Annotated in this window: 45 protein-coding genes and 14 pseudogenes (1 of these 59 only partly in view); 18 read left to right on the forward strand and 41 right to left on the reverse strand. The window is 61.7% G+C overall.

The annotated features are described in order from the left end of the window. Positions 1-388: 388 nt before the first annotated feature. The 3 pseudogenes from J4G43_RS42770 to J4G43_RS42785 all read left to right on the forward strand — a co-directional run. Positions 389-986: pseudogene (locus tag J4G43_RS42770) on the forward strand (IS256 family transposase); the annotation flags it as partial. Between the two features lie 60 nt (positions 987-1,046). After that, a pseudogene (locus J4G43_RS42780) lies at positions 1,047-2,207 on the forward strand (IS110 family RNA-guided transposase). A 485-nt stretch (positions 2,208-2,692) separates the two neighbouring features. Continuing rightward, positions 2,693-3,342 (forward strand): annotated as a pseudogene (locus J4G43_RS42785) (transposase); the annotation flags it as partial. A gap of 402 nt (positions 3,343-3,744) precedes the next feature. Here the strand turns inward: J4G43_RS42785 and J4G43_RS42790 are convergent. Next, positions 3,745-4,876, reverse strand: a protein-coding gene (locus tag J4G43_RS42790; protein ID WP_225005816.1) for an IS630 family transposase whose coding sequence is annotated in 2 segments (ribosomal slippage) — positions 3,745-4,098 and positions 4,100-4,876 — 1,131 coding nt in all. Because the reading frame shifts where the segments join, the coding sequence is not laid out codon by codon here. A gap of 38 nt (positions 4,877-4,914) precedes the next feature. Here J4G43_RS42790 and J4G43_RS42795 point away from each other — a divergent pair. Next, positions 4,915-5,196 carry a LexA family protein gene (locus tag J4G43_RS42795; protein WP_028182402.1) on the forward strand — a complete coding sequence of 94 codons (282 nt, stop codon included), beginning with the start codon at positions 4,915-4,917 and terminating at the stop codon, positions 5,194-5,196. Positions 5,197-5,203: 7 nt separating this feature from the next. Here the strand turns inward: J4G43_RS42795 and J4G43_RS42800 are convergent, their stop codons facing one another. Next, a complete protein-coding gene (locus J4G43_RS42800) occupies positions 5,204-5,497 on the reverse strand; it encodes a DUF3892 domain-containing protein (protein ID WP_249814699.1) in 294 nt (97 codons plus the stop codon). 1,649 nt (positions 5,498-7,146) lie between these two features. On the opposite strand from J4G43_RS42800, the pseudogene J4G43_RS42805 reads away from it, so the two are divergent. Continuing rightward, a pseudogene (locus J4G43_RS42805) lies at positions 7,147-7,302 on the forward strand (IS256 family transposase); the annotation flags it as partial. A 193-nt stretch (positions 7,303-7,495) separates the two neighbouring features. Here the strand turns inward: J4G43_RS42805 and J4G43_RS56200 are convergent. From J4G43_RS56200 to J4G43_RS42820, 3 genes and pseudogenes are all read right to left on the reverse strand, one after another. Continuing rightward, positions 7,496-7,573 (reverse strand): annotated as a pseudogene (locus J4G43_RS56200) (transposase); the annotation flags it as partial. A 332-nt stretch (positions 7,574-7,905) separates the two neighbouring features. Then, on the reverse strand, positions 7,906-8,943 hold the full coding sequence (locus tag J4G43_RS42815; protein WP_208088563.1) for a hypothetical protein: 1,038 nt from the start codon (positions 8,941-8,943) through the stop codon (positions 7,906-7,908). Further along, on the reverse strand, positions 8,906-9,574 hold the full coding sequence (locus tag J4G43_RS42820) for a nucleotide-binding protein (protein ID WP_028182039.1): 669 nt from the start codon (positions 9,572-9,574) through the stop codon (positions 8,906-8,908). The genes J4G43_RS42815 and J4G43_RS42820 overlap by 38 nt, the downstream gene beginning before the upstream one ends. 1,262 nt (positions 9,575-10,836) lie before the next feature. Between J4G43_RS42820 and J4G43_RS42825 the strand changes: the two genes are divergently transcribed. Together J4G43_RS42825 and J4G43_RS42830 are read left to right on the forward strand one after the other, a co-directional pair. After that, the gene (locus J4G43_RS42825) at positions 10,837-11,874 is read left to right on the forward strand and encodes a cytochrome-c peroxidase (protein ID WP_028182040.1); all 1,038 of its coding nucleotides are present in this window, start codon (positions 10,837-10,839) and stop codon (positions 11,872-11,874) included. Positions 11,875-11,973: 99 nt separating this feature from the next. Continuing rightward, positions 11,974-12,075 (forward strand): annotated as a pseudogene (locus tag J4G43_RS42830) (IS5/IS1182 family transposase); the annotation flags it as partial. Here the strand turns inward: J4G43_RS42830 and J4G43_RS42835 are convergent. The 6 genes and pseudogenes from J4G43_RS42835 to J4G43_RS42850 all read right to left on the reverse strand — a co-directional run. Then, positions 12,062-12,401, reverse strand: a pseudogene (locus J4G43_RS42835) (IS66 family transposase); the annotation flags it as partial. The pseudogenes J4G43_RS42830 and J4G43_RS42835 overlap by 14 nt on opposite strands. 140 nt (positions 12,402-12,541) lie before the next feature. Next, positions 12,542-12,859 carry an oleate hydratase gene (locus tag J4G43_RS55460; RefSeq protein WP_256461362.1) on the reverse strand — a complete coding sequence of 106 codons (318 nt, stop codon included), beginning with the start codon at positions 12,857-12,859 and terminating at the stop codon, positions 12,542-12,544. Next, positions 12,859-13,383, reverse strand: coding sequence for an oleate hydratase (locus J4G43_RS55465; protein WP_256461363.1), 525 nt, complete (start codon positions 13,381-13,383; stop codon positions 12,859-12,861). Before J4G43_RS55465 ends, J4G43_RS55460 begins: the two co-directional genes overlap by 1 nt. Positions 13,384-13,432: 49 nt before the next feature. After that, positions 13,433-13,765, reverse strand: a complete 333-nt coding sequence (locus J4G43_RS55470) for an oleate hydratase (protein WP_321576297.1) — start codon at positions 13,763-13,765, stop codon at positions 13,433-13,435. After that, positions 13,662-14,096 (reverse strand): annotated as a pseudogene (locus J4G43_RS55475) (oleate hydratase). The gene J4G43_RS55470 and the pseudogene J4G43_RS55475 overlap by 104 nt, the downstream one beginning before the upstream one ends. A 163-nt stretch (positions 14,097-14,259) precedes the next feature. Continuing rightward, positions 14,260-15,009: a glucose 1-dehydrogenase gene (locus tag J4G43_RS42850; RefSeq protein WP_225005440.1), complete on the reverse strand. Its 750-nt coding sequence runs from the start codon at positions 15,007-15,009 to the stop codon at positions 14,260-14,262. Positions 15,010-16,624: 1,615 nt separating this feature from the next. Here J4G43_RS42850 and J4G43_RS42855 point away from each other — a divergent pair. Then, positions 16,625-17,190: pseudogene (locus J4G43_RS42855) on the forward strand (IS3-like element ISRj2 family transposase); the annotation flags it as partial. A 43-nt stretch (positions 17,191-17,233) separates the two neighbouring features. On the opposite strand, the gene J4G43_RS42860 reads toward J4G43_RS42855, so the two are convergent. From J4G43_RS42860 to istA, 6 genes and pseudogenes are all read right to left on the reverse strand, one after another. Continuing rightward, positions 17,234-17,884, reverse strand: coding sequence for a UPF0149 family protein (locus J4G43_RS42860; protein WP_063712394.1), 651 nt, complete (start codon positions 17,882-17,884; stop codon positions 17,234-17,236). Continuing rightward, positions 17,881-19,431 carry an IS66 family transposase gene (tnpC, locus tag J4G43_RS42865; RefSeq protein WP_035681142.1) on the reverse strand — a complete coding sequence of 517 codons (1,551 nt, stop codon included), beginning with the start codon at positions 19,429-19,431 and terminating at the stop codon, positions 17,881-17,883. Before tnpC (J4G43_RS42865) ends, J4G43_RS42860 begins: the two co-directional genes overlap by 4 nt. Positions 19,432-19,481: 50 nt before the next feature. Next, positions 19,482-19,838 carry an IS66 family insertion sequence element accessory protein TnpB gene (tnpB, locus tag J4G43_RS42870; RefSeq protein ID WP_018273742.1) on the reverse strand — a complete coding sequence of 119 codons (357 nt, stop codon included), beginning with the start codon at positions 19,836-19,838 and terminating at the stop codon, positions 19,482-19,484. Continuing rightward, entirely contained in the window at positions 19,835-20,257 is a 423-nt protein-coding gene (tnpA, locus tag J4G43_RS56205) for an IS66-like element accessory protein TnpA (RefSeq protein ID WP_018273743.1), read from the reverse strand. The genes tnpB (J4G43_RS42870) and tnpA (J4G43_RS56205) overlap by 4 nt, the downstream gene beginning before the upstream one ends. A gap of 88 nt (positions 20,258-20,345) precedes the next feature. Then, positions 20,346-20,690: pseudogene (istB, locus tag J4G43_RS42880) on the reverse strand (IS21-like element ISFK1 family helper ATPase IstB); the annotation flags it as partial. Between the two features lie 18 nt (positions 20,691-20,708). After that, complete coding sequence (gene istA / locus J4G43_RS42885; RefSeq protein ID WP_208088565.1) at positions 20,709-22,250, reverse strand: IS21-like element ISFK1 family transposase; 1,542 nt, start codon at positions 22,248-22,250, stop codon at positions 20,709-20,711. Positions 22,251-22,425: 175 nt separating this feature from the next. Between istA and J4G43_RS42890 the strand changes: the two genes are divergently transcribed. After that, a complete protein-coding gene (locus J4G43_RS42890; RefSeq protein ID WP_225005442.1) occupies positions 22,426-22,905 on the forward strand; it encodes a tyrosine-type recombinase/integrase in 480 nt (159 codons plus the stop codon). Between the two features lie 197 nt (positions 22,906-23,102). Here J4G43_RS42890 and J4G43_RS42895 read toward each other — a convergent pair. Further along, a pseudogene (locus tag J4G43_RS42895) lies at positions 23,103-23,681 on the reverse strand (IS3-like element ISRj2 family transposase); the annotation flags it as partial. Positions 23,682-23,768: 87 nt separating this feature from the next. Here J4G43_RS42895 and tnpA (J4G43_RS56210) point away from each other — a divergent pair. The 5 genes and pseudogenes from tnpA (J4G43_RS56210) to istB (J4G43_RS42920) form a co-directional block, all read left to right on the forward strand. Further along, a complete protein-coding gene (gene tnpA / locus J4G43_RS56210) occupies positions 23,769-24,191 on the forward strand; it encodes an IS66-like element accessory protein TnpA (RefSeq protein ID WP_018273743.1) in 423 nt (140 codons plus the stop codon). Beyond that, positions 24,188-24,544: an IS66 family insertion sequence element accessory protein TnpB gene (gene tnpB, locus J4G43_RS42905; RefSeq protein WP_018273742.1), complete on the forward strand. Its 357-nt coding sequence runs from the start codon at positions 24,188-24,190 to the stop codon at positions 24,542-24,544. The genes tnpA (J4G43_RS56210) and tnpB (J4G43_RS42905) overlap by 4 nt, the downstream gene beginning before the upstream one ends. A 50-nt stretch (positions 24,545-24,594) precedes the next feature. Then, positions 24,595-26,145 carry an IS66 family transposase gene (gene tnpC / locus J4G43_RS42910; protein ID WP_035681142.1) on the forward strand — a complete coding sequence of 517 codons (1,551 nt, stop codon included), beginning with the start codon at positions 24,595-24,597 and terminating at the stop codon, positions 26,143-26,145. After that, on the forward strand, positions 26,142-26,792 hold the full coding sequence (locus J4G43_RS42915; protein ID WP_063712394.1) for a UPF0149 family protein: 651 nt from the start codon (positions 26,142-26,144) through the stop codon (positions 26,790-26,792). The genes tnpC (J4G43_RS42910) and J4G43_RS42915 overlap by 4 nt, the downstream gene beginning before the upstream one ends. Positions 26,793-26,840: 48 nt before the next feature. Continuing rightward, positions 26,841-27,266: pseudogene (istB, locus tag J4G43_RS42920) on the forward strand (IS21-like element ISFK1 family helper ATPase IstB); the annotation flags it as partial. Positions 27,267-27,296: 30 nt separating this feature from the next. On the opposite strand, the gene J4G43_RS42925 reads toward istB (J4G43_RS42920), so the two are convergent. The 3 genes from J4G43_RS42925 to J4G43_RS42930 form a co-directional block, all read right to left on the reverse strand. Next, complete coding sequence (locus tag J4G43_RS42925; RefSeq protein ID WP_225005444.1) at positions 27,297-27,881, reverse strand: hypothetical protein; 585 nt, start codon at positions 27,879-27,881, stop codon at positions 27,297-27,299. A 48-nt stretch (positions 27,882-27,929) separates the two neighbouring features. Further along, a complete protein-coding gene (locus J4G43_RS56215) occupies positions 27,930-28,334 on the reverse strand; it encodes a transposase (RefSeq protein ID WP_225005445.1) in 405 nt (134 codons plus the stop codon). Between the two features lie 663 nt (positions 28,335-28,997). Beyond that, on the reverse strand, positions 28,998-30,248 hold the full coding sequence (locus J4G43_RS42930) for a M4 family metallopeptidase (protein WP_208088567.1): 1,251 nt from the start codon (positions 30,246-30,248) through the stop codon (positions 28,998-29,000). A gap of 169 nt (positions 30,249-30,417) precedes the next feature. Here J4G43_RS42930 and J4G43_RS42935 point away from each other — a divergent pair, with 169 nt between their 5' ends. Continuing rightward, positions 30,418-31,761, forward strand: coding sequence for an IS1380-like element ISBdi2 family transposase (locus J4G43_RS42935; RefSeq protein ID WP_208086551.1), 1,344 nt, complete (start codon positions 30,418-30,420; stop codon positions 31,759-31,761). A 125-nt stretch (positions 31,762-31,886) separates the two neighbouring features. Here J4G43_RS42935 and J4G43_RS42940 read toward each other — a convergent pair whose 3' ends face one another. Together J4G43_RS42940 and J4G43_RS42945 are read right to left on the reverse strand one after the other, a co-directional pair. Then, positions 31,887-32,342 carry a hypothetical protein gene (locus tag J4G43_RS42940; protein WP_208088568.1) on the reverse strand — a complete coding sequence of 152 codons (456 nt, stop codon included), beginning with the start codon at positions 32,340-32,342 and terminating at the stop codon, positions 31,887-31,889. Between the two features lie 24 nt (positions 32,343-32,366). After that, positions 32,367-33,653 (reverse strand): M20/M25/M40 family metallo-hydrolase, encoded by a 1,287-nt coding sequence (locus J4G43_RS42945; protein WP_208088569.1) that lies wholly within the window; start codon positions 33,651-33,653, stop codon positions 32,367-32,369. Between the two features lie 1,486 nt (positions 33,654-35,139). On the opposite strand from J4G43_RS42945, the gene J4G43_RS42950 reads away from it, so the two are divergent. Then, on the forward strand, positions 35,140-35,730 hold the full coding sequence (locus tag J4G43_RS42950; protein ID WP_063709787.1) for a prepilin peptidase: 591 nt from the start codon (positions 35,140-35,142) through the stop codon (positions 35,728-35,730). 371 nt (positions 35,731-36,101) lie between these two features. Here the strand turns inward: J4G43_RS42950 and J4G43_RS42955 are convergent, their stop codons facing one another. From J4G43_RS42955 to J4G43_RS43000, 10 genes are read right to left on the reverse strand one after another with little or no spacing between them, the layout of a single operon-like run. Beyond that, positions 36,102-36,698 (reverse strand): hypothetical protein, encoded by a 597-nt coding sequence (locus J4G43_RS42955; protein ID WP_050995268.1) that lies wholly within the window; start codon positions 36,696-36,698, stop codon positions 36,102-36,104. Further along, positions 36,695-37,255: a type II secretion system protein GspM gene (gene gspM / locus J4G43_RS42960; protein WP_028180910.1), complete on the reverse strand. Its 561-nt coding sequence runs from the start codon at positions 37,253-37,255 to the stop codon at positions 36,695-36,697. Before gspM ends, J4G43_RS42955 begins: the two co-directional genes overlap by 4 nt. Next, positions 37,255-38,322 carry a PilN domain-containing protein gene (locus J4G43_RS42965; RefSeq protein ID WP_028180911.1) on the reverse strand — a complete coding sequence of 356 codons (1,068 nt, stop codon included), beginning with the start codon at positions 38,320-38,322 and terminating at the stop codon, positions 37,255-37,257. The genes gspM and J4G43_RS42965 overlap by 1 nt, the downstream gene beginning before the upstream one ends. Next, positions 38,319-39,242: a type II secretion system minor pseudopilin gene (locus J4G43_RS42970; RefSeq protein WP_028180912.1), complete on the reverse strand. Its 924-nt coding sequence runs from the start codon at positions 39,240-39,242 to the stop codon at positions 38,319-38,321. Before J4G43_RS42970 ends, J4G43_RS42965 begins: the two co-directional genes overlap by 4 nt. After that, complete coding sequence (locus J4G43_RS42975) at positions 39,242-39,970, reverse strand: PulJ/GspJ family protein (protein ID WP_050995267.1); 729 nt, start codon at positions 39,968-39,970, stop codon at positions 39,242-39,244. Before J4G43_RS42975 ends, J4G43_RS42970 begins: the two co-directional genes overlap by 1 nt. Further along, positions 39,970-40,380 (reverse strand): prepilin-type N-terminal cleavage/methylation domain-containing protein, encoded by a 411-nt coding sequence (locus tag J4G43_RS42980; protein WP_028180913.1) that lies wholly within the window; start codon positions 40,378-40,380, stop codon positions 39,970-39,972. The genes J4G43_RS42975 and J4G43_RS42980 overlap by 1 nt, the downstream gene beginning before the upstream one ends. Further along, positions 40,352-40,813 carry a prepilin-type N-terminal cleavage/methylation domain-containing protein gene (locus J4G43_RS42985; RefSeq protein ID WP_028180914.1) on the reverse strand — a complete coding sequence of 154 codons (462 nt, stop codon included), beginning with the start codon at positions 40,811-40,813 and terminating at the stop codon, positions 40,352-40,354. Before J4G43_RS42985 ends, J4G43_RS42980 begins: the two co-directional genes overlap by 29 nt. Beyond that, positions 40,806-41,318 (reverse strand): type II secretion system major pseudopilin GspG, encoded by a 513-nt coding sequence (gene gspG, locus J4G43_RS42990; protein WP_080659998.1) that lies wholly within the window; start codon positions 41,316-41,318, stop codon positions 40,806-40,808. Before gspG ends, J4G43_RS42985 begins: the two co-directional genes overlap by 8 nt. Before the next feature lie 21 nt (positions 41,319-41,339). After that, positions 41,340-42,551, reverse strand: coding sequence for a type II secretion system F family protein (locus J4G43_RS42995; RefSeq protein WP_208088570.1), 1,212 nt, complete (start codon positions 42,549-42,551; stop codon positions 41,340-41,342). A gap of 9 nt (positions 42,552-42,560) precedes the next feature. Continuing rightward, positions 42,561-44,213 (reverse strand): GspE/PulE family protein, encoded by a 1,653-nt coding sequence (locus J4G43_RS43000; RefSeq protein WP_208088571.1) that lies wholly within the window; start codon positions 44,211-44,213, stop codon positions 42,561-42,563. A 1,438-nt stretch (positions 44,214-45,651) separates the two neighbouring features. On the opposite strand from J4G43_RS43000, the gene gspD reads away from it, so the two are divergent. After that, complete coding sequence (gspD, locus tag J4G43_RS43005) at positions 45,652-47,856, forward strand: type II secretion system secretin GspD (protein WP_208088572.1); 2,205 nt, start codon at positions 45,652-45,654, stop codon at positions 47,854-47,856. After that, positions 47,846-48,475 carry a tetratricopeptide repeat protein gene (locus tag J4G43_RS43010; protein ID WP_321576298.1) on the forward strand — a complete coding sequence of 210 codons (630 nt, stop codon included), beginning with the start codon at positions 47,846-47,848 and terminating at the stop codon, positions 48,473-48,475. The genes gspD and J4G43_RS43010 overlap by 11 nt, the downstream gene beginning before the upstream one ends. A gap of 370 nt (positions 48,476-48,845) precedes the next feature. On the opposite strand, the gene J4G43_RS43015 is transcribed toward J4G43_RS43010, so the two are convergent. From J4G43_RS43015 to J4G43_RS43050, 8 genes and pseudogenes are all read right to left on the reverse strand, one after another. Next, complete coding sequence (locus tag J4G43_RS43015; protein WP_028181169.1) at positions 48,846-49,748, reverse strand: terpene synthase family protein; 903 nt, start codon at positions 49,746-49,748, stop codon at positions 48,846-48,848. Beyond that, positions 49,745-51,295 carry a hypothetical protein gene (locus J4G43_RS43020; RefSeq protein ID WP_028181170.1) on the reverse strand — a complete coding sequence of 517 codons (1,551 nt, stop codon included), beginning with the start codon at positions 51,293-51,295 and terminating at the stop codon, positions 49,745-49,747. The genes J4G43_RS43015 and J4G43_RS43020 overlap by 4 nt, the downstream gene beginning before the upstream one ends. A gap of 308 nt (positions 51,296-51,603) precedes the next feature. Then, entirely contained in the window at positions 51,604-52,602 is a 999-nt protein-coding gene (locus tag J4G43_RS43025; protein WP_208089563.1) for a polyprenyl synthetase family protein, read from the reverse strand. A 154-nt stretch (positions 52,603-52,756) separates the two neighbouring features. Next, positions 52,757-54,094: a cytochrome P450 gene (locus J4G43_RS43030; RefSeq protein WP_028181172.1), complete on the reverse strand. Its 1,338-nt coding sequence runs from the start codon at positions 54,092-54,094 to the stop codon at positions 52,757-52,759. A gap of 5 nt (positions 54,095-54,099) precedes the next feature. Next, positions 54,100-54,924, reverse strand: coding sequence for an SDR family oxidoreductase (locus J4G43_RS43035; RefSeq protein WP_028181173.1), 825 nt, complete (start codon positions 54,922-54,924; stop codon positions 54,100-54,102). 27 nt (positions 54,925-54,951) lie between these two features. Then, positions 54,952-55,239: pseudogene (locus J4G43_RS43040) on the reverse strand (ferredoxin); the annotation flags it as partial. A gap of 1 nt (position 55,240) precedes the next feature. Next, entirely contained in the window at positions 55,241-56,530 is a 1,290-nt protein-coding gene (locus J4G43_RS43045) for a cytochrome P450 (RefSeq protein WP_028181174.1), read from the reverse strand. 85 nt (positions 56,531-56,615) lie between these two features. Further along, positions 56,616-57,671, reverse strand: a pseudogene (locus J4G43_RS43050) (cytochrome P450); it runs 149 nt beyond the window's last position.

Raw genomic sequence — 57,671 nt, forward strand, 5'->3', positions numbered from 1 at the left:
GTTGGGCTGACGTGAGCCAGAAATCGAGCCACGACTCGATCATTATGACCGTGTAAATGTAGAGCAGCATCACGCACCGCTCAAAATCGCAGCGCATGACAGTAATCGGCGGTAGGATCTTCGTTCGCGCTTTGAGGTGCAATCTGAGCACACGCGAGAAAACGGCAGTTGCCAATCGCGCATAAGAAAATCTCACGTCCTGAAAAACGACCAAGTCACTATCGCAACCAAAGGTTGTCCACCGGAAAGAGACAGCTTCGCTCTCCGTAAATGCCCGGTGGTTGGCTAGGGGGATGTCCCGGGTTCTGTTGAATTTCTGAAGAGGTCGGCGTTGCCCACCTTGAGCCGGTAGGCTGGGGGTGCTGATTCCACAAAGGAGAGCAACGCCATGACGAGAGATATCACACCGGCTGGTTGGCCGGCGACCGGGGCTGTGGACGAAGCGTTTGCAGAGGTGCGAGCGAGCTTCGATCGGTTCTGCCTCGCGGCAGGGATCGAGGCGCTCGGCACGATGATGGAGGCGGATGTTGTGGCGGCCTGCCCGCCGCGCCACGATCGCGACGCGGCGCGGCGGGCGCACCGTTGGGGCCGAACGCGGGGACGGATCGGTTTCCACGGCGGCAAGATCGAGGTCGAGCGCCCGCGGGTCCGGGGCGTGGATGGCCGCAAGGTCACGATCCAGAGCTGGGAAACGGCGGCGCAGGAGGATTGGCTCGGTCGCTGGGCGATGAACCTGATGCTGGTCAATGTGTCGACGCGCCGGCACCGCCCGGATCGGGGGTTTCGAAGTCGGCGGCCTCGCGGAGGTTCGTAGCGCTGTCGGCGGCGCGGCTGGCCGACTTCATGGCTGCCGATCTGTCCGCGCGCTCGACCTTCTGGTGGTCCAAATCGACGGGCTGCATCTCGGCGACGATCTCGTGCTGGTCGCCGCGATCGCGGTTGACGGCGAAGGCAACAAGCATCCGCTGGCGCTGGTGGAAGATGCTATGGGGCGGTGGCGAGGATATTGCATCTATCGTTGCTAATGTGAACCGATGGAGCGCCCCATGCAAAAGTTGAACGATCTGAGCCGATCCCCGAGCCCACTCGATCCGGACGGCACGCTGATCGCCGTTATCGAACTGAGCCTGTCGAGCGGGCTCGTCGCCGGCATTGTGCCTGGTGTCGAGCGCCAGCCATTGAAGAAGCTCGCGGTCGATGAGAGCGCACTGCTGAAATTGCTGCATCGATGACGAGATGAAGCGGCGAAGGCTGGGCATCACATCAAACGCATCGCTGTCGCTTTCGAGGCCGGCCGTGACGGCTTCTGGCTGGCGCGCTGGCTCAGGGCACATGATATTGAGGTCCACGTCATTCACGCATCGAGCGTCGCGGTATCGCGCGAGAACCGGCGCGCCAAGACCGATCGGCTCGACACCAGCTTGCTCAAGCGCTCTTTTCTCGGCTGGCTGCGCGGCGAGCGTGATCACTGCAAGATGGTGGCGATCCCGACAATCAAGGACGAAGACGCCAAGCGGCCTAACCGCGAGCACGAGAGCCTCGTGGGAGAGCCGAGTCGGATCGTCAACCGAATGAAAGCAGCGTTAATTCGGCTGGGCATCCGCGGCTTCAATCCCAAGCTAAAGAAGGCAGCCGGACGCCTTGAAGATTTGCGCACTCCTGAGGGAGAGCAAATACTGCCCAACATGTTGGCTGAGCTGCGTCGCGACATGGAGCGCCGCCAGCTGATCAATGATCAGATCCGCCAAATCGAGGATGCTCGCCTGGAACGCATCGAGCAAGCGCCCGGTGATGGACCAAACGCCATGGTGCTCCTACTGGCGCGGGTGATCGGGGTTGGCATCGAGACGGCCGACATGCTGGTGCAGGAGGTGCTGGCGCGAAACATGCGCGATCGACGGGCCGTCGCACGTTATGCGGGCCTCACGGGTTCGCCCGACGAGAGTGGCATAAAACGGCGAGAGAAAGGGCTGGCCCGTTCCGGCAACGCTCGGGGTCGACGCGGCATGATCCAATTGGCGTGGCGATTTCTCATGTTCCAGAAGGACAGCACCTTGGCGCAGTGGTTTCGAGGCCGCACTGAGAGCACCCGCGGCACTCGCAAGATCATGATCGTGGCCTTGGCGCGCAAGCTTCTGATCGCCCTGTGGCGGCTGGTGCGCGAGGGCGTGGTACCGGACGGCGTCGTTCTGCGCCCGGCGCAATGAACGGAGGTCACTGAAGGCACCCGACAGTTTCGGCCCAGTCCGTCCGCTTGTGACGGGCCGCCGATGACGGTTCGAGGTGGCGGGGTCCCGAGTTGCCCCATGGCTATCATGCCGAGAGGAAGAATGGGTCCGCCGCCTCGGAGCTTCGCTGCCGATGCGCATGACTGCATCATGGTTCGGGTCCCTGGACCCACCGGATACAAGGCTGTGGCGCGACTGATCCGCGCCCGAAAGCGGGCTCCCCTCTGATCGTCATCTCGACCGCACCCACCGTGCCGGCGTGCTCGAAGCTGTCAAGGTATGGCCTCGCAAGAGCGAAGCATCTCGAAAGGTTGGTCCGCCGGCCAACCTTGACAGCCCCTGCGCGCGACGGCCTGGCGCTGCCGCGGGTCGGGACGAAGAAACGGGCTTTCAGATCGAACAAAGAAACTGACGAAGGACAAGACATGCGTTGCACTGCCGAACTTCTTGACAAAAGAAGCCCCATACAAGGGGCGACCGAGAATGCCGCAACGGTTCAGGCCCTGCTGGACAACCTGGTCTCGCGCGGGCTCGACCCGACGGTGCCAAGACTGTTCATCGCCGACGGCGCGAAAGCGTTGTCGAAGGCGATCCGCCGCACCTTCGGTCCGGCCGCCGCGATCCAGCGCTGCCAGATCCACAAGGCGCGCAACATCATGGAACGCCTGCCGACAGAGCATCATGCGGCCACCCGTCGGGTGCTGCGCCAGGCCTGGGAGCTCGATGACGCCGACAAGGCTGAAATTTGATCCGCAATCTCGCGCGTCGACTCGACCAGCAATGGCCCGGCGTAGCGGCCAGCATCCTCGAAGGCCTCGACGAAATCCTGACTGTCGTCCGGTTGACGCTGCCGAAGGAGCTTCGTCGATCGCTCGCCTGCACCAACATCGCCGAGAACATGATGGGCACCATTCGCCGCGTCACGCGCAACGTCAAACGCTGGCGGGATGCCGGTATGGCGTTGCGATGAGTCGCGGCCGGCATGATCGAGGCCAACAAGGGCTTCCGACGATTGAAGGCGCATAAGCAATTGTCGGTTCTGCGTGCGGCCCTTCACGCTCACCACGATCGCATGACGATCAAGCCCGTTGCCCACGTCTCGAGGGCCGCGTAACATGCATTCCGGCAACGTCGGCCCGACGTAGTTCAACACCGATCGGGACATCCCCTTGGCTAGGTGCGAGAGGTTTTACATCAAGCGACGTAAGGAGATTTGGGAGCAGGTGCAGGCAGAAATGGCCGTTGGAGAAAGTGCGAGAATTTCTCGCACTTTACCGAAGCCGAAACGGGCCGAGGGAATAGACAATTCGCATCTGCAGCAGGCCATCTCCACTGGCGCCGGTGCGGCGAGTCTCCGCGCCGTAGCCGATTGGAACGAGCGCAAATCGTTTGACGAACGCCGCCGCGCTGGCGGCCCTGAAGCTCCGTGTCGGGATGCGCAGGGCGGCCGGAAGGAAAAAGCGTTAGCTCGCGGAAGGTGGGGGTCTTAGCCGTGGAGGCCGTCGCTAGTGGTTCATCACAGTAATTTTGACTCTTTGGGGGTGGCTGGATAGGCGCGGCCGAGTTTGGCGCGGGCTTTATCTGTTGTGAACATCCATTTGATGCGGACTCGGGTTTTATTCCGCCTCTTTTGCCTTGCTGCGATCTCGTTTCGGAGCCTTTTGGGATCTGCGATGCGGCGGCCGAGACACTGGCGCTGTAGCACGCTGATCTCGCATTCGACCATGTTGAGCCAACTGGCGTGTTTCGGGGTGAAGTGGAATTCGAGGCGGCGCAGGATGCGCCGGGCCTCGGCGGGCGCGAAGGCCTCATACAGCGCCCCAGGCTTATGGATCGACAAATTGTCCTGCACGACACGGATGCAGGCGGCCGTCGGGATAATGGACGTCGACGAGATCACGCATGCAGTGGGCGTAGTCCACGGCGGCGCGGCGATCGGTGACCTTGACGTTGCGCCAGCCCCGATGTGGATCGAAGGTGACGAAGAGATTGGCGGTGCCGTTGCGGCGATACTCGTAATCGTAGCGCTCGCGCTGTCCCGGTTGGGCCGGGACCGGCTGGCGCACCTCGCCGATCAGCTGGACGGGAGTCTCGTCGAAGCAGACCAGCGGCCGGGCGGGATCCGGCGTCTCGGCGTAGAGATCGAGCACGTCCTCCATGCGGGCGACGTATTCGCCGTCGACATGGGGAATGCACCACATGTCCCTGCGCCACGGCTTGAGGTCGTTCTCGGCCAGCCGGCGACGCACGGTCTCGCCCGACAGGCTGTTGTGATCGGTGAGCTTGACCATCGTGTCGGCCAACAGCGTCAGCGTCCAGCGTTTCCAGCCGGCGGGCGGCTTGGCGCATGCGGTCGCCACCAGCAGGGCTTCCTCCTTGCCCGTCAGCTTGCGCTCAGCGCCCGGACGCGGCTCCTCGCTCAAGGCCCGCTCCAGATTGCCTTCCACGAAGCGGCGCTTGGTCCGGCCGACGGTGGAGAGGCTGACACTCACGGTCCGGGCAATCTCCTCGTCGCGGCAGCCTCCATCGGCCGCCAGCAAAACCTGCGCCCGCTTGAGCTTGCGGGCGGCGTGCTTGCCGCCACCGAGCATCGCCGTCAGTTCGTTGCGCTCGGCTTGGCTCAATTCGACCCGATAACGTACATTGATGCTTTGCCTCCTTGTCGGAGGCCGGGACGAATCCAACGATGAGTCAAAAATCAGGCACGCGCTTCACCGAGAAGCAGGGTTATTACCTGGCCTTCATCCATACCTACGCCCACATGTTCGGACGTCCACCCTCCGAAGCCGACATCCAGCGCCACTTCCGCGTCAGCCCGCCTTCGGTCCACCAGATGATCGTCACCCTCGAACGAAACGGCTTCATCCAACGTCAACCTGGCGTCCCCAGAAGCATCGAAATCCTCGTGCCGCCGGAAAGCTTGCCGATCCTCGAATGGCTCGGTATCAAAACGTCGAAATCACTGTGATGAACCACTAGTGGGGATCACGGACACTCAGCCAGTGAAAGAAGATTGTCTGGCTGAATGCCGTCCGCCGTTGTCTTGATGTATTGTGCCCGTTGTGTTCGGCCACGACCACGCCAGCCATGAGTCCGTCTTCTTCGACATAGAACTCCCATTCGCCGCTTTCAATGTCTCTGATCGTCTGAACGACAGACTGCTTCCATTGACTTCCGTTTGAATATTCACCTCCGACACTTTCAATCCTCTCATGGGGATTCATCCTGTCGGTCTTATTGATGCAGCGAACGCGTGCGAGTTTAACCACAGGGCTCTCTCCTTCGTGTGCAAAGGCTGGGTGACCAGTTTAGCGTTCAGTGGCGGCCCAAGGCAGCCCAACCAATCCTGGTAGGTGCCCGGGAGGCTTTTCGCCGATACAATGCGAGGGCACCCTGTGGGCCAGCCTGGCACCCCCGGGAGGGGTGGTCAGCGTGTTATGGCAAGGCTGGCCGCCGAAGTTGGTGGCGCATGATAGGGACAGCGCTTCATCGGTCCGTCGCGAAGCGCGGAGTCATGTCGCCGCTAGCTTCACTGGGCAGCGCGGGCGCGGTAGGGACAGCGTCGGTTGCGCATTTCGACGCCGAGCCGCGCCCGCGCTGCTTCTTCCCTTGAGGCTCAGAAGACGGAGCAGCAACGCGCGGCATTCGGCGGCGTTAATGCTTCGGTTGCGTCGCCGGATGTATTTCAATTCTCTCGGCCGTCATAACGACGCGCTTCGCAGCGTAGTTGGGGAGGGAGCTTTCGGTCAAGTCAGCTGGGATAATTCGAACATTCTTTCGGCAAGCGGGCAGGTGAGCCATCGCCTGGATCTCCGCGCAGTCGTTCCTCAAGGCTTCCCGTTCTGCCGCAGGTGCGACAGACTTTGCAGAAACAATCGTAACCATTCCGGGCTGAGGTGCAATGCAGTGGTAGCCGTCCATAGCGTAGAGGCACCTCACGTTTCTAAGCTCGATAGGCTGCCCGATGAACTTTGCAGGGGCGGCATAAAGGTCATCTGAATCAACGATCTTGAAATCGTTCGGGCTGAAGTACGAGACGAATTCTCTAATGTTCGCTGTTTCCAGCCCGGGGGCGTCCGCAGCGAGCGCGAGCCGCGTCGAAGAGAGTACGATTGTAGCTCCAAGAAGGTGTGTAAGCCTCTTCCGCTTAAGAAAGGTTCGCCCCCGCGCCTTCGGAGTCGGCCTTCCATTTTGAATGATGAATCGACGCAATTTGCTGCAACCTCTCAGCCGTGATGTCTATGGGCGTACAGTCGGAACGTGTTCGGTTAAGGGCATTCCGAGTGAATGATGCGGGTCCACCAATTCGGGTAGGTGCCGAGCGGCCCCTTTCGCGGCGATATCGCTTGGCGGCCGTGAATCAATCGGAGCAACGCGCCGCACCGAGGTCAACTCGTATGACCGAGCGGGCTGACGAGAAGCTGTCGAGACAATCCCGAAGAGATAATGGCTCATGGCGTTCCGCAGAGGGGGCGGGCGATGGCGCGGGTGCACAGCGATCCCTGTCAATTTGGACAGGTACGCCCCGGCCTGATGTTGGCACATGATCACCACTGACGAAGGGCCAAAGCTATGAGCGCTGTTATTTCCCGATCATCCACAACGGTCGCTTTCAGCCAGACAGCGATGGCGAGGTGTTTGGCTCGGCCGATCTCGCGGGCCAGTACGGCGCCCGTGTCGCTCGGGATATCAGGCTGGGTGACCAGTTTAGCGTTCAGTGGCGGCCCAGGGAGGCTTCTCGCCGATACAACTTGGCGGCGCCCCGCGGGCTTAACCCCCGCCCACGGGAAGGGTGGTTAGCGTTGTTATGGCAAGGCTGAGAGCTATCGCTGAAAGTTGGTGACGGCGGGAATCGGAAAGGCGGCATATCGTGGGGGTGCTTGACGCCTCCACTTCTCCACCGAAGGAGCGATATGCCGTGTCAAACGATAACGTCATCCAGCTGATTCAGCCAGGAATCTTCGACGATCAACTCACAGAAGTCTTGCGCAACGGGGCACGAGCCCTTCTCGCCAAGGCGGTCGAGGCCGAAGTCGCAGACTTTCTCGGCCAGCATGCCGATTTGAAGACCGCCGTTCACATGCACCTGGTAGCGCTGCGCCAGATCCGTCACCGTTGATTGTTCTCGCAGCGCCTCCAGGGCGATCTTTGCCTTCAGCGCTGCATCGATTTTTCGTCTCGTCTTCTTCATGGTCCGCTCCGTTTATCAAAACGGAACGGCATCCGCACCACCTAAGCCGCCGGTCCAAAATCCGGGGTCCACTTCAATCGGCGACCGACACGCCGGCCTCATGCTCCTTCAAAATCCCGATGATCTGCTCGTCCGAAAAGCGGCTGCGCTTCATGCTTTGGTCCTTGTCGTGGGCCAGAGCGAACTTCAAACTGGATTAAGCCCGTGGGGCAAGGTCATAGTCAGCGCTGCCCCAAACTTGCGTCAGAGCCAATTTTGCATGCCGGATGACAAGCAAGCCATCTACGCTCGGGAGCAAGTAGACAGCCGTGCCGGGGAATGCGCGGCAGCGGCATCTCAATGGTTATCAGCGCAATCATGGGCCATGCAAGAGCGGCGCCGACGTCAAGCCTCCTCTTCGTCCAAAGCTCGGACGAAGTTGCCGGGCGGTCCTCGCCGGACCTCGGCCTCAGTCAATCGGGCTCCAAACGCCTGCGCTGCCTAGCTTTACACTTCTGGATCTGAAATGCGGGTCAGCATCCTCACGTGCGGTCCCGCCCGTTTGAAGATCGGCTCCCAAAACGCATAGGCGTTCTCGACGAAACTCTCGGTTACGGTGAACTTCGTGAGCGCCGCCCGGTATGCGGCCTGTCGTCGGCAGCCCTGTCCCTCGACAAGGTGCCAGATGAATTGAGCGACCTGGCGCGTGTACGTGCTCGGACGACCTCGGTGGTTGGGTACGATCTCAAGTCGCATGGTTCCGGTGTCACGCGTCTCCGGTTCGGTGATATTGGCAAGCCAAATGAAAATTGATGGATCAATGCTCGCGGGATAGCCGTCGCGCTTAAGCTGCCGATTGATGACAGAGAATGCGCTGGCGGCTTCCCTGAAGCACTCGCTCAGGATGAAGTTCGCCTGATTCTGCAGCTTGCCGCTCCGAAGATCGTCGAGCAAACTGACCGCCTCGCCAGTGAGCCGCCGCATATGTCGCGGTTGCGACCGCCCCTCGCTGTCGGCTGGTTCCTTCTGCATAGTCAATTCGGCCGCATCCGCGCGAAAACCCGTTGCGGCTTCGTTGAGAACGGTCCGAAAATTGCCTTCAAGTCTGGAACCGACGACGGTTTTCGACGCCGCTTCGCCTCCCACCCGTGTCTCAACGAGGCCCTTTGCATGGTCCAACGCAGCATTCAGGCCGGCTTTGATGTTTTCAGAAGCTCTGTCTTGAGAGTCCTCGGCAACTTTCACCATCATCTCGGTGGTAATGTCGGAATCTAGGAGTTCGTCCTTGCGCGGCGCCGCCGCATTCCGAGTTTCAAGCCCCGCAACGGGACTTGGAGCCGTCGCTTGCCTTGCAAGGATTGTTTGATCAGACGTATTCGAGCGTGTGTGCTCCGATCGCGGATTGTAAGCAGCAATCCCGCGGGACAACACAAATAGGCCATCGTCAACGGCTCGGCTCGCCGCCGCGGTAAGCTCCACGAGCGAGCGTCGCGCGCAGCGCGTCTGCCTAGTACGCGGCTTTTTCGTTTCTTGCGTGTGGCTCATGATCTGACGACCCCTCGACAAGCTTCTTCAAGATCCAGCGCCACAGCTCACGAACTTCCTCCGAGGCTCTTCCCTCTCGTGCAAACTCAGTCACGCCTAATCCTGCCCCAAGCGCGTCCTGATGGTCATTGCGCTGCCCGACATAGGGTAGCGCGAGCACCCCGAGCGAATTGAGCGACGCTGCGGCTTCACTCACGCGGCAGCCCCGCGGTGGCGTCTGAGCGAGGACGAAAGCAAATCGGCGGTTGAGCCTACGAATAGCAACTAGCGTCGGTATCGCAGCTTCGATGTCGGCCGGACTCGGACGCACCGGGATCAGGCAAAGATCGGCCCTCGCGATGGCGTGCATGGCCAGTGCATTGTTCGTGGCGGCGGTATCGATAACCGTAAGCCAGACCCCCTCGGCTTCAAGGCTGACGAGCGCCCCTTCTATTTCGGCCGAATCAGCGACCCGAACGACCCGGGGATCGGGATGGCCGCGCCGCTCTTTCCATTTTGAAATCGTGCCTTGTGGATCCGCCTCGACAATTGCGACGCGCTCCCCGTTCCCCAACGCTGCGACTGCAATTTCGACCGCCAGCGTGCTCTTGCCGCTTCCGCCTTTTTGGGTGACCAGAGCAAGGACATACATCTCCTACGCGTCCCGGACGACAACGACATGAAACGCACGAGTCATCGACATTTAGCCTACCCTTCCCGATGGTGGGTCGCATCAAGGGCGAACGTGGAAATCGCAGCCAAATCGAGGCCCAGCGGCGAAATAGGTCGGCCAACATCAGCCGGTCCAGTTAGGGGGCCGCGAGAATCACCACGACGTGGCTTTGTAAAATAGCCCATTATTCGGCCGTGTCACGGATCTTCGCGAAAGGATTGCTGAGCACTGTCGTACAAGCTTGAAAGCAGAGCCTGCTAGCCTCTCTGGAATGGACACGGCAAGAAGCGGCTGTCGCAGTTGCAGCAAGATGCTGCGGCCTACCAGATTAGAGAGGTGATCTGCCTGCCAGCTCGAACTATCGAGCTAACCTCAACTTGGGGACAAGCTACGCAATATTTTTCGTGCCCTGCAGGAGGACTCTGGGATGAAGTGCAACAAGCAATTGTCGCTCGCGGGCATCAATGCGTTCGGGACGATCGCTTTTGGCAGCGAAAGTTCATCTGCTGATTTGCCTGCGGCACCTGTCGTCAAAGCACCGACTCCCGTTTATCCTCGCTTCAGCTGGGCTGGAGGTTACATCGGAGGCAGTGTAGGCGCGGGTTGGGGTACCAGCCAGACCGACCTCGCTGTGGGCAATACATTCATTGGCGCCCCCGTCAACCAGACTGTAAACCAGCTCATCGGCGGCACTGCCGATTTGAATGCGCCATTGCCGCAGGTGCAGATGAACCGGCGGCGTACAAGCCGGTTACAACTTCCATTCCGGTTTGATGGTCTACGGCGTGGAAGGCGATTGTTTTATGGAGTGGTATCAAGGGGCGCACTGGATTTATTGATAGGTCGAGCGCGGAATATGATGAAGTCGCATCGCTACTCAAAGTGTCCGCGCTCCTGCCGAAGTTCTCGATCTCGGCAACCACCAAGCGCAAGTGGAGTTGGTCGGGCGGAGTTGGCAGTCCAGCAGATCCAACAGCCGAGACAAAGCGGTCACATCAGGAGAGACGCTTTTTGCCTCCTCGAAGAGCGGCAAAAAGCTATGTTTCGTACGAAGGTCAAAGTGTTCGTGTCGGGCTAGCGACAACTGTCGCGAAGCCAACATCGAACACAGAAACCCAAGACCAATTCACTCGTGAGCGCTGGCTCAGTTCCTGCACAGCAGCAGCCATCCATGCAGTGGGCGCCCTCTCTGAAGAACTGTTGTTCGGTAGCGGCGCGGAAAGATCTGGAAGTCTCACGTCATGCGCAAGGCATCGATTGCTACCGTTCTGGTGCTCGTCTCATCCAATGCTATCGCACACGACGATTTGATGAAGACAGCCAAACAGATTTTCAAACCGATCCCTTACGCTATCCCCACGCTAAACGACAACCCCATGACAACCGAGAAAGTGGAGCTTGGCAAGATGCTGTTCTTCGATCCTCGTCTGTCGGCGAGTGGGATCATTAGCTGCAATACGTGCCACAATCTTGGCACCGGCGGCGTAGACGCGGGTCCAACCTCAGTTGGTCACGGCTGGCAACGGGGAGCGCGTCGGGCGCCAACCGTCTACAATTCGGTGTTCAATGTCGCGCAGTTCTGGGACGGACGCGCGCCGGATCTTAAGGCACAAGCCAAGGGGCCCGTTCAGGCGAGCGCCGAAATGAATGCGACCGCGGATCACGTGACAAGCACGCTGAATTCGATGGAAGATTATGTTGGCAAGTTTAAGCGGGCGTTCCCGCGTGATACACCGCCGGTCACCTTCGACAATTTCGCGAAGGCGCTCGAGGCGTTCGAAGCGACGCTCACGACACCAGCAGCTCCGTTCGACCAATACCTGAACGGCGATGGCAACGCGCTGGATGATCAGCAAAAGGCGGGATTGCAGCTGTTTATGGACAAAGGCTGCGCCTCCTGTCACAACGGCATCAACATTGGCGGGCAGGATTTTGTCCCGTTCGGCGTGATGGAAAGACCAAACATCAAACTGCGTCCGGCAGCCGACCAGGGGCGTTTCGCTGTCACAAAGGCCTCTAGCGACCAATACGTGTTCCGCGTGGCCCCTTTGCGCAACGTTGCCTTGCGGGCTCCCTACTTCCATTCGGGTCAGGTTTGGACGCTCCAGGAAGCCGTAGGAATTATGAGTGAGGTCCAGCTCGGCGCCAAGCTCAGCGAGAGGGAGAATAACGATATCGTTGCGTTTCTTTATTCATTGAGCGGCCGTCTACCCAAAATCGAATATCCGATACTGCCAACTCGCACAAAGGAGACGCCGCCACCGTCCTTAGACAGATAGTGTCCTGTTCAGTTTCCTGAGAGCTGACCGAAAGAGGTGAGCGGTTTTGGCCCTGGCCTGTAATTCCTTCGGATTTGCAAAGCTTCGAGGCAGGACACCATGCCGTGGACCAAAGCCGCTCGTATCGAGTATCAGTGCAGTGGACTGCGTAACGCAAGCGATCTGACCGACACCGAGTGGGCGCTGATAGCCCGCTCGATTCGCTGCTTAGCCAGCCGTAGGCAATGACTGAACTGTTAGGTTGAGGAAGGCGAGCGGATCTACGTTGTTCATCTTCGCTGTCTGCAGCCGTGCTGCGATCGTCGCCCAGGTTCGTCCCCCGCCGTTTCGCTGCGAGCGAAGAGGCGATTCTCTCTCGTAATTGTTTGCGGCCTAACGACGCGTTCGACGAATGTTAGAGTCTATCTTGATGCGACCATCGGTCAGGAAGTGTTCGAAGATGGCGCGGCGCGAGACGGCGTAGCGGATCGCCTGGGCCAGTTTTGATTTGCCGGAGATCCGTCGCAAGCCTGCTGCCAGAGATCGAAGCGGTAGCTGCAATGACCCGTGCTTTGCCCGGGAATGTCCCATTGCTGATAATGGCGCAATCAACAGAGTTGCCGAACGAAACGTTCCACCCATAAAAAAAGAGCCAAGGTGCTCGTTGCGGAAAATTCGTGTGTTGTTATCACCCTTTCCAAGAGCGCCATGACGGCCTCTTGCGAAACCAAGCCAAAGTCGGCCTGGCCTTGCCGATTGCCGCAAGGAGCTTGCGGACATCATAGGTCGAGTTGAACGCCTCCGGCACACCGCGTTCCATGTTGAGGAGCGTGTAGGCGGCCTTCATCGCCGTGCGAACCGAGTATTCGGTCGTGAAGATGCAATCCCGCTCCGCCGAGTCTGCGGACTGCCCGATAAAGGTGAAATTGACCGCCCCGTTGGGCACGACAGCTGGCCGGTCACCCGCCTGCCGCGGCATGAAGAAGGAGGTGACATAGGGCATCATCACCGGCTCCGTGTTTGCGGCCGTCGCGGCAGACCCGGTATCTCCTCGACCGACACGCCGAGGTGATAAAGCCATTCCTGCGTGATTTCCTCGCCCGTGCAGTCTTGCATTGGTTTCTTCACGTGATCGCCAGGCCGGTCGACGAAAAGCGAATAGAGCCAGACGATGATCTGGTCCCTAGGCTGGTGCTTGAAATGCGGCTGGCGGTTGACGGTCCAGCTGAGCAGCCAGCTCGAATCTTGCGCCGTGACGATCCCTCCCGTAACGACCTTGCCGCTGAACGGATCGCGTTTGGCGACCTTGCGGATATGTTCCGGAATGCGCGCGTCCAGCGTGGTGACGGTCGCCGATTCCCACTTGGTTGCAGGGATATTGGCGCCGAAGACGTCCGGGCGGCCGAAGGTGGTGTCCTTGGCCGCAAGACGCCGCCACAGCTCCCAGGCCGGCGTCGGGCCTTCGTCGAGCCTGGCGGGTGTGTGATGGTCGCCGCTGTCCGAGCTTTCGGTCAACGACCCGACCGTCATGAATACAAGTCGTCAGCGCCGAGACCGACTCTGTCTGCGACGCCATCCTTTAGCCAGTGGATGCCTGTGGCCTGCTTGCGTCCGGCCTGGATCTCGAAATCGACATCGGTGACTTTGATGCCATACCGGAACTTGACAGCCACTTGTACAACGGCAGAATAAGCGATTCATACTGGTTGTACTTCGTGAACTTTAGCGCGCTCAAATCTGGCAGTCCGCCGATATGATGGATAAACCGGTGGAGATAGAGCTTCATCTCCAGCGCGGAATGCCATTCCTCAAAGGCAATATAGTTCGCCAATAGAGACAAAAATTGCTGCTGAAGAAATCCTTGCCGAACACTTCGTCGAAGCGCCGTTCTCCATCTCCTGACGAGTGGCAAGAAAAACGGCGATCAATTCGCTCTGCGCCGGATCGCTCAAGGTGAAGAGGCCGTCGGTATGGGCATACTGTCCCCGATTCACCGTGGCCCCCTGCAGTGAATAGTTCGGATCATCCTTGTTTAACGAATAGAACTCGTCGAGCACGCTGGCGCCCCAGGGAGGGGATCGAGCGGAATAGATCCCATAGACACTCGAAATGATCCTCCATCTCGCGGCCGCTTCTGATCACGAAGCCCCTTTCCGTCTTCACTCGTCGAGCGCCCCGCCCGGCAGGCTGAGCCGCTCGAGGATGGTGATCCGGTCAGCGCGCATCTGCCCGTCCCGGATCAGGAAGGCCGCGCCGGAAAGCGCCGCCCGGCCTGCGCCGACGAACCACGCCGTCTTGTTGTCTACACCCTCGCGATTGCGCGGGCGGGCAAAGCTTCGTAATTTCCGCGGCTATAATACATGGCAACATCCTATCCGGTTGGCTCGGACAATCAGCTGGCGTTCATCAAAAGATGTTCTCCGGCGCCGGCCATTTGTGCGGGACGGCGGCCGTCAGACCGCCATCGATGACGATCTCGGAACCGGTAAGGTAACTGGACGCGTCGCTGAGCAGGAACAAGACTGCCTGCGACACTTCGTGCGGCCAGCCTGCCCGTCCCATTGGGATCGGAAAAACGGAGGAATCGAAGCCCTCGGTCATTGGCGTGGCAATGAAGCCGGGATGGATCGAGTTGATGCGGACGCCCGAGGCCGCAGCCTCCAGCGCAGCGGACTTGGTTATGCCCCGCACGCCAAACTTGGAAGCGACATAGGCATGAAGCCCGGCACTGCCCCGCAGCCCTTCGACCGACGAAATGTTGACGATCGAACCTCCGCCCGCGCGCCGGATGGCCGGCAGAGCCGCCTGCATTCCGAGGAATACACCGGTTAGATTCACGGCAAGGGTCTTGTTCCACTGATCGAGCGGGAACTGCTCGATTGGGGCCATGCTGGCGACCCCCGCGTTGTTGACCAGCCCGTGCAGCGCGCCGAAGCTATACTCGGCGCTCGCGACTGCCTTGGCCCACTCCTCTGGTTGGGTGACGTCCTGACACACATAGATGGCGGACATGCCAAGTTGAGCTGCAAGAGCCTCTCCTTCGGTACGAAGAATATCAGTGATTACGACCCTTGCCCCCTCAGCTACTAACAGGCGCGCATGCGCGGCACCCATCCCGCGAGCCCCGCCGGTCACCAGAATGACTTTTTCGTTCACACGCCTCGTTTGTTCATCGGCGCCGCGAGCGCGGCGATCTCGGTTCCGAGATCGGGTAGCGGCGGGCCGCTTGTGGATCGGAGCGGGAGAAGGGGGCGCAGAGCACATGAGGTTCTCCGGGAGAGGGCGGGCGAGATATGCTGTGCAATTCGCGCGCCCAGAATCTGATCGCGAGCTAAAGCTCATGCGAGAGCTGCACCAGCCGACCCGGACGTTGCGGCTCGCAACTGCCACGTCGCTGTCTCGTGGGGTTGCGTTTTCGACTGTACGAGTACGCCACGGTTGATCTGGACGAATCAAGCCGGCCACACGCGCAATGGCGATGCTGTCGCGAAAACTAGGTGGTGTGGACACTTATCTCATCCATAAGACGATGAGATAGGTGTCCACACCACCTAGTGCTGGTAGGTGACATCCGGTACGTCTCGACGATAAAAGTTGGTGGCACATTGAGAGTTTGAGTCTCTCGCGAGCCAAGGTAGCCAACCCCAGTCTTTGAGGATGGGCTGGCTCCCGTCGCTTGCGATGCCACTGCACGGGGGGGCCTAAAGGCCAAGGAATGCACATACTCGAGCCGCATGTCGCATCGCTGCGGTCGCAAGCTCTTGTTGTGCTTGCAACCAATCAGGCTCGCGCGGCCGATCAGTCTCTAAGCTTAGTAGACCGCCAAGTCGCCACCCTTTATGCCGAGGAGGCTCAGGCAGTGTTAGGCATACTCGATAACTTGAAGCCCAACCTCGGCGCGGAGGAGGCACGGAAGATCACTGCGCGCATACGCGCGCTTCTAGAGTGGGAGTGAGCGGCAAGCCGGTTTGGGTAGGTGCCTGAGACGCCAACTATTCCTGGTAGTTGTGCGACTGATTGCCGAGACCGATATATAGACAGCCAGCTTCTTCCGCCGATAAGGCTGGCTGCGGTGAGGTTAGCGGCGCGTGGTAGGGACAGTGCTCGCCTGCAATCGGGCGCCGAGTCACGTGGCCGCTAACTTCTACTATAGAACCAAATTGGGTGGTGACAATCGAAGGGACAGGGCAGCCGAGCTGCGGCGCTCGGCCCAAAGGGAGGGCCATTGGGCAGACAATGCGCTAGAAAATCGGCGAGCTTTAGACGCTGAGCGCAAGTAAGTCGCCGCACGCGCTCCACTCTCTAATATCCTCCGATATGCCAGCTTCGATCGGTCTCCGGCCGAAGGCCCAAAACATGTCCTGTTCGCCAAGCCGTCAGCGGCTGCGGCTGGCGAAGCGGAGCGCCGCCCTACCGTCGCACACCAAACATGACCGCAAAGCCGTTGCTGATGGCGCGGATTCTCGGCGTGCATCGCCAGCGCGAACCGCCGCACGGTAACCCACCGGTTGCGGCGCTGCTCCGGTGACGGCGCTCGTGCGGCCCATGCCAGGACCCGGGCACTTCTGATGTGCCGGTCGCCGTGCTCCTCGGCGAAGCTGACGTAGCCCTCAGCAGGATTTGCTGGACACGGAACTTGAACCCCAGCGACTGCTGCTGGTCCACATATTTGGCCAGATATTGAGAGCTGGCCCCGCAAATTCGGACAGTAGCTTGAGTGGATTTTCTGCCTGACAGCGGCGAGGATTCTTGCTGCGAATCAGGAGCGAAGATGACGAAGAAGAGCCGCCGGACGCATTCTCCGGCATTCAAGGCGAAGGTTGCTTTGGCTGCGGTCAAAGGCGACAAGACACTGGCGGAGCTGGCGCAACTGTTTGATGTTCATCCGAACCAGATCACGATCTGGAAAAACCAGCTCCTGGAAGGCGCCGCCGGCGTGTTTGGGCATGACAAGACATCGGCCGAGACGCCGGTCGATTTGAAGGCGTTACATGCCAAGATCGGCGAGCTGGCGTTGGAAAACGATTTTTTGTCCGGCGCGCTCACCAAGGCGGGCCTGCTGAGCGCAAAGCGATGATCGACCGCGATCATGATCTTTCTATCGTGCGCCAGGCGAAGGTCCTGAAGCTGGCTCGCAGCACGGTCTACTATGAACCTCGGCCAGTTTCGGCCGAGGACCTTGCCTTGATGCGTCGGCTCGATGAGCTGCATCTCGATTATCCCTTCGCGGGAGCGCGTATGCTGCGATCGTTGCTGCGGCGGGAGGGCGTATACGCCGGTCGCCGCCACATCGCGACGCTGATGAAGCGCATGGGGATCGAGGCGGTCTATCGTAAACGGTACGAGAGGCCCACGGAGCCACGGACTTGGTGCGGACGGCCTACGCACCGCGCTTGAAGCGTATAGGCATCCAGAACTGCCGGAGGGCCTCGACGGTTGCTGGAATGTTGCGCCAGGCGTTTTGGATGATGGGCTGCGTTCCCAGCGTGCGCCGGGCCGGGGGTAGCAAGGGTCGACCGGCGTCGTCGATGCAATGGACCAAGATCGGCCGCAGCATAAGGTGTTCGGTTCCATTCGGGGGGAGAAGCCGCGACCAGACGAGAAGCCGAAGCTTCATGACGGCGTAGAAGCCCATGCACCAGGGCTGCGGGTCGACTTCGCCGTCCGGTGATCGCACGAACAGCGGCTCGAAGCTCTCCGGTCTCGTCGACAGCGTCTCGCTGATAGCGTTGTGGCGCATCAGCGTGGCGGCGATTGCCGAGAACTCCTCGGTGTCGTGATTGAAGGCGTCGGGATCTACGCCGAGGAGCGGGCACACCCATTCCTCGGACGCCATCGAGACCGGCCCGGCGACGACCGCGGCCACCGCGCCATCGAGCATGGAGAGCGACGTCGCCCGCGGATGCCGAAGCGTCGGCGACCTGGCGCGCTTGCTGATCCATTGCCCGAGCCGTTCGAACGACATGGCATAGTCCGCCATCGTCGTCTTGCGTGCTTTTCGCGTTCCCCGCCCTTGCTTCGGCTTCGTCATGCCACGGCCCGCTTTTCGGCTTCGCGTGCGGCCTTCCAGTTCCAGGCCAGAAGTTCGTGAAGCTGGTTGGTCTTCGTGGCGCCGCTCACCATGCGATCGAGAACGTCGACGAGATACGCCTCGGGGTCGAGGCCATTCAATTTCGCTGTGTTAAGAAGCGAAGCGAGTATCGCCCAGGTCTCGCCCCCGCCTTCGTCACCACTGAACAACGAGTTCTTTTTTCCGATCGCAATTGGCCTGATCGATCGTTCGACCGTGTTGGTGTCCGGCTCGAGCCGCCCGTCATCCAGGAACGTCGTCAGGCCCTGCCAGCGTTCGAGCATGTAGTCGATCGCCTTGATGAGCGTCGAGCGGCGGGAGATCCCGTCCTTCACCGCGATCAGACGGGCCCTCAACGCCTCCATCAGCGGCTTCGTCTCGGCCTGTCGCGTCGCGCGGCGTTCCCCAGCATCGAGACCGCGGATCCTCTCCTCGATCGCGTAGACGGCCGCAATGCGCTCGATGACCTCCGCGGCGAAGGGTGAGTTCGTCGTCTTGTGCACCCTCACGAAGTTGCGGCGCGCGTGAACGAGACAATACGCCAGCTGGATCTGGCCCGACATCATCGCATCGCCCGCCAGCGAGGCGTAGGCGGCATAGCCGTCGACTTGCAGCACGCCTTCGAAGCCGGCTAACTGCGCCACGATCTCCTTTTTGCCGCGACCACCTGCGAACACGTAGGCGACCGCCGGCGGCGCCGGCCCCTTCCACGCCCGATCGTCCGTCGCGTGCGCCCAGAACTGGCAGATCCTCGTGCGGCCGCGTCCCGGATCGAGCACTGGCATCGGCGTCTCGTCGCAGAACAGCCGCTCGAAGCCGTGCATAGTCTTCAGTTGCAGATCGTAGAGGCCCCTGACCAGCCACGCCGCGCTCCCCATCCAGCGCGCCAGCGTCTGACGGTCGACGACGACACCCTGACCCGCCAGGATCTGCGTCTGGCGATAGAGCGTCGATTGCCAGGCATATTTGGCCGCGGCGATATGCGCGATCAGCGCCGTCGTTGCCATGCCGCCCTCGACGAGCCGCGCCGGTGCCGGGGCCTGGACAATCGGGCCCTCACAGGAGCGGCAGGCGTATTTTGGACGGATCGTGCGGAGCACACGCAGCCACGCGGGAACCCGATCGAGCGCTTCGCTGCTCTCCTCGCCGATCCGATGCATCTGACCCGTGCAGCACGGGCACAGCGTGGACGCCGGCTCGATCACCCGCTCGACCCGAGGCAGATGCGCCGGCAGCGCGCCGATGTTGCGCTTCGCTTTGCGCCGCTCCGGCCGCGGCGCGTCCGGTTTGTCGTCATTGGCCGGGAGCTGTGAGCCGGCGGTCCGTTCCAGATCAAACGCGATCTGTTCGGCGCAGACGATCGCCGCGCGCTCCGATCGTGCGCCGAAGATCAGGCTCTTCAACGTGGCGATCTCTGCGCGCAGATCATCGTTCTCGCCTTCGAAAGCCAGCACCATCTCGGCAAGAGCCGCAGGGTCAGAGGGGAGATCTTCGGGGCGAAGCGCCATATCGCAGAGCTACACGAACGCACTCGCAATCGCCAGCAAAACAAGACGCTTCAGGCAACCTTCGTCGGCCGCTTCGTCACCTTCGGGACCACACGCGACCACTCCGCAAGACCTTCAATCAGCATCGCCAGTTGCGCCCCCGTCACCGGCATCGTACCCTCGCGAACAGGTGGCCAGGCAAAGCCCCCATTCTCCAGCCACTTCGTCGCTAGAACCATTCCCGAGCCGTCAAAAACCAGTAGCTTCAAACGATCCGATCGCTTCGATCGGAAGACATAAACGTCACCGCTGTAGGGCTTGCCGCCTAATCCCTCCGCTACCAGCGCGACAAGGCCATGAACGCCTTTACGAAAGTCAATCGGCTGCGTCGCGACGAACACACGGACCATTGGACCGAAAGAGATCATCGCGTCGATCTCACCGCCGCCAGCACGCGCTCCAGCGTCGCGGCGTCGACGCCGACGGGCACGCGCACCGTCGCGCCCGCGATCATCACCTCGATCCGCTCGGCCGGATCCGTCAGAACATGCGCCTTATCGATCGCGTTCGGCTGCGCCTCGACGGCGGCCTCGAGCCTGACTTGCACGAACTGCGGCGCTTCGCTCGACGCGAGCCGCGCCTGGCGCCGCCACACACTGAGCAGTCCCCGGTTCACCCCGTTGCGTCGAGCCACCTCGGAAATGCTCGTCTCCGGATCGGCACTCTCGGCCACGATCCGCGCCTTCTCCGCATCGCTCCAACTGCGCCGTCGCCTCTCCCCTGTGATCACCTCGATCCGCTGATAGGAGGCGGCATCATGCCCGTCTTGATGTCTGTCTTGATGCATGGAACGAGCGTCCCTCGCGTTGTCAAATCCACGCGCGAGTCTCGCTCATCCCGTCCACCTAAACGAGGTGGGGTCGTCGTACCGCTATCAACCAACTTTTGCCCAGGCCGGTTGCCCCGGTGACGAGCAAATTCTCGTGGCGATCGATCCAGCGACCTTCGACGAGTTTGGCGAAAACGGCGCGGTCGATGCCCCGCGGGGTGCGCAGATCGACGTCCTCGACGCAAGCAGTCTGGCGCAGTGCGGCGATCTTGAGGCGCGTGGTGAGCCGCCTGGTGTCGCGTTCGGCGGCTTCGCGGTCGACCAACGGGCCGATGCGATCTTCGAACGGCAGGGCTTCGAGATCGGGCGATCGGCGCTGCTCCTCGAAGGCCTTGGCCATTCCGGTCAGGCCAAGCTCGATCAGCCGTTCGTGGGTTGGGTGGTTAAGCATGCCGGGTCTCTCCTTGCTTCAGTGGAAGTAGTCGCGTCCGCGGATATTGCCGTGGCGCAGGGGCTGGTGCTCGAAAGATTCGTCGAAGAACGTGCGATCGAGGCCGTTCTGGAGGATCGATCTAATCGAGGCGACGGAGCGCGCCTTGATGAGGATGCCCCTCCGGCAGGCTGCGTCGAGGCGTTCGGCGCCGTAGCTTTTGACGAGCGCCAGAATGCCAAGGCAGGTTCGAAAGCCTTGTTCTGGATGGGGCCGGGCGTCGATCACGGCCTGGAAAAACGCTGCTGTCGAAGGACCGATCCGCTCGCCGGCGGCGATCACCGCGGCGGGGGTCCATTTGCCGTAGCGGCGATGGGCGCTGGGCATGTGGTCGGCGATGGTGGTGTGTCCGCGTCGGTTGGGCGCGCGGGCATGGCTGGCGATCCGCTGGCCCTTGTGGAAGATCTCGACCGTCCGATCGTCGATACGGGCATCGACCAGCTCGCCAATCAGACGATACGGCGCGGAGTACCAATGGCCGTCGACCTCGACATGATAATCGGGAGCGAGGCGGCAGCGCTTCCAGCGTGCGAAGGCATAAGGCTGATCTGGCAGCGGGGTTAGCTTGGGTTTGTCGAGTTCGGCAAACAGTTCGGCGCGGCTTGAGCCGAAGCCACGCATTTGACGAGCATTGAGTTCGTCGACGAGTGTCTTGATGGCGGCGTTGAGCTCGGCCCGGGAAAAGAAGCGCTGATTGCGCAGCCGGGCCAGAATCCAGCGCTGGGCGATTTGCACCGCGACCTCGACCTTCGCCTTGTCTTTTGGGCGCCGCGGCCGTGCGGCGAGAATGGCCGTGCCGTAATGGCTCGCCATCTCGGCATAAGTGCGATTGAGGCCGGGATCGTAGCGGTCGGGGTTGCTGACGGCGGCTTTGAGGTTGTCGCAGACCACGAACGTCGGCGTTCCGCTCAAAAACGTGAACAAGTTGACGTGGGCCCGGATCCAGTCGGCCAAGCTCTCGCTGGGGCAGGCCTCGGCGTAGGTGTAGTTCGAAGCGCCCATCGCCGCGACGAACAGCTTCATCGGCTGCACTTCCCCGGTCAGCGGATCGACGATGTCGATGGTGTCGCCGGCGAAATCCACGAACACCTTCTCGCCGCCCAGATGAATCTGCCGCATCGAAGGTCGGACCCGCCCCTTCCTGGCCTCGTAGGTAGTGCAGAACCACGTGTACCCGAAACCGTCGGGATTAACGGCGCGATACTCCTCCCAGAGCAGGCGACGGGTTACGTTGCGCCGGCGGAGCTCTTTATCGATGTAGCTCCAGTCGGGCACCGGCCGCTGCGGGCTCTGAGACGCTGGTCGTGGGGCCGGGAAAAGCAAAAGCTCCAGGTCTTCATCGGTCATTCCCTCCGGAAGCGGCCAGCTCAACCCAGCAGAGCGGGCGCGGCTCAGGTAGCTGTGCACAACGCCGTTGCTGACGCCCACGCTCCGCGCGATGGCCCGCTCTGGCAGGCCTTGAAAATGTTTTAACCGAAGGACTTCCTTGATCCGGCGCATCGACAATCTCTGGGTAGGCATTGGACTTCCTCGTTAACCACGAGGTCATCCCTAAGCCGGTTGAGTTGTCGGCCGAAGCGCTGCAAGGCTCCGAAAGCCTTGCTCACGATCCCGCGAAATCGTTGCTCACGATCGTCTGAAATCTCTGCTCACGATCCCCTGAAATCCGCGCTCACGATCCCGCGAAACGCGCAACGTGATCATTGCAGAGACGAAGCGGGTCTCGCTGGCCTATGTGAAGACGATGACGATGGCGCTGAGAGGATATTTGCGGTTCCTCAGCGCGCGGGGGGGGGGCCGAGCTGGACTCGATCAGGCTGTGCCAATCATTCCGCAGTTGCGACTGTCGTCGCTGCCGCGATACATCCGCTCGTCGGATGTCAAGACGTTGATTGCAACGTGCGATCAGACCACGGCGGCTGGCGTGCGTGATCGGGCGATCCTGCTGCTGTTGGCGCGACTAGGTTTGCGAGCCAGCGACATTCTTTCTCTTCGTCTCGCCGATATTGATTGGCAAAAGCCACGCTGTCGCTTCTTGGCAAGGGGCGCCGGGAAACGAGATTACCATTGCCGCAAGACGCCGGTGATGCCGTGCTCGTGTATCTGGATCAAGCTCGGCCGCACGTCGTCGGTGATCGAATCTTCTTCTTGTTGGACGCATCAATCCGGCCACTGACAAGGTCGAGCGTCGCAGCCCTGGCCGGGAGATGCGTGATGCTGAGTCAATAGAGCTGGCCCCGGTTGTTTGGACAGCGCCCCGCTGGATTTAAGTGGATTCCTGCCGGGTTATGCTGAACGCGGGGCTTTACGGTTTTGTCGTTGCGTCGGGAGGGCGTAGCCCGACCAGAGCGACGACAAAACCGTCGGCGACGGTCATGCGGCCATCACCATAGCTTGCGTGCCGAAGTAAGCCTCGTCGGGCGTGCGCCCGTCAAGGCTCGAGTGAGGGCGTCCCTGATTGTAGAAGGCCAGATACTTGGCAATTGACGCTCGCGCCTCGGACACGCTGTCGTAGGCGCGGAGATATACTTCTTCGTATTTGACCGTGCGCCAGAGCCGCTCGACAAACACGTTGTCGCGCCAGGCGCCCTTGCCGTCCATGCTGATGGCGATCTTCGCGTCCAGCAGCACATCGGTGAACTCGAGGCTGGTGAACTGGCTGCCCTGATCCGTGTTGAAAATCTCGGGCCTGCCGTGCTTCGCCAACGCCTCCTGGACCGCTTCGACGCAGAAGGCCGCCTCCATTGTGATCGAGACGCGATGGGCCAGGACCCGTCGGCTGAACACATCGACGACCGCCGCGAGATAGACGAAGCCACGCCGCATCGGAATGTAGGTGATGTCCATTGCCCACGCATGGTCGGGCCGCTCGATCTTCAATCCGCGCAACAGGTACGGGTAGATCTTGTGACCCGGAGCCGGCTTGCTCGTGTTCGGGCGACGATAGACCGATAGCGGTACGACGACCCCACCTCGTTTAGGTGGACGGGATGAGCGAGACTCGCGCGTGGATTTGACAACGCGAGGGACGCTCGTTCCATGCATCAAGACAGACATCAAGACGGGCATGATGCCGCCTCCTATCAGCGGATCGAGGTGATCACAGGGGAGAGGCGACGGCGCAGTTGGAGCGATGCGGAGAAGGCGCGGATCGTGGCCGAGAGTGCCGATCCGGAGACGAGCATTTCCGAGGTGGCTCGACGCAACGGGGTGAACCGGGGACTGCTCAGTGTGTGGCGGCGCCAGGCGCGGCTCGCGTCGAGCGAAGCGCCGCAGTTCGTGCAAGTCAGGCTCGAGGCCGCCGTCGAGGCGCAGCCGAACGCGATCGATAAGGCGCATGTTCTGACGGATCCGGCCGAGCGGATCGAGGTGATGATCGCGGGCGCGACGGTGCGCGTGCCCGTCGGCGTCGACGCCGCGACGCTGGAGCGCGTGCTGGCGGCGGTGAGATCGACGCGATGATCTCTTTCGGTCCAATGGTCCGTGTGTTCGTCGCGACGCAGCCGATTGACTTTCGTAAAGGCGTTCATGGCCTTGTCGCGCTGGTAGCGGAGGGATTAGGCGGCAAGCCCTACAGCGGTGACGTTTATGTCTTCCGATCGAAGCGATCGGATCGTTTGAAGCTACTGGTTTTTGACGGCTCGGGAATGGTTCTAGCGACGAAGTGGCTGGAGAATGGGGGCTTTGCCTGGCCACCTGTTCGCGAGGGTACGATGCCGGTGACGGGGGCGCAACTGGCGATGCTGATTGAAGGTCTTGCGGAGTGGTCGCGTGTGGTCCCGAAGGTGACGAAGCGGCCGACGAAGGTTGCCTGAAGCGTCTTGTTTTGCTGGCGATTGCGAGTGCGTTCGTGTAGCTCTGCGATATGGCGCTTCGCCCCGAAGATCTCCCCTCTGACCCTGCGGCTCTTGCCGAGATGGTGCTGGCTTTCGAAGGCGAGAACGATGATCTGCGCGCAGAGATCGCCACGTTGAAGAGCCTGATCTTCGGCGCACGATCGGAGCGCGCGGCGATCGTCTGCGCCGAACAGATCGCGTTTGATCTGGAACGGACCGCCGGCTCACAGCTCCCGGCCAATGACGACAAACCGGACGCGCCGCGGCCGGAGCGGCGCAAAGCGAAGCGCAACATCGGCGCGCTGCCGGCGCATCTGCCTCGGGTCGAGCGGGTGATCGAGCCGGCGTCCACGCTGTGCCCGTGCTGCACGGGTCAGATGCATCGGATCGGCGAGGAGAGCAGCGAAGCGCTCGATCGGGTTCCCGCGTGGCTGCGTGTGCTCCGCACGATCCGTCCAAAATACGCCTGCCGCTCCTGTGAGGGCCCGATTGTCCAGGCCCCGGCACCGGCGCGGCTCGTCGAGGGCGGCATGGCAACGACGGCGCTGATCGCGCATATCGCCGCGGCCAAATATGCCTGGCAATCGACGCTCTATCGCCAGACGCAGATCCTGGCGGGTCAGGGTGTCGTCGTCGACCGTCAGACGCTGGCGCGCTGGATGGGGAGCGCGGCGTGGCTGGTCAGGGGCCTCTACGATCTGCAACTGAAGACTATGCACGGCTTCGAGCGGCTGTTCTGCGACGAGACGCCGATGCCAGTGCTCGATCCGGGACGCGGCCGCACGAGGATCTGCCAGTTCTGGGCGCACGCGACGGACGATCGGGCGTGGAAGGGGCCGGCGCCGCCGGCGGTCGCCTACGTGTTCGCAGGTGGTCGCGGCAAAAAGGAGATCGTGGCGCAGTTAGCCGGCTTCGAAGGCGTGCTGCAAGTCGACGGCTATGCCGCCTACGCCTCGCTGGCGGGCGATGCGATGATGTCGGGCCAGATCCAGCTGGCGTATTGTCTCGTTCACGCGCGCCGCAACTTCGTGAGGGTGCACAAGACGACGAACTCACCCTTCGCCGCGGAGGTCATCGAGCGCATTGCGGCCGTCTACGCGATCGAGGAGAGGATCCGCGGTCTCGATGCTGGGGAACGCCGCGCGACGCGACAGGCCGAGACGAAGCCGCTGATGGAGGCGTTGAGGGCCCGTCTGATCGCGGTGAAGGACGGGATCTCCCGCCGCTCGACGCTCATCAAGGCGATCGACTACATGCTCGAACGCTGGCAGGGCCTGACGACGTTCCTGGATGACGGGCGGCTCGAGCCGGACACCAACACGGTCGAACGATCGATCAGGCCAATTGCGATCGGAAAAAAGAACTCGTTGTTCAGTGGTGACGAAGGCGGGGGCGAGACCTGGGCGATACTCGCTTCGCTTCTTAACACAGCGAAATTGAATGGCCTCGACCCCGAGGCGTATCTCGTCGACGTTCTCGATCGCATGGTGAGCGGCGCCACGAAGACCAACCAGCTTCACGAACTTCTGGCCTGGAACTGGAAGGCCGCACGCGAAGCCGAAAAGCGGGCCGTGGCATGACGAAGCCGAAGCAAGGGCGGGGAACGCGAAAAGCACGCAAGACGACGATGGCGGACTATGCCATGTCGTTCGAACGGCTCGGGCAATGGATCAGCAAGCGCGCCAGGTCGCCGACGCTTCGGCATCCGCGGGCGACGTCGCTCTCCATGCTCGATGGCGCGGTGGCCGCGGTCGTCGCCGGGCCGGTCTCGATGGCGTCCGAGGAATGGGTGTGCCCGCTCCTCGGCGTAGATCCCGACGCCTTCAATCACGACACCGAGGAGTTCTCGGCAATCGCCGCCACGCTGATGCGCCACAACGCTATCAGCGAGACGCTGTCGACGAGACCGGAGAGCTTCGAGCCGCTGTTCGTGCGATCACCGGACGGCGAAGTCGACCCGCAGCCCTGGTGCATGGGCTTCTACGCCGTCATGAAGCTTCGGCTTCTCGTCTGGTCGCGGCTTCTCCCCCCGAATGGAACCGAACACCTTATGCTGCGGCCGATCTTGGTCCATTGCATCGACGACGCCGGTCGACCCTTGCTACCCCCGGCCCGGCGCACGCTGGGAACGCAGCCCATCATCCAAAACGCCTGGCGCAACATTCCAGCAACCGTCGAGGCCCTCCGGCAGTTCTGGATGCCTATACGCTTCAAGCGCGGTGCGTAGGCCGTCCGCACCAAGTCCGTGGCTCCGTGGGCCTCTCGTACCGTTTACAGTTGGTTAGCCTGCGCGCTCGGCCACAAGGCCTGCCGCGACAACCGATCAGTCCTCTATCATCGCGTTCCAAGGCTGTTCGAGGCGCTCGCGCTCGCGCGCGGAGACGGACGTTACGCTCGGCTCCTCAAAAGCCTCGGCCGCGCTCAGCTTCTGATTTTGGATGATTGGGGACTATCGGTGCTCACCGCCGCGGAACGCCGCGATCTGCTCGAAATCCTCGAGGACCGCCATGGCCGCGCATCCACCATCGTCACAAGTCAGCTCCCCGTGGACACCTGGCATGGAGCCATTGGGGACCCCACGGTCGCCGACGCCATTCTCGATCGCCTCGTCCACAACGCCCACCGCCTCCAGCTCACCGGAGAAAGCATGCGAAAACGCAGCGCCAAAACCATCACCCTTGACGGCCAACCAGAACACTGACTCTATCTCCCATCGGCCGTAGCGGGCTGCTCACGATCGTCTGAATTCAGTGCTCACGATCGCGCGAAATCGATGCTCACGATCCGTGAAATCCGCAATCACGTCGCGAATGAGCTGGGCATTCCAACTTCGCGGCCTGATGCCAAGCGCCGGGAGCAGCCGCATGACCATGCGACCGTGCCGATTTATTGTCAGCTCTGTGACGTCGTGATGCTGTCGCAGCCAGTCCTGGAACTCGACCACCCGGCGGTGGGGTGTCGGTAATGCGGGCTTCGGCTTGCGCTGGACGGTTCCGCGCTCGCCCAGAAACTCGATGAACCGGCGTACCCGCCTCACGTACTTCGCGGCCACGCTCCTCTTGCGACGGATGCCGGGGCATCGACAGCGATGCCGAGCGAACCGATCGGCGACGCCATCATCGATATCAGGGACTGCGATCTTGGCCAGCGTCAGCCATTGCGCGAGGTGACGGGCTGCAGCGTCATAGCCGCTCACCGTCAAGCTCTTATGCCCCAACGCCGTCGGGTGTCGTGTGAACTCCGTCACCAGCGGGGCGAGATCGCCTGCGTCCATGCAGCGCAGCCCGTGGCAGTGATCCTCACTCGACTTGGCCATTCCTTGTCTCCCATTCGTTGCCATCAAGGCAGGAAGCGAGGCCTCAGATTATGCCGAGTGAGACAGAGGGCAGCAGGTGGATAACGAAGCGGGTCTCGGATTGAACGGCCGCCCGCATAATCGTGGGCTCCGCATAACTGCGGAAGTCGACCGGATGCAGGTGAGGAACACCTTCACACCAGAGGGGATCATGCCGATCGGACCGCCCGGATCACCCGCTGCAAGTGTGCCTCGTCGACATCGACGCCGGCGCGCACCCCGCCGACGGAAATTTCGATCACTGATATGCACGTCACGGCGGCTTCGCCACTCGAGGGCCGCGACAGGTAGTCTTTCGGCCCGAGCATCGCTACGCCAGGCAAAGAGCTGCGAGGGGTGAATGCCGATCCGATGGGCGATGCCCGATACACCAGGCTCCAGCGCCTCTGCCACGACTTGTGCCTTTGAACTCATCCAACCAGCGTTCGGCGAAGTTGTCGCGGGGCCCCTCAAGACGCTGGGCGACCGCTTTGGTCATATGGAAGGTCTAGTTTCAGAGCTAGGCGCAGACATAGAAGCTCACATCGGCTCACAGACTCCGCAACCGATATCCGATCGCTCGCCCCACTCCGCCAGATGGGATCTCTTTGCCGCTTACGAACGAGTGTGCATGTCCCGATAATTACCGCCACCCCGAGCTATGGGCCGCCTCCGTGGGCCAAAGAAATTGAACCTTCGCCGGCTCCGATCAGAGCGTGCGGTGCAATCTATACCTTGATCGCACCGCCAAGCTCCACGAGATCGATCCTCAGGCTGGGCTCACCGACGTGCTGGCCCGCCTGCCGGATTATCGCGCTAAGCACGCATGTCCTGGAATTATCTACCTCAGAACGTCACTCACGCCGCCTAAGCGCGGACGACGTACCCCGCACGATGGACATAGGCCGACATTTCCGGTCGCCCGCCCCCTCAAGACGGCTTTTCATCCCAGAAGCCCGCACTCTCTACGACAACTTCACGCGGCACGAGACTGAGCGGTGGAGTTCTTACTGCATGGCGCTGGTTCTCCCCCAATCAATGCGCCAGAGATCCCTTGCCCGAACGAGATTTGGTCCTGGCCTAGGAAGCCATACGCCGTCAGTTTACCGAGCCGGCAGCGGCCCGGCCAGAGACACAGACCCAACGCGGCTTGTCCGGAAGCAACATCCCGGCGTCCTGGGATGCAGCCATCGCGCAACTAATCCCTACTTGATCAAATGCGATGACGACATCTTTGGTTTGATACTTCAGTCTATCGGCTGCTCGGAGCACCCCTTCGGCACCATTTTGAAACGTGGCGTTCAACGTCCAGTAATCTTGATTCGCGATAACAAACGTGTGGAATGCCTTCCTGATATCCCAACCAGAGCGTTTCGATAGGATACAAAATACCTTGTTATAAATTCCACTGGAATAGTGAACGTCTAGTCCATCGTAGTATTTGGAGACGTGGTCTATAGACGCGCCATCCTGTGGCGGGTCGCACATATATCGCAAGGACGCGCCAGCTTTTTGGGTAACATCCGCCCCCACGGTCAAGTCAGACCCCGATCTTCCGAATGTATCGCCATATTTCTGAAAGTAATAGGACTCGGCAGCCTCTCCTGCCATGTCGGAAAACGACTCATTCATTCCACCTGGCTGGTTCTGATATTCGAGCTTCGAATTCTGCTCTGTGAAACCATGCGACACTTCATGCGCAACAACATCCAAGCCCACGAGAGGGTAGAACATCGTGTGCCCATCGCCAAACGTCGTTGAGCTGCCATTCCAAAATGCGTTGTCTTGATTACTAGAGTAGTGTACGCGCATATGCAGTTTCTGCTTCAAAGGACTGACGCCGTACCAGTCCTTATACATGTCCACAACAACCTGCCCGAAAAATTGGGCATCATTGAGCGGTGAGAACGCACCATTGATATGATCCCCTGCGTTGTTGTAACACCTGAACGCAAAAGGCTTGTTCGTACCTTTGTCAGAGAAGTTCATGTGCTCGGTGAAAACATATGGGCTATCCATTTGACAGATGCTGCCCTGCTCGCTCACTTCGAAGGGCGGAACGGTTTCGCTTCCATAGGTGTACTGGCCAGTCTTGGCATTTCCGCCAGGCCCCGTTCCTTTTTGGGCGTGTTGTAGGTTTTCATAGGAACTCACCGTTTCGCCTGTGATAGCGTCGATAAACAACACAGGACGTGTCGGGCGTGGACCTGCTGTTCCGTCCCGGACAGTTGTAAAGAACGACGTGCGGTACACAAGCCTGACCTCGCGATTCTTTTGAACGAGATACACGAGATCGGCCTCTTCATTTTCGTAGCTGCTCCCGCGAAGCGTAGGAGAAGAGGAGAGCACAATCTCCTTAGCCTTTTGAAGCGCCTGCTGTTTGGTGATCTTGGCGGTCAGGGCCGGACCTAGCCCGTCTTATTCGTAAGAGTGCGCCTGAGGGGTAAAGCGCTGATGCGGCGTAGGATTCGGTTGCGAAGCCACCCCATCACCTTCAACCGCGAACGCCACGCCCGCCATGACCGATGATACGATTCCGCCCTTCTCGTTTCCAGCCGTTCACGCCAAGAAAGTCACAGCTGCCTTCGATGGTGGGCGCCTGACCTCGAACGGGGGCGTGATGCTTCTGGCGATGGCCGAGCGGCGTCTCGGTTTGGCCGACAATCTGGCCCGGGTGTTCCCGGATCGGCGCGATCCGACGCGGGTCGTGCACAGCCTGGTCGATATGTTCCGCGCGCGCATGTTCGCGATCTGCTGCGGCTACGAGGACGCCGACGACCTCGATCATCTGCGGTCCGATCCGGCATTCAAGCTGGCCTGCGGTCGCCTACCGGACACGGGCCGGGATTTGTGTTCCCAGCCGACGCTGTCGCGGCTGGAGAATGCTCCGCGCCTGCGCGACGTGATCCGACTGACCTACATTTTGGTCGACGCATGGATGGATAGCTACCCCCACGAGCCGGCATCCGTCACGCTCGACATCGATGATACCTGCGACGTCGTCCACGGCCATCAGCAGCTCTCGCTGTTCAACGCTCATTATGATGAACGCTGCTTTCTGCCGATCCACGTCTACGACACGGAGAAGAGCCGGCCCGTGGCCGTCGTGCTGCGGCCCGGCAAGACGCCGGGCGGCGTCGAGGTGCGTGCCCATCTGCGCCGCCTGGTACGGCATATCCGGACGCGATGGCACAACACGCAAATTACGTTCCGTGGCGACGGGCACTATGCCCGGCCGGAGGCCATGGCGTGGTGCGAGACCAACGGCATCGACTACATCTTCGGTCTGTCCGGCACCAAGCCTCTCGCCAGAAAAGTCGACGAGGTCGCCGACGACATCCGCACGCGACGCGCCATCGAGAACCTGCCGGTTCTGCGTGGCTATACCGAGACGCGCCACAAGGCAAAGTCCTGGGATCGCGAACGGCGCACTGTCGCCCGTATTGAGGCGACGATGCTCGGCCTCGACATCCGCTTCGTCGTCACCAGCCTCGATGTCGGCTCGGCCGAGTGGATCTACGACAGCCTGTATTGCGCGCGCGGCCAAGCCGAGAATCTGATCAAGCTGCATAAGACGCAGCTCGCCTCCGATCGCACCAGCTGCCGTTCGGCGCTCGCCAACCAGGTCCGTCTCGTGCTCCATACGGCCGCTTATTGGCTGATGCTGACCGTGCGCGACGCCATTCCCAAAGCCCGGGAATTGGCCGCTGCCGAGTTCGCGACGCTGCGTCTTCGTCTCTTGAAAATCGCCGCCCGTGTCGTCGAGACCACGAGCCGCATTCGCCTTGCGTTTGCCGCGGCATGTCCCGAAGCCGACCTGATCTGCGGCTTGCCCGGCGCGCTGCTGCCGCTCGGTCCTTGACCGGCGGGGCGTCCGCCCCCGTTCGCCCAACCCATCCCTCAAGCGCGTTGCAAAGTACCGGTCGTCAGGCGGCGAAAAGCCGAAGGCAATCCTGTGCGCCTCGTCAGACAAGATGTGCGGCCGCATCAATCGGGCCCAAAAGCCGCACTCTCACGAATAGGACGGGCTAGATCGTAGGCAGCAGTTCCGCTTAAGGCAACAATTCTCGTGCCATCAGCAGATCTCTCGGCAACGATCTGCGAGCCCCACACGGGAATTCCGTTGTGCTGCTGCTCAAGGCGGAAAGTGGCGCCGGAACGGTTAGGCAGCGCCTTAACCGACGAAGAAGTATCGAGCCCGAGTAAGCCCGCAACGGAGGCCTCAGGTGATCTTCCTTGAGCTATTTCACCTAGGGGACCGGTTTGAGGTACAACCTTGTTCACCTCACGAATCTCGGCGGCGGTAGCTGACCCCAGCAAGGCACTCAATACAATGCACGCCAGTGCGTGGATACGGTTATGACGCATGACACTCTCCTCAAGCTCGATTAATCGCTTCGCTGCATTGAAAGTAGCGCAAGTAATTGCTGCGATCTGGCTCAACCTGCATATTCATTGTCACCATCATCAGTTGCGATAGCTCTCACGACCATCGACGCCTTTTGCTGTTTCGATCAGAAACTCAATTGCAAGCTTGGCGAAGCGGGCGGCTTTTGTTGCATCCAACTTGGAGACCACGTCCTCCGAAGTGTGAATGTATGGATTGCTCCCTTCGAGCGGAGCCTCGAACGGCCAGGCTGCGCGGATGCCATTTCTCATCCACGAGACATGATCAGAGCATGCGTAGCAGCCCTTAGTTTCACCGTGCGTGATCGCATGAGCACCAGAATGGTTGTATTCCTTTAGGAGCTTAGTGAGAAAACCATTTAGTTCGGGGCTGGTGTAATCGTCCACCAGGTAGATGTCCCGGGGGCCCCGGTCGGCATTGAAGCCGATCATGTCAAACTGCAAGACCGCAATTACCTCTTGCCCTTCTTTGCTTTCGGCTGCGTATCTGTCCGCAATTTCTGCGGAACCTCGGAGCCCTACCTCTTCTGCCGAATAGGCCATAAACGTAATGGTCCGCTGCGGTTTGAATCCCATTTCCATCAGCACACGAAGCGCCTCTGTGACGACCGCGACTCCGGATGCGTCGTCGTCAGCGCCAGGCGCGTTCTCTTTGGGGTTCTCTTTATTCTTCCGATTAATAGAGTCGATATGCGCGCCAATCACCACTACTTCCTCCGGCCGGGACGCGCCTCGGATTGTTCCGATAACCGAGTTCTGAACCCAGCCGTGCGAAAATAGCGCGACCGTGAAGTCTGGACGCTCCTGTCCCATGCTCTGCCATTCTCTACGAACAAACTCGGCCGCTTCTTGCCCTTTGGACGTTTCGAAGTGTCGCGTCCCGAAACCTTGGAGCATTGTGATCGTGCTGAGGATCTTATCGCCCTTAACCCGATCGAGGGCGCGGCTCACGGTACTCTGCTGATCAAGCGTCTCCGGAAGGGGAGCTAAGTAGCGAAATCCGGGCTTGTAAGCTGGGTTGTCCACCTCCTTGAGGGCTGCCTCGCGCGACGCGTGGACAGTGAAGCCGCCGCAGCGCGGGCATGCGCTGCGCATCCAATTAGAAAACCTGTCTAAGTCTTTCTCAGCGATGTCAGCAACGGACATGCCGTTGATCACTTGAAACGTGGGAGCAACGAGATCGTCCGCAACTGATTGGCGGCTCGCAAGAGACTGCTGCACGGCAGCTGCTACATTGTCGCCAGTGACAACCCAAAGCCTTGAGGATTGTGCATAAGTACAGGGACTGCCCACCAGCAACGTGGCTAAAGCAGTTAGAATTGTCTTTGAGAAACTCATTCTTTTCATGCCTACTCCTTTTCGCCGACGCATGAGTATGCCGATGATGCAACCGCGCTACGCATGGTTACGGCAGCTGCCGGACAACCAGTCGTTCAGCGATGACCGCGGCCGGTCCGCTTGAAGTTGATGTCTCTTGCGAGAATTGCTGTGGTCGTGCGAACAGAGCAAGCGGCGTGCCAAATCGGAATTCCAACATTGCGCGTTCTCTTCGTAGCATCTGGGTGCGTCGTAGCTCGATATTGGGCTAACCTGACAATCGGCACGGCTAGTGACCGACATTCGTTGCAGCGTTAGCGACGAAATCGCGACTATTCAGAAACTGTGCAACCGGTGCCGCTGAGCGTACCGAATTGCAGGACCGGGAGCCGGTGGGGATCCGGCGTCATCAAGTTCTGTCGAAATGGAGAACCAAGCTAGCCTTGGCGCCATTCTCAAGGTCCCGCAAGTAGGCAGCTTTGTGCTCGTGTTGGATCGTTCAGAACGAGCCGCGCTCACGGCGGGTTGCGCCAGCAGCAACTGAACGCCGGCGAGCGCTTTGTAATGGCCGGGCCGGCAGTTGTGGGAGGCCTTGTCCTGCTCAGCCGCACCGAATTGCTGCTACTAATTCAAACAGGACCGCTCGCATGAGAGCAGGCCTGATCAACAAATTACTCGAACTCGGACGGCCGCCAGCGTTGCCTTAGCGACGCGGATCATATTCTCACTGCGCCATATTCTGCGTGTGGCAGGGGCATCCACTCGAGACCTAGCGCCAGGGCCTCATTGTAAATGCGCGTACGTTCAATAGATGGTCCCCGCAGATCGGGCTGCCAGCGCTACATTCTCCAGACGCGCCGCTTGCGGGGAGGAGGATGAAAATTGCAATGCGGCGCTCCGAGGGCCTGGATCGCCGTTGTTGTCGAGGGGGACTCAATCAAGACGAAACTATTCCTTTCGGCCGCGGCCCCCGGGCCTGCAGAGCGATCGAGTGAATGTGTCGCTGATGTCGAATCCTCGTCGGGACTGCCCTTGTTCGGCCAAACCCGGGAGGCCGACCTGCGGTTAGCTGGCTTGTGTTGTGACGAAACCGCCACTCGCCCTCCGAGGCGAATGACGATCCAAAGAAGCTCGAAAAGGCGCGCCATGAGCGGGGATGAATGCGGGATGATTCCTTCGCTTGGGTTGCTGCTCGCAACGGCGCTACGCATTCCTACGCCGCTGCTGTGCGGGCGGTACCGTCACCCAGCCTGTGACCGTAAGGGTGCAAGCAGCGTCCCGCCTCAGTCATTGCATGCCGGTTGCGGCCCGGCTAAGCTCGTAGCGTGCCTATGTGCGTCGCAATTACATTCTCATGGCGTTCACCTTTAGGTTCTGCCGAACCGTGCGCGGGTGGCAACGCGCGCCGTCTGGCCACGCCGGCGCTCGGAAGCTGGATCGCCGCGGTGATCTTGGTGGCCCTCCCCCGCTCGCATTGTGAGCCGCCACTCCATGTCGTCCTCATGCCGCAGCCTTCATGACAGACTTGACTAACACGATTTGCTACACGCTGCTGCTGTTCGCGTGTGGCTGGCTGATCTGGACCGATCTCCGCCATGGCATCATCCCTGATTGGATCAACGGCTTGATCGCAGCGCTGGGACTTGCGAGGACGTTTGCGATGGAGGGGGCGATTGGTCCAGTGATCGCGGGCAGCCAAGGCTTGATAATCGCTGCCCTGCTCCTGCTGTTGAGAGAACTCTACTTCCGTTGGCGCAGCATACAAGGGCTCGGCCTTGGTGACGTCAAGTTCCTGGCCGCCGCTACGCTTTGGACTGGACTATTCGACTTCCCGATTCTGTTGCTTGTCGCAAGCGTCGCGGCGCTGTTCGTCGTGCTCTGCCTCCATGTTGTCGGGCAAGGCGCCACCGCACGAACGTCGATCCCGTTCGGACCATTTCTGGTCGTTGGCCTACTCGTCGTGCTTGCTGTGCAGACAAGCGCTGCAAGTATGTCTTTCCAGACCATCAATTTACTGGATGGTTTGTGGGCGCCAGCCAGAATACTGCCGGACATTCACGGCGCCACAATAACGCGCCGTGCTGCCTCGCCTATGCAACCGCTCTGACGCAAGAGAGTTCACATAATGACGAAAATTGATGTCAACGGCGATTGCGGCATTCATTCGGATATGAAGGTGTTTTAGGGATCCGGAGCAACAACATGCTCACGACTAGCTCTTGGACCTTTACGAATTAGCGCGTTTACCAAAAATCCGATCGAGAACCTCATCACGCGCACAGGCGAGTCGAACTCGCTGGGCGCTCCGGCATTGAATCCATGCAGCGGAGAAGCGTGCAAAGGCAACGCGCAATTCATTGCGCGACTTCGTAGATTGATAGTAAGACGGAACACAGGCGTTGTCTGGAGGACCGGATGTTGGATCGGACCACTACTGCAGTTGTCGAGGTCCCAGCTCCTGTTCGGCGGTCGTCGAGTTCAAGGGTGATAGATGGCCTCTCCCTCACTTCCTTTTCCAGGCTGGGGCATAGACATGATCGCCTTCTTGGAGGGGTTTTCCAACATTACCTCGCGAGCTCGCACCTGGCGTAGCACCCAGCCATCATGCTGTTCGCCGACCCTCATCCGAACCGACAGCTTGCTGGACTGATCGATGAATATCCCGAAGCTCTCGAGGCCTCCCACAACGGTTCCAACCAGCGCGAGCGCCGGCTTCTCCGGTCTCTTGGAAGACAGCGGAGGCTCGGGCACAGCGGCAATGGGCGTCGACACGGGAACCAGCGCCCGTCGTGAGGGCGAGAAGATGGGACGATCGCGGGTAGCGGCTAGCCGGGTCAACGGAATCCCCCACAGGGGATTGGCACTGGATGCGGGCTCTTTCGGCGCCGACACCGAGTTGACGGTCAATGACGAGGGCTCAGGCTTGTCGATTCGCGCCCCACCCTCCCGCTGCCCTATCGAACGAGTGTCCGTCACTTCCTCGCTTTTCACAGCCGCTATGGCCGCGCAGACCGACAGGTTTGTTATGGCTAGTACGACGGCGGCCAAACGGATCATTGCGATAGGACGCATCATTTGCGTTCCTGCCATTGGCCCGACACCGTCAGCGAAACGCGCAGCTTTCCTGGCGGAGTGGTCGTGTCGGTCAAGAACGCCTCGACCAAGAGCTGCTCCACAAAGAGGAATGGAAGACCGGCTTCCAGATCATAGAGCAGTTGCTGTAAGGCTGGTTGTTCGATCTCGCAACTCGTCACTACACTAATGAAGCCTGCTTTCGAATGGTTACCCTGCAGTTCGACCTCGGTCGACAGAACGTCGCCCCCAGCTTTTGTGACGGCGCCGACCACCCTTTGCACCAGTGCAGCGCCTGCAATGGTCACAGTCTTTCCTTCGATAAAGGCCAAGCCTCCAGGCGCGGTCAGATTAGGCCCGCCGCGGCGATCAGGCCGAACCGCTCCTCCCTCGAACTGAGGCAATAGCTCTCCAGCCTCCTGGAGCTGGTCATATCGCGCAAGTAGATCGGTGATGGCGCTTGCGATTACCCAGAGGAAAGCGAGAACTACGATAGCATAGCCTGACGCGGCTGCGGCAGGTGATGACCGAAATGCCACCCGAAAAAGAGCGGATCCCATCAGGTGCTTCCCCTGAAATAGGCATTCACATGAACCTCTATGTGAAATCGCTCGCCGGGCTCGTTCGATGATCTGGTGGTCGGTGCGAAAAATGCGGCTCGGCTGAACTGCGGTGACTGCTCGATCAGCTGGATCAGCGTCGGCGCATCCTCAGTCAGACCAACCAGTTGCAGCCGATCGCCCTCGACACGTAGCTTGGTGACATAGGTACCATCGGGCAGGATGCTCGAAAGACGATCCAGAACCAATACCGTCGCTGGCGTAGTCTGCTTGCGCCGAGCGAGCAGCGCGTCGGCAGTTGATGCAGCGGAGTTCGGATCGCCCTCGACTGCTGCCTGCTGACGCGCGATCGTGCTGCGCAGTTCTTGCAATGCTCCGTCTGCTTTGGTGCTGAGCACCATGGTTGCTATGAGCACCAATGCAGTCGCAGTCCCAGCGCCGAGCAGAAAAAACTTCAGGAGTTTCGCGAGGTCTCGGCGACCGGAGATTGCCGAACGAAGACCTGCGCTGAAAAGCGTAATCGGATGCAGGGACAACTCGCTGTGTGTATGGATCGCGACTTTGGCAGCTCCGACATGATCCGCGAACTGGACCAGCGGCTCTACCCTGGCACGCGACACCGCCGCTAAAATAAGGCCGATGCGCTCCTTGGGTGCCGACTGAGGCTCACTAAAACCAAAAAGCGCCTTTTCGGCACTCCAGGGCGTTAGTCGATCGATCTGTGAACGGATCATTCCGTTTAGAAATGGTTCTGCCTGCTTTGGAAAGTCGAGCTGCCGAACAAGAACTTGGTTTGGGGCGAGGTAAATGTCCATTACGCACCCGCGCAGTACCCCAATCCAGTTGCTTGGCAGGGTATGGTCGCCGGCCAGCCGAACTTGGGCATACTCTGGCTGCAGCTTGCGTGTGGAGCGCTGCAGTAGCTGTAGCGTCAGCCCGTCCCCTCCGTCGTGGCAAGCGCTTACCCGCCGGCGCCGGTGGACACGGTTCGCGATCGCTTCAAGAGCGCTAGCCACCGCGGCACACCACGCGGTAAGCGCCATTTCGATGTCACTTGCCATCTTCATGCCCCACCCCGCGCGTTGTGTGTTTGCGCGCCCTCGTCCTCGTGCGACAGAACTCGATAAGGCAATTTCCCTTCGCCTAATTCAATTACAACCACCGACGACCGCCGCCGACCATCGGCTGGATGTAATGACACGCGCAACCTCCACGCGTTGCTCTTGCCAGCGATGACCCTGGCACTTGCGGGTACCTGCGCAATAGCAGCCGGGCCGGCGGATAACGCGTCTCGTGAGGCGAGGAAATCCTTCAGGATCAGCGGCGTCATTCCCGGAACTGAAGCGACCACCTCCGCCGGGGCGGCCAAGATGTCTATCCCAGGCGAGCCGCTGAAAACGGTGACAAACGGCATCACTCGGTCAAGCAGCCAGGACGGCGGCCCCAGCACTAGAGGTAGCTCGTCGACATGGACGAAGGGGGCCAGCCTTGGACCATATTTACGTCCCGCCGCTGCATAAAGCGCCTCTTCCGATCGCGCAGCCGCCTTATCCACCGGTTTGGTACGCCACGATACCACCCTATCGGCATGATCCTGCGCCGCTTCGGCGTCTGCGCCAAGGATATTGAAGAGATTGGCGATCATCTCCTTCGGCGCGGCATTGAGATCGACTCGGGCGGCCTCGGTTAGGAACGAGACCGCCACAACGTCACCGCCGATCCGGATGCTGAATCCACCGCGCCTGGGCCGCTCCTCATTTTTCGCCATGAGCAACTGATAAGCCGCTAGCTCAACGCCGGCAGCGACCAACGCTTCTGCTTGCAGGGCGTCATCATCAATCCGCAAGACTCGCGCCGAGTTCGAAAGGTAGTGTGAGAATACCACGATGAGCGCAGCCAAGGCTGCTAGAAACCACAGCACCGCCACCAGGATGAAGCCATCCCGAGGGCCAGCCTTGCGTGACGATTGTCCTTTCGATTGCAACATTAATCGCTCCGCGCGCCACCGAAAGCGGCCTTCGGGCCCTGCTGCGGCTCGTCCAGCCTCGAGCTAACGCAGTCCCTCTCGCCTTCAATACATCCCGCACCCGGAGCATCGACATGAATCCGGGCCACCCTCGACATTATGGCTAATCCGCCCCGACTACGATCGAGAATAGTCAAGCGAACGGCAGTAGGAAGCCGACCCGCCTCATGCCAGTCCGGCCACCAAGCGAGGCTCGCATCCGCATAGGCAAAGGACAGTCGGAAGGGAGGAGTAAGCAGCACCACTCGATCGACGAAATCCAGAGTTTCGGAAAGTGAAACTCCGACGGGCAGAGGTGTGAAAGGGGTTCGCGAGCGCACGAGCGCAACATCGGGTCCGTTGGCAGTTTCGCCAATCTGGACGATGTCAAGGCCAGGCCCGACATTCGGTCCAATCGCCTTGCGAACAAACGTCACCCCCAGCTCTCCCCCTTCAAACAGCGGCTGCGTCTCGTCGCGATTGGACGGGACAAACTCCGCTGCAGAAAGATCGTTGGCTATTCGGCGCAGCGCCAAACTGAGCATCTCCGCACGTTGAACACGACTGACCCCGCGATTCCACGCCGGAAACCATTGCGACGTCATCGTCGCGAGCACCGACATCACGAGCCCCGCGACAGCAAGCGCAGCCAGGGCCTCGATCAGGGTGAAACCGGCTCGCTCCTCACGATGTTCTGATGCCGCACACATCAGCCTGCAGTCCGCGCCAGTCGCACTGTGCGCACATCGACGACGGCGCCCGATGCCGAACGGACACGCAGCTCCACCATGCGAGGAATCCAGCCCGCCTGACCGGCGGCGACGTCCCAACCCGTCCCGATCGGCGCAACCAGAACAGTCCACTCGCCGGAGGCGGACGCACCGCGCAATGTACCGGGTAGCAACCGATCACGGCCTGGAATCGCGGTGACAAGAGCCGCGCTCGCCTCTTGGATGACTGCGACCCTCTCCTCGATCTTACGAACGGCACGCATATTGGTTGATACGACCGTGCCAATTAACCCAAGTGACAGGCTGAGCACCCCGAGCGCGACTAGCATCTCTATTAGAGTGAAGCCAGCGTCACTCTCTTCAGCCATTGATGAGGGAACGAGAGACAACCTCAATCCTCCCAGTCAGCCAGTCGATCCTGATCTCGAGACGCAGGTCAGCCCGCCAGAGTGCAATCGCACCACCGCAGGACAGGCCATCGGGAAAGAAACTGATCGTCGATAAGACCGGACGTTGGTTGCAGCTGCGTGGCAATATCGCCTCGAATTCGACGTCGTCCGGCACCTGGACAGCAGCGGAGCTGGCCCCCGAACGAATCGCCCGGCCTGGCGGATCAACCAGAGTATCCACCCTGACGCCACCGCCGACCGACATCGCCCGGTCAGCTTTCAGGATCGAGGCGGCCGCAAGAGCATAGGCCTGCAGCCCTGCCTTGGAGGTCTGCCGCGGCACGAACGGCAATAGCACGGCCGCGATCATTCCGGTGATTGCGAGCGTGCAAACCACCTCCAGCAATGTGAAGCCGCGTTGACCATCACTCATTGCGTGCACTCGTCTGCGCACCGAGCACAATGTCGGCAGCCGTACCGCTGCCTCCCTCCTGACCGTTGGCGCCATAGGATATGATCTCGTATGGGCCACGCTCGCCGGGGGTGCGATAAACATAAGGCGTATTCCAGGGATCGGCGGGGATCGCGCCGCCTCTCAGGTACGGGCCGTTCCAGGCCGGAATGCCGGCGGGCCGGCTCGCCAAGGCTCGTAACCCTTCTGATGCCGTGGGATAACGACCCGCGTCCAGATAAAAGAGGTCCAGTGCGCTCGCGAAGCTCTGCAACTGGATCTTGGCTGCCTTGACCTTGGACTCCACGAGATAATTGAGGACCCTTGGCCCGATCAGCCCCATGATCAGGCCTATGATGGTGATCACAACCAGCATCTCGGCCAATGTAAATCCGCGCTCGCCTTCGGGGGCCTCCACTGGAATACGCCATATAAGTCCCGATTGGTATGCACGACGTTCCGCGACCGGCTGGCATTCTGTTGTCATGCTGATCTCCTCTGCGCTTCGTCAGTCGACGAGCTGCGTGACGGAAAGCAGCGCCGTCATGACCGAAACGATCAGGCCTCCGACGACAATACTGATTGTCAGTATTGCGGCTGGCCCGACCATTCCCAAGACACGATCAAGGCTGCGCTGGAGTTTCGCTTCATAAAATTCCGCGATGCGGCCGGCCAGCACCGGCAATTCGCCGGTCTCCTCGCCCAGCCGTAGCATGCGAACCGCCATGGGCGGGAGCACGTTGGACTCTGCCAGCGCTTGCGACAGCTTGCCGCCGTACCGAACGCGATCAGCCGCTTCGATCCACGGGGCAGGAGACGAGGTCACGGACATCACGTCGACGAGAATGCGCTGCGTTGCGGTGAGATTAACGCCACACCCCAACAACAGTCCCAAGTTCCGACAGAACAGGCTCGTGCGGTGGAAGACGAAGATTCTGCCAATTCCAGGCAGCGTTGCAAGCGCAGCGACGATCGAAGCACGCACCTTGGTCTGCCGCATGAGCCACCAGCCCCCGGCCAGGACGAACGCGCCTGAGATCAGCAGCAAAGCGCGGTTAGCTCGCATCAGATCAGAGGCTTCCATGAAAAAGCCAAGTGCCGGGTCAGCGCGGCCGCCGAAATCGCGCAGCACTGAGGAAAATTGCGGCAACACAGCCAGAATGAAGAACAGCATAACGCAGCCCGCTGCAAGCAAAACGAAGATCGGATAATGCATGGCATCACTGAGCTTCCGCCGAGTTGCCTCGGTCCGATCACGCTCCGCGGCCAGAACCTCAAGGACTTGGCTGAGCGTACCAGAGGCTTCACCAACCTTCATGAGTGCGCCATACATTGACGGAAACAGATCAGGTTGCGCGGAAACTGCATCGGTAAAGCTTTCGCCGCCAAGCACGGCCAACCTCAATCGTCTAATCACCGGCCGCAGCCGGCCAACATCGCGATCGCCTGACAGCAGATCAAGAGCGTCATCAAGGCGCGCTCCTGCCTTCAGAAGCAGCGCAAGGTCGCGCGTGAAACTCGTGACCTCCGCGCATGAAGGGCGGTTAGGCCAGAATCCGCGGCGAAATACCGACGCGGAACGGGCCTCCTCCACGGCTTCAATCGGTAGCAGATGCAGAGATGAAATCCGGCGCTCGGCCTCTGCTTGCGTCGATGCGACCAACGAGCCGGCAACGATCTCTCCGAACTGGGTCAACGCTCGATAGCGGAAACTTGGCATAATCCTGATTCAGCGTTCAGCAACAACACGAAGAATTTCAGCCGGCGCTGTGATTGCAGCTCGGCATTTAGCAATCCCATCGTCCAGCATCGTCGTCATCCCCCCGCCGATCGCCGCGTGGTCGATTGCCAGCCCATCGGCATTATCGGCGATCAGCTCACGCAAACCGCTGCTGAGTTCGAGGAGTTCAAATACTCCGATCCGACCGCGATAACCGCTGTGGCTGCAGCGTGCGCAGCCCCGCGGCTGCCACATGATTTCCCCTGCAGATAGTCCGAGGCGGCTCACTCCGGTGTCCTGGCTCTGTTCATCCTCGCCGAACGGTGTCGGCGCCTTGCAGTGCTCGCAGAGTTGTCGCACCAGCCGCTGTGCGATGACGCCACGCAAAGTCGATCGCAAAAGATAGCCTTCCACACCGAGATCAAGGAGTCGCGGCACGGCCGCCACGGCCGTTTCGGCGTGCAGCGTCGTGAGCACAAGATGTCCCGTGAGCGCGGCATGGACGGCAACATTCGCCGTTTCCGGATCCCGGACTTCACCGACCATGATCACGTCGGGATCCTGACGAAGGAAGGAGCGGAGTGCACTCGCGAAAGTAAGCCCGATGGCAGGCTTGATTTGCGACTGATTGATTCCGGGGATGTCGTATTCCACGGGGTCCTCGACCGTCAGGATTTTCCGTTCTGGCACATTGAGCATGGACATTATGGTTGCGAGAGTTGTCGTTTTGCCGCTGCCAGTCGGCCCTGTGACCACAATCATGCCGTGCGGAGCCGTGATCAGCCTGCGCAGAACAGCCTCATCGCGCTCGGAAAGGCCGAGACGGTCTACTGCAAGCTGGGAGCGGTCCTTCGGCAGAAGGCGCAGAACCGCGGACTCGCCATACTGCGTCGGCATGATAGCAACACGCACGTCGATCTCGCGACCGACCCGAATTCGCGCAGCTCCATCTTGCGGCAGACGTCGCTCCGCGATGTTCAATCCAGCAACGATCTTGATGCGAGAGATGACTGCCTGGGGCAGCACACCCGCTGGCGGCTGAATGGCACGAAGCAGCCCATCGATTCGCAGCCGAACCGTAAGGCCCGTTGAGAACGGCTCGACATGAATGTCACTAGCGCGCATTTCGAGGGCTTTTTCGATCAGATCATTGACCGCGCGCACGACGGGCGCGCCGCTTGCTAGGTCGCGCAGACTTTCGATGTCGTCATCGCGTAGCTGCTGAACGGCGGACTGCCCCCTCTCTTCCGCAGCCCCGAGCTTCTGATCGAGAAGGATAGTAATGTCCTCTATCGAAGCTACCTTAAATGAGGTCGGCACCCCGAACACCAGCTCCGCGGCTCTACGCGAGGGCTGGTCGGTGGGATCCGCCATGGCAAAGACGGGTGTGCCGTCCGAAAGGCGGTGAGGAAACGCGACCACTTCGCGAAGAAAGGCTGGCGAAAACTGGTCGATTGCAGGAGCGGCCGCCATCATTTCCCGCAGCGCAATACGCTCGAGACCAGAAAAGCGGGCGGCTTCGTCGGCAAATGACTCTGCCGACAAGTCAAACATCTCCCAAGTTCTCGTCGGCCGATCACCGGGTTGCGCGTCGCCCTCCAGGTGTGCCGGACACATCCGCCGGAGATGCTCGATGAATTGCGTTGACGATGTGCCGCACATAACATGATCCGCTCGCGCCCAGGGGTCGGCATCGGACCCGACTCGACTCGTCAAACACCTCTGGCAAGTCACATGCCAAATTGTGAGAGACGCCGACATCGGCTCGCAGTGTTGTTTAGGCAGATCGTCCGCCGGGGAGCCGCGCGCTTCGTCGGCTCGAATGCGCTAGTGTTCGACTCCGAACAAGGAGGGGAACGAAGCCTACAATCCGCCAGCTCCGTCGCGAACGCGACATATCAGATAGGCGCCATGTCGCCCCTGCAGATTGGTACAGTCCTTGCTGAAGACTTAAAGCTGGAGCGGCCCTGAGACGCTGACCGGTTGGCCAATTTGACTTAGGCCGCTCCGCCGAAAGCTACAGAGGGGAGAATGACCCAGAGCACGAGACGAAAGATTGATGCGGCACTGAATACGAACATCGCGCTGATGGGGCTGCAGAGGCATGCGACAGAGGGCAATCTGACGCAGCGCTATCAGCTGCACCCGGGGTAACGAAAGCAGCAACTTCTGGAGCCGGTGGCCCGCACATTCGACAGCGGCAGCGCCAAGTACGGCGCAGCAATCATGGAAAGCCGCCCGTCGCAGGCACTGCCAGTTGCTCCGTCTTGTCCGCTCAAGCGCCTATGGGCGGCCACCCGCCGCTAACCAGGCGAGGATCCGGCGCTGATGCGGCGGATCGATGAACGTTCACGAGTTGCCACGATTACTCCTGCACGACGTCCGTGGCGCTGGCGCTGAGCCTTGAACGATCCCGGTGACCGCGGCCGGCGAGTGAGGCGCGTGGTCAAACCAGCCCAAACATGAAACGCTATCCGCACGAGGCCCGTCGTTTGAAGAGACGTTGAGCTTCACCAACCCGCCGGTGGCGAGCGCCAACGACACTCTTCCTATAGCGGCACCTGGATACGTGGGCCTATGACGCTTGGCCACTCAAACGGTACGAGATAATGACTGCGACGAACTACACCGCAAACTGGGCACTCGCCGCAACGTTGAGCTCTTCTTGCCATTGCGCCTCTTCAGGGTCGCGATCCGGCTCTTCAGTAGCGTCGATGTGGGCGGAGCGACTTCAAGCGCATCAAATACTGCAACGGGCAAACAAGTCATCCATTCCACCGCACTTCGAAGAAGATGTGGGCGGGCAACCGATAACAGGATGAGTCGGCTGGACATAAGCGATCGAACTCGTGCTTCGGCAAGATAAACTTGGTGGCCAGATCACCGTCCTCCGCGGAATGGGCTTCAACTTCAAACGATTGGCTATCGACATGGAAGTGGTTAATCGCGGCGGATCGGCGCACCCTCGTTGCTGGCTTTCGTGCGCGGGACGGTAAATCTGCCGCGGAGCTCCAAGCCACATCCATCACTAGCCTAAGTGGATCGCAATCCAGTGAGTCTTCCGGTAAGTCGAAGTCAGTGCGGTGGAGTCGCGCGCAACATGCTGCTTGTCGCGGCAATGCTTCTGTTCGCCTCATGTAGCATCGTCACGAACGGCACACCTACGACAGCACCCGCTGATTTGGACGTCCTCGACAAGGTCCGATCGCTCGACATCCTTCCGCGCGGCGAACAGCCGATCGCGTCTTTCCAAGCGTCGCCTAACTCACAAGGTGTAGCAAGCAGCACCTATTCGGGTTCTGAGGTCTTCGAAGCCACGGAGGCGCGGCCGCAGCAGACCCCAAATGGTCCCGGCTACGATCTGAACTTCGAGAACGCACCTGTCGCCACCGTGCTAAAGGTGATGCTCGGGGACACTCTCGGTCTCGGCTATACCATCGATCCACGCGAGCAGGCCACAGTCAGCCTGGTGTCCGCGCGACCGGTGCCCAGATCTGACATCGTTTTCGTGCTCGAGAGCGCGCTGCGACTTTCCGGCCTTGCGCTGGTACGCGATACGGGCGGATACAAAGTCACTCCCCTCGGCAATGCCACTGGAGCCGGCCACGTCGATGCCGGTGCTGGTCATTCCGAAGCCGGCTATGGTGTGTCAGTGGTACCGCTGCAATATGTTGCAGCGAAAACCATCCTCAAGTTGATGGACAGCTTTGCAACCCGCACTGGTAGCGTACGTGCGGACCCCACGCGAAACCTTCTTCTGATCCAGGGGACCGGACCCGAGCGGCGAACGGCCGTCGAAACCGCCCTGAGCTTTGATGTCGACTGGATGAAAGGCCAATCGGTAGGCATTTATCCCATTCACAATTCCGCGCCAGAGCCTCTGATCGCAGAGCTCGAGAGTATCCTGGATTCCGGCGACAACGGGCTCAGTCATGACCTTGTGAAGCTTCAAGTCGTCTCCAGGTTGAACGCCATCATGGTCGTAACGCGCAAGCCGCCGTTGCTCCAGACCGTAGCGACTTGGATCCATCGGCTCGATCGGGCAGACTCGGCTCAAACCGGCGTTCGTGTCTATCGTGTCCGCTATAGTGACGCCCGCCACTTGGCCAAGGTGCTGAACCAGATGTTCGTCGGCAGCGCCTCGACGTCGATCGACATCGGCGATAAGGAGGTCGCTCGCCCGAATTCGGCTGCCGAACGGCTGTCTGCGAATACGTCCGCGCCGTCCCCCAGCCTGTCCCCCCCCGCGTCGGGCGGCAACGGCGTAAGTAACCCCTTCCCATCAGGCTTGAATTCGTCGAACGGAACGGATGCCAGCGGTGGACTTGACACACTAAACGGTGGTGGACCGCCGGTCATGCCCAACGTACGGATCACCCCTGATATCGTGAGTAACTCTGTCTTAATCTATGCCAGTCGCGAAAACTATCGGATCATCAGTTCCACCTTAAAGCAGCTCGATCAACCCGTGCTGCAGGTCGGCATCGAGGCGACGATCGCGGAGGTAAAGCTCACCAACGAGCTGAGTTACGGTGTCCAGAGCTATCTGACCAGCAAGCAGCTTGGATTGAAGACCGACCAGGGTTCTGTTCTTACCTCGACCAACGGTGCGGTGAGTAGGGCAGCGAACGCGCTGCTGAATCGCGCAATTCCGGGATTCAACTTCCTGATCGAATCGGAGTCACAGCCGGCCATTATCCTCGATGCGCTACACGGGGTGACCAGCGTCAATGTGTTGTCCAATCCTTCACTCGTTGTCACCAACAACCAGGCCGCAACCCTTCAGGTCGGCGATGTCGTTCCGGTCCAGACTAGCAAAACGAGTTATCCATCGCAAAACGGCACTGTGGTTAATACTATCGACTACCGCAACACCGGCATTATTCTTCGCGTTGTGCCGCGTATCACCACAAGTGGACACGTCAGTCTCGAGATCGAACAGGAGATCAGCCAGGTATCCTCGGCCGGCTCATCCGAGCTTACGCCGACCGTGTCCCAGCGCAGGGTGAAGAGCGCGGTCTCTGTGACAAACGGCCAAACCGTGGTGCTGGCCGGACTGATCAGTGAAGACCACAAGGGAGGCCGCAGCGGCATTCCGCTACTTGACGAGATTCCCGGTCTTGGCGATGTGTTTTCACACCAGAGCAAAAAGGGGCAGCGGACGGAGTTGATCATCTTCATTCGACCCCAGATCATCCAGACCGGCAGCGATGCGCACCAGCTGGCAGAGGAGCTACGTTCGAAGCTTCGCGGTGCAGTCGGCGCGAGCATTACAGATGACTTGCGTGTTCGCAATGTCCGCTGATCATTGTCATATCCCGCTGCTGGCTCGACGCGACATCATCTGGTTCGTGCTGGCGCAAATGATGGCTCTGCTTGTCGCGTTGGCGCCAGCACGCGCAGACGCCATCGCATCGGCAAGGAGCGCCTATGCACATGGGGACTATCAGAAAGCAGTCCGCCAGCTCACCCCACTTGCCTTACGCGGCGACGCGCAAGCACAGGCGATGCTTGGTTTCATGTACGAAAACGGCTTCGGCGCACCAAAAGTCTACGATGCTGCAGTCGACCTATATATTCAGGCCGCAAATGCCGGAATTCCATTTGCCCAGGCGATGCTCGGCCTGATGTATGACAAAGGTCATGGCGTTCCGCAGGATGTCGTTCTCGCCTACAAATGGATGAATATTGCGGCAGCTCAGGCCCGCAGCTCTCAAAGGGATTATTGCCTCCGCTTGCGCAACGCGATTGCTTCCAAAATGTCGATGAATCAGATCGCGCAGGGGCAAGCATACGCGCGATCGTGGACGCTGGCCCATGTTCAGGCCGGACGCGCAGCTCCCCGTTGCAGTTCTCGCAGGGCGAAGCGGTGCGCCGGGCTATTCGATCAAGAGGCGCTCGCGGTGGGGGGTGGCCGGCGATGATAGCCTTGGGGTCATTCGGCCCTTTAATTGCGGTTTGTTGTCAAGCTTTCCTTTTGATCTCGCCAATGGCACAACGGTAGCGCTCGTGCCGTCGGAGCCGGTCAGGGTTGCGGAGACGGCGCGAGCGCGGCTGAGGTATGATGGTTAGTCAGGCCTTGGACCCGTCATAGTTGAACCTTTGCGGCCAGCTCGGGTCATGGTCCTTTCCGACGTCGCGTAGCGCCTCATGATGATGTCCGGATCGGGCGCTTCAATGTATGCAGCGGCGTGCGGACGAGCCCGCCACCAGCCGATTGACCGAGGTCGCCACAACCACCGTCCCAGCGGGACATCGCCGGCCGGTGCGCGCACGCCGCCGCCTCCCGCGCGTTCAGGCCGGCGCACGCTGGCCTCCCCCCGCAGCGTCGCTGCGGTAGCGGCCGGGCGAGGTCTGGTAGTACTGCGTGCGAATGGCAGCCATGGCCTCGATCAATGGTCCCCACGGCGCGGGAAAGCGTTCTTCCGCCATCACCCGGTGCAGCATGCGCGTATGGCCGGCCAGCTCGTCGTTGAGGAACTCCACCACAGGCATAGCCGGATAGCGCTGCAGCAACAAGATCACCGCGTTGTCGGCCTCGCCGGCCGACCTGTCCTTGCCGCATCCATGCAGATCGTTCTGCAGACGCCCTATCGCGGAGATGAGCCGCAGGACCTGGCGAAACGCCGGACGCGCGCGCAAGGTCGCCATATCCAGCCCCCACAGCAAGGACAGGCAACAGAACACGTTCGTGTAGGCGATCGAATCGATGCCGTTGTGCAGGTACTCAGCGTAGGACCAGCGTTCCGCCGCTACCGCCTGCGCGTGTCCGGCGCGCAGCGCCGCGCAGTAGCACCGGGTATCGTCGAGAAGCTGAGCATAGTCGCGACGATCGTAAGCGAGCGTGGCCAGCGAAGCGCGCAGCACAGCGCAACCCTCGAATCCGGGGAGAGCGCACGGCACGCCCTGCCCCAGCGCTTGCTCCACCGCGGCGAGCTGCTCCGGCGCGATCAGGCCAAGGTCGTTGCAATCGTCGAGCCAGAACAGCAGCGCCAGTTCGCGATAGAACGCCACGATCAGCGTTTCGTCCTGCCGATCGCGACCGGTGCGGGCGCTGGTGCCGCGCAGGCTCGGGTGGATGCGCTGCAGGATGTACTGGCCGCCCCTAACCGCTTCCACGGCATGCTCGTGGGCGAACCCGGTCAGGGAACGTCCCCACTCCAGCACCTGCTGGAGCGCGCGTTCAGTCTGGATCATGGCGCCGCTCCTGCCCCCTCGGCCAGGACGCGCCGCCCCCAACGAAGCGCCAGCCACAACCCGGCGAGTTCGGCCACGCGCACGACCCGAGTGGGGCAATACAGTTCCTTGCCGATCCACAGCGGCGTCTGCGGCAATCCATGCGCCGCATGGCGGGCGAGCATCCACTCCAGCGCACGCGCCACCACCTGCGCGATGCGCCGGCGCCCTGTCGCCTCTTCGCTCCCATCCATCACGTGCAACGCAAACAGCGCATAGGCGGTTTCCTCGAACGTGGACCCGCGACCCGCGCCCCAGCCGCCGTCGTCGCGCTGCGCCTGCAGCAGCGCCGCCAGCGCGCGCTCATCGCGCCACTGGGGCTTGCCTTGCGCCAGCGCAGCGACCGCATGCGCGGTGGGATACAGCCACGAAACGTGCCATTTTTCGTTGTTCCACAGACCATGCGGGTTGCGATTGGCCTCGACATAGGCGCGGGTGCCGGCGGCGGGCTTTCCCGACAGTCGCAAGGCATGCAGGGCATGGATGTTGGTCGACACCGAGGCATTGCGCTCACCGGGGAAGGTGACGAACAGCTCGCCGATTTCGAAATGGCGCAACGCATCGACCGCCGGGTCGCGGCCTGCAAGGCGCAGGACGCACAACGCAACTGCGGTGTCGTCCGCATCGGCCGCGAAGTGCAAGGCCGGGCCCAGACCGCGCACGCCCAAGCGGGAGTCGAGCTGCGCGACGATCACGCGCACCGCCTCGGCGAGCGCGGGATGCGCGAACAGCCCAGCCAGATGCAGGGTGTACAGCGACCAGCATGGCTCGAACACATTGATCGGCCAGACGTTGGGAACGACACCTTCGATGCCGCTGCGCGTCGCCCGCGATGCCGCCTGCAGATACGCGTCGGCGCGCCCGACCTGCGGCATGCTCCCCTGTGTCACGGCGCGCGCACGCCAGGCGGCGGTCGCCGCCGGACTGATGCCGATGCTGCCGTCGTCATCCGGGCATACGGCGGTGGGAGACGTCCCCCAGGCTTCCCAGGAGTGCAGCAACGGATGGCCGCTCGGCAACGTCGCCGCCGCCCCCAGCTTGACCAGGCACGCTTGCCGCAACGGCAACAGCGCCGGGTGGCGCGGAAACGCCACGCCGCCCAGCAAGGATGCGGCGTCGCCGCAAAACCGCGGCAGGATCAGCTCCGCGCCGATCGGCGCGTCGTCCGGCACCGCATGCGCGTAGGGATCGGGCTGGCGTTGGAGGAAGCGGATTGCAGCCTGGACTGCATCAGCAGCGCCGGGAAGAGGATCGGCACGCTGCAATGCCAGGAACGCCGCCCATGTGGGCGCATGGCGGAACAGCGGGAAGTCCGCGCTTCCCCATCCGCCATCGGCCTGTTGCTGCGCGATAAGCCACCCGTATGCGTCCTGCCGACCGTCGACGTTGCCGTGAAACTGGAGAGCTCGCGCCGTGTCGTAGACGGACGGACCGACGCTGCCGCCATCGCTCATCTCGCTCAGCAGGTGGCGCAATTCGGAAAGGATCTGTTCGGACAGCGCGTTCACGCGGGATGTTCCTTCTGCAGACGGTTTGACGAGAACCAGGATCAGGCAGACGCCGCGCACGTGGCCGCACGCCCGTCGCGGACAGCGCATGGGCAGCGTCGGACGGCCGCCCTGCTCCGGCGCGGCGAGGTGCCCCCGATGCAGGCGCCGGCCGTCGCACAGGCTTGCGCGCCAGCACGCCGCGTGCGCCGCGGTAATGCCGGGCAACGGCTGCGATCATCGCCGCGGACTCTGACGCAGAGCAGCATGCACCGCTGCCGCCGGCCGATCGCAACGGCTCAGGGGCGACTCCATGCGGACGGGCTCGCTCATGCGCATGGCGTGTGCTCGAACAGATACGCGTTGGCCCGTTCCAGGATCTGCGCCAACCGTTCCGCACGCGGCCCCAGCGGGGCGATGGCCTCCCCGGCGTCGCGCAAAAGATCCGCCGCGAACTGGCGCGCTGCCGGCAGCCCCATGATCAACGCGCAGGTCGGCTTCTGCGCTGCTGCGTCCTTGCCGGGGGTCTTGCCCAGCGTCGCGGTATCCGCTGTCCCGTCGAGAATGTCGTCGATCACCTGCAACGCAAGGCCAAAACTGGCGCTGTAGCCATCCAGCGCACAGTACAGCGCAGCGTGCGCGGCATCCTCCGCGATGGCGCATAGCGCGCCCATGCGAACGGACGCGCGCACTAGCGCTCCGCACTTCATCCGGTGCATCGCCACGATCCTGTCCAGCTCGACGTGCTTTCCAACCAGCGACAGATCCATGGCCTGCCCGCCTGCGGCACCCTCGGCGGACACCGCCTGCGCCAGTTCGCGCACGAGCGCGATACGGTTGTCGCCCGGCGCATTCAGGCTCGCCAGGATCAGGAAGGCGTGCGCCTGCAGGGCATCGCCGACCAGGATCGCAGTGGCTTCGCCGAACTTGACGTGCACGGTCGGAAGGCCGCGGCGAAGCACGTCGTCGTCCATCGCGGGCAGGTCGTCGTGGACCAGGGTACAGGCGTGCATCATCTCGATGGCGGCGCCGACGTCGTCGAGCATGTGCGCCGGCGTGTCGACGAGTGCGCCGGCGGCCAGACAGAGCAAGGCGCGCGTGCGCTTCCCGCCATGCAAGGTGGCGTAGCGCATCGCCGCCATCAGCTCGGTCTCACCGTCGTTTTCGGCGCAGAGATGACGCGCCAGAACCTGTTCGACCCGCTTTGCGCCGTCCTGCATCCAGGTCTCCGGTAGTAGCTTGCTGGATGCGCCACGCGCCTGCGCGCCCAATCCGCTAAGCGGGGACACGCCAGTTCGGTCGTCGTGTGGCGTGGAACCGGTTTGCATGTTGTTCATGTCCTTGTTACCTGACAGGAGACGGCCACGGCGAGCGGCGAGCCGCCGCGGTGTTGCCGGCGTCGCACCGAGCGCGCGCGCCGAGTGCAGCAATGCCGCGCCTCGCCGGCGCCGCTGCTTCGCCACACGGGCATGCGATGCCAGCTCATGAGAATCCGATGCGGATTGTCATGGACGGATGTGCGGTCGGGTAATAGCGCTGGCCTTTTTCGACGCCGCCCAGCAACCGCGGCCGCGCCCCGGCCTTGTGCATGGTCAGCGCCAAGGCGATGCCGAACTGCACCAGTTCCAGCCATACCAGATGGTAGCCGATGCAGACGTGTGGGCCCGTACCGAACTGCAGCATGTCCACCGGCAGGATCGGCTCCGTGCGTTGCAGCCACCGCGCCAGGCGGAACTGATCAGGCGCCTCGTGCAGCAGAGCTGAGGTCGAGAAATGCAGCAGCGGGATGCACAGATCGGTGCCCGCGGGAATGCGCCGTTGACCGAGTTGCAATTCCTGCAGCGCGCGACGCGGCAGGACCGTGGTCGGAGGATGCAAGCGCAGCGTCTCGCGGAACAGCGCCTCGGCGACCGGACACTGCGCCAGCTCCGCGTGCCGAGTCGGCACCGCGCCCACGCGTTGCGCCTCCTCGACCAGGGCTTCCCACAGGACAGGCTGCCGCGCCAGCTCGATTACCATCCATGCCATCGTCGAGGCAGTGGTGTCGTGGCCGCCAAGCAGCAGCAAGCGGATATTAGCGATCAGGACGTCATCGGAGGGCGCATCGTGGCTGCTATCGAAGGCGCTCACCATGTCGTTGATCAACCCGGTGCGCGCGGCATGCGCACGCGCGTCGCGGACGAACTGGCGCAACTGCGCGTCGATCCAGTCGCGGGCGGCGCGGCCGCGCCGCAAGGGCAATCCTGGCAGGTCGACCGGGGGCGCGACGATCAGCTGCAGCAATTGCCGGTACTTGCGATGCCATTCCGGCAGGTCGTGCGCGGGGATTCCCATGAGGCTGAAGATGAGCTTGAGCATCAGATCGCCGGTTTCGCGCAGGATGGTTACGTCGCCGCGGTCGCGCCACGCCTGCACGCGCGCCCGGATGATGGGCGCGAACAGATCGCCGATGCCGGCCTGGGTCAGCGCCTTGGGCAGGAACGCCGCCTTGATCGCATCGCGCGCCTGCCGGTGCGCCCCGCCGTCCTGTGCGACCAACGTTCCGCCGAACAATTCGGGCGCGATCTCTTCGATCAGCGCCGAGGACACGTCCTTGTGCCGGAGCAGTGCGAACGCATCCAGATCCATGCAGGTCATCAGGTGACCGGCAGGGCCAAAATCCAGCCAGAAGTAGCTACCCAGCGTCCGTTCCGCGCGGCGCAGCAGGTGCGGCAGGCCTCTGGCGATGGCGGGAAGATGCCCGACCAGCGGGAAAGCGCCGGGCACGACCGGGATGTCGTGCCGCATTCGGTGTCGACGGTCTAGCGGGTTGAGCAGCATGTCCGTCAGCCGCATGGCGCTGCGGCCGCTTCGGCGGTGTCGCCGGCCGGCCGCGCGGCGCGGCTGTTGCCACCGTCGGCGTATGTCGGCACATGCGCCAGCATGCCGCCGTCGATGCACACGACCTGGCCGGTGATGAACGCAGCATCGTCGGAGAGCAGGAACGCCACCAGCGCGGCCACGTCCTCGGGGCGGCCGACGCGCGGCAGGAGCTGGTGGCGGCGCAGATGCCGTTGCATGCATTCGTCCAGCTTGGCGAGGAGACGCTCGGTCATGATGAGACCCGGCGCAACCGCGTTGCAGCGGATCTGCGCATGACCATACTGGGTGGCGAGTGAGGCCGACAGCATGTTCATCGCCGCCTTCGACGCGGCGTAGGACGTCAGTGCGGTGTCACCACTGAGCCCCTGGCACGACGACACGGTGACGATCGCGCCACCGCCGCGGGCGATCATCCGCGGGACGGCCTGCCGGCAGCAGAGCAGCGTGCCACGCAGATTGACCGCCATGGTCTGATCCCAGACCGCCAGGTCCAGGTCAAGGATCGCGCTGTCGCGCGGCGTCAAATGCATGGCGCTCGCGTTGTTCACCAGCAGGTCGACCCCACCAAAGTGCCGCTCCGCCGTCTCGAACAGCGCCGCCACCGCCTGTGCATCGGCAATGTCCGTGGCCAGGGCCAGCGCACGGCCCGCTTCGGTCGCGATCTGCGCGGTGCAGGCGATGGCCGCCGAGCCGTCAATGTCGGCCACCACTACCCTGCCGCCCTCGCGCGCGATGGCGAGGGCGCATGCCTTGCCGATGCCGGCGCCGGCGCCGGTCACCACGGCCACCTTGCCTTCGAACCGTCCATCGTGTCGTCCTGGATTGCGTTGGTCTTTCGCGGCATGCCGCTCGGCCTCCGCCGGAGAAGGCGCAGGGTCGGCGCTGGCGCGCTCGTCATCGCCAGCATCGCTTTCAATGACCCGAATGGCGGCGACCGGGCACTGGCTGGCCGCGAGCCGCACGGCGGCGTGCAGCGCCTGGGGGACCGTCGCCACGCCCACTTCGGCCACGCCGTCCGGTTCGCGCTGGCGAAAGGTGCCCGGCAGTGTCAGCACGCACTGCCCGGTGGTCCCGCACAGATCCTGGTCGACCACGATGCGCATCTCAGCCCCCCTGCGCGTGCAGCCGTACCGGCAGCGCGCGGAACGTCCTAAGGAAGGCGGAGGGTTCCCGGGTCGGCTGCTCGGCCAATGCCAGCGTGGGGAAGCGCGCCTGGATCCGCGGCAGGCTCTCGGCCAACTGCACCCGGGCCAGTTGCGCACCGAGGCAGAAGTGGATGCCGTGGCCGAAGCTCAGCATGATCTTGCCGTCGGTCGACATGCCAGGACTGGTGCCGTAGAACCGCGCGGGATTGAAGCGGTCGGGATTGGCGAAGGCGTCCGGGTCGCGATTGCCGGCCGCAATCAGCACGCGCACGTCCGCGTCCTTCGGGATCACCACGCCGCCCAGTTCGATGTCGCGCTGGGCGATACGCGGGATGGAGCTGAACATGGCGGGCGCGTCGCAGCGCAGGACTTCTTCGACGAATGCCCTCAGCCCCGCGGCGTCTGCCTGCAGCCAGTGCCGCTGTTCGGGATACGCCAGCATCGCCAGGACGGCATGGTCGATGCTCGCAGCAGTGGTGACGAAGCCGCCCAGCAGCATGCCCCACAGCATGCTGATCAACTCCGCATCCGACAGCGTGTCGGCATCGTCGTCATGTGCGCCGACCAGCATCGACACGATGTCGCGGCGGGGATCGGTGCGCTTGCGCTGTATGAGGTCGCCGAAGTAGGCCTGCACCTTGGCGCTGGCCCGGTCCGCCGCGGCGAGCTGGGGATCGCTGGCGTGCGGGCCCAGGCCTTCCAGAATGGCGCCGATGCCGGCAGCGAGCCCGAACATGTCGTCTTGGGGCATGCCGAACAGTTCGGCGAAAACCAGCATGGGCAAGGCCAGCGCGAATTCCCGATGCAGGTCCACCGCCTCCCCGCGCTCCAGCGCGGGCGTTATGCCGTCCAGGCGCGCTGCGACGATGCGCGCGATGCTCGGCCGCAGGTTGTCGATCTGGCCCATGGTGAAATCGCGCGAGATCAGCCGGCGCAGACGCGTATGCGTCGGTGGGTCCTTCATCGCTAGCGTGGACGCCAGCAGATTGAGCGACGGGCTGGTCGCCGCACGCGAGAAATAGCGCGCCAGTTCGCCGGGCGCCGGCCCCCGAAACGCATCGCCCGTGGCCTTGAACGCCCAGTAGATGTCGGCGTGGCGGCTCAACAGAAAGAGGCCCGACGCCGCGCGATGCACCGGATCGTGCTCGCGCAACCATCGCATGAACGGATACGGGTCGTGGATGCACGCTGGCGACGCCAGTTCGGCGAAGGCGTCCCGGCATGCTGCAGTGGTTTCTTGCACGTCGATGGTTACCTGTTGGTTGGCTGGCTGATCTGACGGGCGCGCGCCAGGCGCGCCGGCAGTTGCGGAGAAGATCGCGATCCGCGGCGCATCACCAGCGCACCGGGAACTCCTCGAACCCACCAGTGATGATCTCCTTGCGCAACTTCAATTCTTCGGGCGACACGGCCAGGCGCAGCGCGGGAAAGCGCTGGAAGATCGAACCGAACACCACCTTGAGTTCCAGCCTGGCCAGCGCCGCGCCGATGCATCAGTGCGGCCCGGAAGAGAACGCCAAGTGCGGCTCTCCGTCGCGTCCGATGTCGAAGATTTCCGGGTCGACAATGGCGCGTATCGAACGACGTCGCCGGCAGGCCGACCAGCACCTTGCTCTCCGCGGAAATATGCACGCCCGCGATGGTCACGTCGGTCCTCGGATAGCGCATGATGCCATCCCAGCCCGCGCCCGGCGGGTACATGCGCAGGATTTCCTCTACCGCCTTGTCGATCAGGGACGGATCGCCGACCAGGCGTTCGCGCTGTTGCGGATGGCGGAACATGGCCAGAAGGCCGAATTCGATCTGTGCGACGGTGCTCTCGTGCCCCGCCACCAGCATGCCCGCCGCCAGGCCAACCGCCTCTTCCTCGCTCGCCTTGCCCTGGTCGACCGCAGCGAGCAGATCCGCCAGCAGGTTGTCGTCCGGATCCTGGCGCTTGTCGCGCATCTTGCCGCGAATGTAGGCGCGCAGTTCTTCCCAGGCCAGGCGGGACGCGCTGGCGCGGGCCGCTTTCATGCTGGTGCGTCATCACCTCATCGGACAGCCCGGCGAAAAAGGCGTGATCCTCGTAGAGCACGCCCATCAGCGCGCTGATGACCATGGCCGGAAGCGGAAAGGAGAGGTGGCGCCGCAGGTCGGCGGGCTGGGGCTGGGCCGCCAGCGTCTCGAACAAGTGCGCGGCGATCGCTTCGACCTGCGGCACGAGCAGCTTCACCCTGCGGTTACTGAAGGCCGGCGCCACGATCGCGCGTAGCCGGGCATGCTCGCGCCCCTCGTGCGAGACCAGCCACCCCGGCGAACCGAGAATCACCGAATCCGGGGTGAATGCCGCCGGCGGCATTCCCGCGGGCCGGAACGCCGCGTCGGACAGCACCGCCTTGGCCTCGTCA

The organism is Bradyrhizobium barranii subsp. barranii (assembly GCF_017565645.3).
GTDB classification, from domain to species: domain Bacteria; phylum Pseudomonadota; class Alphaproteobacteria; order Rhizobiales; family Xanthobacteraceae; genus Bradyrhizobium; species Bradyrhizobium barranii.

Coding starts and splice junctions, on each gene's coding strand:
- J4G43_RS42795 (WP_028182402.1), top strand. CDS start 4,915: ATGAGTCAAAAATCAGGCACGCGCTTCACCGAGAAGCAGGGTTATTAC.
- J4G43_RS42815 (WP_208088563.1), bottom strand. CDS start 8,943: ATGAGCCACACGCAAGAAACGAAAAAGCCGCGTACTAGGCAGACGCGC.
- J4G43_RS42820 (WP_028182039.1), bottom strand. CDS start 9,574: ATGTATGTCCTTGCTCTGGTCACCCAAAAAGGCGGAAGCGGCAAGAGC.
- J4G43_RS42825 (WP_028182040.1), top strand. CDS start 10,837: ATGCGCAAGGCATCGATTGCTACCGTTCTGGTGCTCGTCTCATCCAAT.
- J4G43_RS55460 (WP_256461362.1), bottom strand. CDS start 12,859: ATGATGCCCTATGTCACCTCCTTCTTCATGCCGCGGCAGGCGGGTGAC.
- J4G43_RS55465 (WP_256461363.1), bottom strand. CDS start 13,383: ATGACGGTCGGGTCGTTGACCGAAAGCTCGGACAGCGGCGACCATCAC.
- J4G43_RS42860 (WP_063712394.1), bottom strand. CDS start 17,884: ATGACGAAGCCGAAGCAAGGGCGGGGAACGCGAAAAGCACGCAAGACG.
- tnpC (WP_035681142.1), bottom strand. CDS start 19,431: ATGGCGCTTCGCCCCGAAGATCTCCCCTCTGACCCTGCGGCTCTTGCC.
- tnpB (WP_018273742.1), bottom strand. CDS start 19,838: ATGATCTCTTTCGGTCCAATGGTCCGTGTGTTCGTCGCGACGCAGCCG.
- tnpA (WP_018273743.1), bottom strand. CDS start 20,257: ATGCATCAAGACAGACATCAAGACGGGCATGATGCCGCCTCCTATCAG.
- istA (WP_208088565.1), bottom strand. CDS start 22,250: ATGCCTACCCAGAGATTGTCGATGCGCCGGATCAAGGAAGTCCTTCGG.
- tnpA (WP_018273743.1), top strand. CDS start 23,769: ATGCATCAAGACAGACATCAAGACGGGCATGATGCCGCCTCCTATCAG.
- tnpB (WP_018273742.1), top strand. CDS start 24,188: ATGATCTCTTTCGGTCCAATGGTCCGTGTGTTCGTCGCGACGCAGCCG.
- tnpC (WP_035681142.1), top strand. CDS start 24,595: ATGGCGCTTCGCCCCGAAGATCTCCCCTCTGACCCTGCGGCTCTTGCC.
- J4G43_RS42915 (WP_063712394.1), top strand. CDS start 26,142: ATGACGAAGCCGAAGCAAGGGCGGGGAACGCGAAAAGCACGCAAGACG.
- J4G43_RS42925 (WP_225005444.1), bottom strand. CDS start 27,881: ATGGCCAAGTCGAGTGAGGATCACTGCCACGGGCTGCGCTGCATGGAC.
- J4G43_RS56215 (WP_225005445.1), bottom strand. CDS start 28,334: ATGAGTTCAAAGGCACAAGTCGTGGCAGAGGCGCTGGAGCCTGGTGTA.
- J4G43_RS42935 (WP_208086551.1), top strand. CDS start 30,418: ATGACCGATGATACGATTCCGCCCTTCTCGTTTCCAGCCGTTCACGCC.
- J4G43_RS42945 (WP_208088569.1), bottom strand. CDS start 33,653: ATGAAAAGAATGAGTTTCTCAAAGACAATTCTAACTGCTTTAGCCACG.
- J4G43_RS42950 (WP_063709787.1), top strand. CDS start 35,140: ATGACAGACTTGACTAACACGATTTGCTACACGCTGCTGCTGTTCGCG.
- J4G43_RS42955 (WP_050995268.1), bottom strand. CDS start 36,698: ATGATGCGTCCTATCGCAATGATCCGTTTGGCCGCCGTCGTACTAGCC.
- gspM (WP_028180910.1), bottom strand. CDS start 37,255: ATGGGATCCGCTCTTTTTCGGGTGGCATTTCGGTCATCACCTGCCGCA.
- J4G43_RS42965 (WP_028180911.1), bottom strand. CDS start 38,322: ATGAAGATGGCAAGTGACATCGAAATGGCGCTTACCGCGTGGTGTGCC.
- J4G43_RS42970 (WP_028180912.1), bottom strand. CDS start 39,242: ATGTTGCAATCGAAAGGACAATCGTCACGCAAGGCTGGCCCTCGGGAT.
- J4G43_RS42975 (WP_050995267.1), bottom strand. CDS start 39,970: ATGTGTGCGGCATCAGAACATCGTGAGGAGCGAGCCGGTTTCACCCTG.
- J4G43_RS42985 (WP_028180914.1), bottom strand. CDS start 40,813: ATGAGTGATGGTCAACGCGGCTTCACATTGCTGGAGGTGGTTTGCACG.
- gspG (WP_080659998.1), bottom strand. CDS start 41,318: ATGACAACAGAATGCCAGCCGGTCGCGGAACGTCGTGCATACCAATCG.
- J4G43_RS42995 (WP_208088570.1), bottom strand. CDS start 42,551: ATGCCAAGTTTCCGCTATCGAGCGTTGACCCAGTTCGGAGAGATCGTT.
- J4G43_RS43000 (WP_208088571.1), bottom strand. CDS start 44,213: ATGTGCGGCACATCGTCAACGCAATTCATCGAGCATCTCCGGCGGATG.
- gspD (WP_208088572.1), top strand. CDS start 45,652: ATGCTGCTTGTCGCGGCAATGCTTCTGTTCGCCTCATGTAGCATCGTC.
- J4G43_RS43010 (WP_321576298.1), top strand. CDS start 47,846: ATGTCCGCTGATCATTGTCATATCCCGCTGCTGGCTCGACGCGACATC.
- J4G43_RS43015 (WP_028181169.1), bottom strand. CDS start 49,748: ATGATCCAGACTGAACGCGCGCTCCAGCAGGTGCTGGAGTGGGGACGT.
- J4G43_RS43025 (WP_208089563.1), bottom strand. CDS start 52,602: ATGCAAACCGGTTCCACGCCACACGACGACCGAACTGGCGTGTCCCCG.
- J4G43_RS43030 (WP_028181172.1), bottom strand. CDS start 54,094: ATGCTGCTCAACCCGCTAGACCGTCGACACCGAATGCGGCACGACATC.